Origin of the sequence: Streptomyces sp. NPDC085931, assembly GCF_044540565.1 — a bacterium.
In the GTDB taxonomy this organism is placed as follows: Bacteria; Actinomycetota; Actinomycetes; order Streptomycetales; family Streptomycetaceae; genus Streptomyces.
On sequence record NZ_JBITSK010000017.1, the window covers coordinates 56908 to 112724 of the forward strand.

At 72.1% G+C, this 55817-nt stretch carries 54 protein-coding genes (2 of these 54 only partly in view); 24 read left to right on the forward strand and 30 right to left on the reverse strand.

Going from position 1 to position 55817, the window contains the following annotated elements:
• Both ACIGAN_RS29900 and ACIGAN_RS29905 read right to left on the reverse strand, forming a co-directional pair.
• A protein-coding gene (locus ACIGAN_RS29900; RefSeq protein WP_399862244.1) for a lycopene cyclase family protein crosses the window boundary here: on the reverse strand, positions 1-869 show its 5' portion. 445 nt of this gene lie to the left of the window's left edge; the window shows 869 of its 1314 coding nt (coding positions 1-869); its start codon is at positions 867-869; its stop codon lies beyond the left edge, outside the window.
• Between the two features lie 313 nt (positions 870-1182).
• Positions 1183-2301, reverse strand: a complete 1119-nt coding sequence (locus tag ACIGAN_RS29905) for a MerR family transcriptional regulator (protein WP_399862246.1) — start codon at positions 2299-2301, stop codon at positions 1183-1185.
• Between the two features lie 160 nt (positions 2302-2461).
• Here ACIGAN_RS29905 and ACIGAN_RS29910 point away from each other — a divergent pair, with 160 nt between their 5' ends.
• From ACIGAN_RS29910 to ACIGAN_RS29925, 4 genes are all read left to right on the forward strand, one after another.
• Positions 2462-3070: an RNA polymerase sigma factor gene (locus ACIGAN_RS29910; protein WP_399862248.1), complete on the forward strand. Its 609-nt coding sequence runs from the start codon at positions 2462-2464 to the stop codon at positions 3068-3070.
• Positions 3071-3177: 107 nt separating this feature from the next.
• On the forward strand, positions 3178-4005 hold the full coding sequence (locus tag ACIGAN_RS29915; RefSeq protein ID WP_399862250.1) for a DUF4397 domain-containing protein: 828 nt from the start codon (positions 3178-3180) through the stop codon (positions 4003-4005).
• 196 nt (positions 4006-4201) lie between these two features.
• Positions 4202-4630, forward strand: a complete 429-nt coding sequence (locus ACIGAN_RS29920) for a class F sortase (protein WP_365740204.1) — start codon at positions 4202-4204, stop codon at positions 4628-4630.
• A complete protein-coding gene (locus tag ACIGAN_RS29925) occupies positions 4627-5016 on the forward strand; it encodes a hypothetical protein (protein ID WP_399862252.1) in 390 nt (129 codons plus the stop codon). The genes ACIGAN_RS29920 and ACIGAN_RS29925 overlap by 4 nt, the downstream gene beginning before the upstream one ends.
• Here ACIGAN_RS29925 and ACIGAN_RS29930 read toward each other — a convergent pair.
• Both ACIGAN_RS29930 and ychF read right to left on the reverse strand, forming a co-directional pair.
• Positions 5011-5289, reverse strand: a complete 279-nt coding sequence (locus tag ACIGAN_RS29930; protein WP_399862254.1) for a colicin immunity domain-containing protein — start codon at positions 5287-5289, stop codon at positions 5011-5013. The two genes, ACIGAN_RS29925 and ACIGAN_RS29930, sit on opposite strands and share 6 nt — an antisense overlap.
• 4 nt (positions 5290-5293) lie before the next feature.
• Positions 5294-6382, reverse strand: coding sequence for a redox-regulated ATPase YchF (ychF, locus tag ACIGAN_RS29935; RefSeq protein WP_309097675.1), 1089 nt, complete (start codon positions 6380-6382; stop codon positions 5294-5296).
• Positions 6383-6553: 171 nt separating this feature from the next.
• On the opposite strand from ychF, the gene ACIGAN_RS29940 reads away from it, so the two are divergent.
• A complete protein-coding gene (locus ACIGAN_RS29940; protein ID WP_399862256.1) occupies positions 6554-7162 on the forward strand; it encodes a DUF6542 domain-containing protein in 609 nt (202 codons plus the stop codon).
• A gap of 30 nt (positions 7163-7192) precedes the next feature.
• Here ACIGAN_RS29940 and ppgK read toward each other — a convergent pair whose 3' ends face one another.
• Positions 7193-7948, reverse strand: coding sequence for a polyphosphate--glucose phosphotransferase (ppgK, locus tag ACIGAN_RS29945; protein WP_399862258.1), 756 nt, complete (start codon positions 7946-7948; stop codon positions 7193-7195).
• A 112-nt stretch (positions 7949-8060) separates the two neighbouring features.
• Positions 8061-9086 (reverse strand): 4-hydroxy-3-methylbut-2-enyl diphosphate reductase, encoded by a 1026-nt coding sequence (locus tag ACIGAN_RS29950; protein ID WP_365740199.1) that lies wholly within the window; start codon positions 9084-9086, stop codon positions 8061-8063.
• 101 nt (positions 9087-9187) lie between these two features.
• On the opposite strand from ACIGAN_RS29950, the gene ACIGAN_RS29955 reads away from it, so the two are divergent.
• The 4 genes from ACIGAN_RS29955 (at position 9188) to ACIGAN_RS29970 (ending at position 12836) form a co-directional block, all read left to right on the forward strand.
• A complete protein-coding gene (locus ACIGAN_RS29955; protein ID WP_399862260.1) occupies positions 9188-10570 on the forward strand; it encodes an APC family permease in 1383 nt (460 codons plus the stop codon).
• A gap of 64 nt (positions 10571-10634) precedes the next feature.
• Positions 10635-11843: an exodeoxyribonuclease VII large subunit gene (xseA, locus tag ACIGAN_RS29960; RefSeq protein WP_365094523.1), complete on the forward strand. Its 1209-nt coding sequence runs from the start codon at positions 10635-10637 to the stop codon at positions 11841-11843.
• 9 nt (positions 11844-11852) lie between these two features.
• A complete protein-coding gene (locus tag ACIGAN_RS29965) occupies positions 11853-12098 on the forward strand; it encodes an exodeoxyribonuclease VII small subunit (RefSeq protein ID WP_365094520.1) in 246 nt (81 codons plus the stop codon).
• 147 nt (positions 12099-12245) lie between these two features.
• Positions 12246-12836, forward strand: a complete 591-nt coding sequence (locus tag ACIGAN_RS29970) for a malonic semialdehyde reductase (RefSeq protein WP_365094518.1) — start codon at positions 12246-12248, stop codon at positions 12834-12836.
• Between the two features lie 58 nt (positions 12837-12894).
• Here ACIGAN_RS29970 and ACIGAN_RS29975 read toward each other — a convergent pair whose 3' ends face one another.
• Positions 12895-13419 carry a DUF4245 domain-containing protein gene (locus ACIGAN_RS29975; RefSeq protein ID WP_365094515.1) on the reverse strand — a complete coding sequence of 175 codons (525 nt, stop codon included), beginning with the start codon at positions 13417-13419 and terminating at the stop codon, positions 12895-12897.
• A gap of 127 nt (positions 13420-13546) precedes the next feature.
• Between ACIGAN_RS29975 and glpX the strand changes: the two genes are divergently transcribed.
• On the forward strand, positions 13547-14581 hold the full coding sequence (gene glpX, locus ACIGAN_RS29980; protein WP_365740196.1) for a class II fructose-bisphosphatase: 1035 nt from the start codon (positions 13547-13549) through the stop codon (positions 14579-14581).
• A gap of 355 nt (positions 14582-14936) precedes the next feature.
• Here the strand turns inward: glpX and ACIGAN_RS29985 are convergent, their stop codons facing one another.
• Positions 14937-15314, reverse strand: coding sequence for a WhiB family transcriptional regulator (locus tag ACIGAN_RS29985; RefSeq protein WP_311679755.1), 378 nt, complete (start codon positions 15312-15314; stop codon positions 14937-14939).
• Positions 15315-15428: 114 nt separating this feature from the next.
• Entirely contained in the window at positions 15429-16145 is a 717-nt protein-coding gene (locus tag ACIGAN_RS29990) for a DUF1707 SHOCT-like domain-containing protein (RefSeq protein ID WP_399862264.1), read from the reverse strand.
• A 188-nt stretch (positions 16146-16333) separates the two neighbouring features.
• Between ACIGAN_RS29990 and ACIGAN_RS29995 the strand changes: the two genes are divergently transcribed.
• The 4 genes from ACIGAN_RS29995 to ACIGAN_RS30010 all read left to right on the forward strand — a co-directional run bounded on the left by ACIGAN_RS29995 (position 16334) and on the right by ACIGAN_RS30010 (position 22701).
• Positions 16334-18004, forward strand: coding sequence for a fumarate hydratase (locus tag ACIGAN_RS29995; protein ID WP_365099831.1), 1671 nt, complete (start codon positions 16334-16336; stop codon positions 18002-18004).
• Positions 18005-18081: 77 nt separating this feature from the next.
• Positions 18082-19485: a class II fumarate hydratase gene (locus tag ACIGAN_RS30000; protein WP_365740195.1), complete on the forward strand. Its 1404-nt coding sequence runs from the start codon at positions 18082-18084 to the stop codon at positions 19483-19485.
• A gap of 83 nt (positions 19486-19568) precedes the next feature.
• Positions 19569-20261: a cytidylyl-2-hydroxypropylphosphonate hydrolase gene (locus ACIGAN_RS30005; RefSeq protein ID WP_399862266.1), complete on the forward strand. Its 693-nt coding sequence runs from the start codon at positions 19569-19571 to the stop codon at positions 20259-20261.
• A 301-nt stretch (positions 20262-20562) separates the two neighbouring features.
• Complete coding sequence (locus ACIGAN_RS30010; protein ID WP_399862268.1) at positions 20563-22701, forward strand: SpoIIE family protein phosphatase; 2139 nt, start codon at positions 20563-20565, stop codon at positions 22699-22701.
• A 58-nt stretch (positions 22702-22759) separates the two neighbouring features.
• On the opposite strand, the gene ACIGAN_RS30015 is transcribed toward ACIGAN_RS30010, so the two are convergent.
• On the reverse strand, positions 22760-25051 hold the full coding sequence (locus ACIGAN_RS30015; protein WP_399862272.1) for a transglycosylase domain-containing protein: 2292 nt from the start codon (positions 25049-25051) through the stop codon (positions 22760-22762).
• Positions 25052-25311: 260 nt separating this feature from the next.
• Between ACIGAN_RS30015 and ACIGAN_RS30020 the strand changes: the two genes are divergently transcribed.
• The 5 genes from ACIGAN_RS30020 to ACIGAN_RS30040 all read left to right on the forward strand — a co-directional run bounded on the left by ACIGAN_RS30020 (position 25312) and on the right by ACIGAN_RS30040 (position 30225).
• Positions 25312-26247 (forward strand): SPFH domain-containing protein, encoded by a 936-nt coding sequence (locus tag ACIGAN_RS30020; RefSeq protein WP_399862274.1) that lies wholly within the window; start codon positions 25312-25314, stop codon positions 26245-26247.
• The gene (locus ACIGAN_RS30025) at positions 26244-26510 is read left to right on the forward strand and encodes a hypothetical protein (protein WP_365740190.1); all 267 of its coding nucleotides are present in this window, start codon (positions 26244-26246) and stop codon (positions 26508-26510) included. Before ACIGAN_RS30020 ends, ACIGAN_RS30025 begins: the two co-directional genes overlap by 4 nt.
• Positions 26511-26681: 171 nt before the next feature.
• Positions 26682-27206, forward strand: coding sequence for a PadR family transcriptional regulator (locus ACIGAN_RS30030; protein ID WP_309096201.1), 525 nt, complete (start codon positions 26682-26684; stop codon positions 27204-27206).
• Positions 27203-27892, forward strand: a complete 690-nt coding sequence (locus ACIGAN_RS30035; RefSeq protein ID WP_365087088.1) for an ABC transporter ATP-binding protein — start codon at positions 27203-27205, stop codon at positions 27890-27892. The genes ACIGAN_RS30030 and ACIGAN_RS30035 overlap by 4 nt, the downstream gene beginning before the upstream one ends.
• Positions 27889-30225, forward strand: a complete 2337-nt coding sequence (locus ACIGAN_RS30040) for an ABC transporter permease (protein WP_399862277.1) — start codon at positions 27889-27891, stop codon at positions 30223-30225. Before ACIGAN_RS30035 ends, ACIGAN_RS30040 begins: the two co-directional genes overlap by 4 nt.
• Positions 30226-30496: 271 nt before the next feature.
• Here ACIGAN_RS30040 and ACIGAN_RS30045 read toward each other — a convergent pair whose 3' ends face one another.
• Positions 30497-31447, reverse strand: a complete 951-nt coding sequence (locus ACIGAN_RS30045; protein ID WP_399862279.1) for a LysR substrate-binding domain-containing protein — start codon at positions 31445-31447, stop codon at positions 30497-30499.
• 133 nt (positions 31448-31580) lie between these two features.
• Between ACIGAN_RS30045 and ACIGAN_RS30050 the strand changes: the two genes are divergently transcribed.
• Both ACIGAN_RS30050 and ACIGAN_RS30055 read left to right on the forward strand, forming a co-directional pair.
• Positions 31581-32135 carry a peroxiredoxin gene (locus ACIGAN_RS30050; RefSeq protein WP_031119691.1) on the forward strand — a complete coding sequence of 185 codons (555 nt, stop codon included), beginning with the start codon at positions 31581-31583 and terminating at the stop codon, positions 32133-32135.
• 3 nt (positions 32136-32138) lie between these two features.
• Positions 32139-32672 carry an alkyl hydroperoxide reductase gene (locus ACIGAN_RS30055; protein ID WP_365740186.1) on the forward strand — a complete coding sequence of 178 codons (534 nt, stop codon included), beginning with the start codon at positions 32139-32141 and terminating at the stop codon, positions 32670-32672.
• Positions 32673-32750: 78 nt separating this feature from the next.
• On the opposite strand, the gene ACIGAN_RS30060 is transcribed toward ACIGAN_RS30055, so the two are convergent.
• The 4 genes from ACIGAN_RS30060 to ACIGAN_RS30075 form a co-directional block, all read right to left on the reverse strand.
• Positions 32751-34058 (reverse strand): AI-2E family transporter, encoded by a 1308-nt coding sequence (locus ACIGAN_RS30060; RefSeq protein WP_365740185.1) that lies wholly within the window; start codon positions 34056-34058, stop codon positions 32751-32753.
• A 137-nt stretch (positions 34059-34195) separates the two neighbouring features.
• Positions 34196-34915, reverse strand: coding sequence for an aggregation-promoting factor C-terminal-like domain-containing protein (locus ACIGAN_RS30065; RefSeq protein WP_365740184.1), 720 nt, complete (start codon positions 34913-34915; stop codon positions 34196-34198).
• A 400-nt stretch (positions 34916-35315) separates the two neighbouring features.
• On the reverse strand, positions 35316-36641 hold the full coding sequence (locus ACIGAN_RS30070; protein WP_365087100.1) for a PhoH family protein: 1326 nt from the start codon (positions 36639-36641) through the stop codon (positions 35316-35318).
• A gap of 431 nt (positions 36642-37072) precedes the next feature.
• Complete coding sequence (locus ACIGAN_RS30075) at positions 37073-37846, reverse strand: isoprenyl transferase (RefSeq protein WP_365087102.1); 774 nt, start codon at positions 37844-37846, stop codon at positions 37073-37075.
• 756 nt (positions 37847-38602) lie between these two features.
• Between ACIGAN_RS30075 and ACIGAN_RS30080 the strand changes: the two genes are divergently transcribed.
• On the forward strand, positions 38603-39865 hold the full coding sequence (locus ACIGAN_RS30080; RefSeq protein ID WP_399862283.1) for a winged helix DNA-binding domain-containing protein: 1263 nt from the start codon (positions 38603-38605) through the stop codon (positions 39863-39865).
• 81 nt (positions 39866-39946) lie between these two features.
• Here the strand turns inward: ACIGAN_RS30080 and ACIGAN_RS30085 are convergent, their stop codons facing one another.
• Together ACIGAN_RS30085 and ACIGAN_RS30090 are read right to left on the reverse strand one after the other, a co-directional pair.
• Positions 39947-40837: a class I SAM-dependent methyltransferase gene (locus ACIGAN_RS30085; RefSeq protein WP_399862285.1), complete on the reverse strand. Its 891-nt coding sequence runs from the start codon at positions 40835-40837 to the stop codon at positions 39947-39949.
• Positions 40838-40934: 97 nt separating this feature from the next.
• Positions 40935-41399: a GNAT family N-acetyltransferase gene (locus ACIGAN_RS30090; protein WP_399862287.1), complete on the reverse strand. Its 465-nt coding sequence runs from the start codon at positions 41397-41399 to the stop codon at positions 40935-40937.
• A gap of 138 nt (positions 41400-41537) precedes the next feature.
• Here ACIGAN_RS30090 and ACIGAN_RS30095 point away from each other — a divergent pair, with 138 nt between their 5' ends.
• Positions 41538-42320 carry a DUF899 family protein gene (locus ACIGAN_RS30095; RefSeq protein ID WP_399862289.1) on the forward strand — a complete coding sequence of 261 codons (783 nt, stop codon included), beginning with the start codon at positions 41538-41540 and terminating at the stop codon, positions 42318-42320.
• An 84-nt stretch (positions 42321-42404) separates the two neighbouring features.
• Here ACIGAN_RS30095 and ACIGAN_RS30100 read toward each other — a convergent pair whose 3' ends face one another.
• From ACIGAN_RS30100 to ACIGAN_RS30110, 3 genes are read right to left on the reverse strand one after another with little or no spacing between them, the layout of a single operon-like run.
• Positions 42405-43286, reverse strand: a complete 882-nt coding sequence (locus tag ACIGAN_RS30100; protein WP_399862291.1) for an LLM class flavin-dependent oxidoreductase — start codon at positions 43284-43286, stop codon at positions 42405-42407.
• A gap of 43 nt (positions 43287-43329) precedes the next feature.
• On the reverse strand, positions 43330-44331 hold the full coding sequence (locus tag ACIGAN_RS30105; protein WP_399862403.1) for a hypothetical protein: 1002 nt from the start codon (positions 44329-44331) through the stop codon (positions 43330-43332).
• Positions 44332-44354: 23 nt separating this feature from the next.
• Positions 44355-45014: a hypothetical protein gene (locus ACIGAN_RS30110; protein ID WP_399862293.1), complete on the reverse strand. Its 660-nt coding sequence runs from the start codon at positions 45012-45014 to the stop codon at positions 44355-44357.
• A 239-nt stretch (positions 45015-45253) separates the two neighbouring features.
• Between ACIGAN_RS30110 and ACIGAN_RS30115 the strand changes: the two genes are divergently transcribed.
• The gene (locus ACIGAN_RS30115; RefSeq protein WP_399862295.1) at positions 45254-45634 is read left to right on the forward strand and encodes a DUF192 domain-containing protein; all 381 of its coding nucleotides are present in this window, start codon (positions 45254-45256) and stop codon (positions 45632-45634) included.
• Between the two features lie 149 nt (positions 45635-45783).
• Here ACIGAN_RS30115 and ACIGAN_RS30120 read toward each other — a convergent pair whose 3' ends face one another.
• The 10 genes from ACIGAN_RS30120 to ACIGAN_RS30165 all read right to left on the reverse strand — a co-directional run.
• The gene (locus tag ACIGAN_RS30120) at positions 45784-46494 is read right to left on the reverse strand and encodes a hypothetical protein (protein WP_399862297.1); all 711 of its coding nucleotides are present in this window, start codon (positions 46492-46494) and stop codon (positions 45784-45786) included.
• Between the two features lie 38 nt (positions 46495-46532).
• Positions 46533-49091, reverse strand: coding sequence for a hypothetical protein (locus ACIGAN_RS30125; RefSeq protein ID WP_399862298.1), 2559 nt, complete (start codon positions 49089-49091; stop codon positions 46533-46535).
• 195 nt (positions 49092-49286) lie between these two features.
• The gene (locus ACIGAN_RS30130; RefSeq protein ID WP_399862300.1) at positions 49287-50393 is read right to left on the reverse strand and encodes a hypothetical protein; all 1107 of its coding nucleotides are present in this window, start codon (positions 50391-50393) and stop codon (positions 49287-49289) included.
• A 39-nt stretch (positions 50394-50432) separates the two neighbouring features.
• A complete protein-coding gene (locus tag ACIGAN_RS30135; protein ID WP_399862405.1) occupies positions 50433-51071 on the reverse strand; it encodes an OmpA family protein in 639 nt (212 codons plus the stop codon).
• A gap of 23 nt (positions 51072-51094) precedes the next feature.
• Positions 51095-51676, reverse strand: coding sequence for a hypothetical protein (locus ACIGAN_RS30140; protein WP_399862302.1), 582 nt, complete (start codon positions 51674-51676; stop codon positions 51095-51097).
• Positions 51677-51707: 31 nt separating this feature from the next.
• On the reverse strand, positions 51708-52304 hold the full coding sequence (locus tag ACIGAN_RS30145; protein WP_399862407.1) for a pilus assembly protein TadG-related protein: 597 nt from the start codon (positions 52302-52304) through the stop codon (positions 51708-51710).
• Entirely contained in the window at positions 52304-52537 is a 234-nt protein-coding gene (locus tag ACIGAN_RS30150; protein ID WP_366712116.1) for a hypothetical protein, read from the reverse strand. The genes ACIGAN_RS30145 and ACIGAN_RS30150 overlap by 1 nt, the downstream gene beginning before the upstream one ends.
• Positions 52538-52682: 145 nt before the next feature.
• Positions 52683-53645 carry a response regulator transcription factor gene (locus ACIGAN_RS30155; RefSeq protein ID WP_399862304.1) on the reverse strand — a complete coding sequence of 321 codons (963 nt, stop codon included), beginning with the start codon at positions 53643-53645 and terminating at the stop codon, positions 52683-52685.
• A gap of 25 nt (positions 53646-53670) precedes the next feature.
• The gene (locus tag ACIGAN_RS30160; protein WP_399862306.1) at positions 53671-55014 is read right to left on the reverse strand and encodes a sensor histidine kinase; all 1344 of its coding nucleotides are present in this window, start codon (positions 55012-55014) and stop codon (positions 53671-53673) included.
• Positions 55015-55427: 413 nt separating this feature from the next.
• Positions 55428-55817, reverse strand: the 3' end of a protein-coding gene (locus ACIGAN_RS30165; protein WP_399862308.1) for a DUF5936 domain-containing protein. Its footprint extends 498 nt past the window's final position; the window shows 390 of its 888 coding nt (coding positions 499-888); its start codon lies beyond the right edge, outside the window; the stop codon is at positions 55428-55430.

Genomic DNA, 55817 nt, shown 5'->3' on the forward strand with positions numbered 1-55817 from the left:
TAGCCGGTGGCGGGGCGGGTCGCGCCGCCCGCGGTCCCGATCCGGAAGACGGCCCTCCCGGCCCGCCGCGGGAAGCGCGCGTCGGTCATGGGGATGACGCCCTGTTCCGCCGCCTCCACGCCGAACGCGCCGAGTCCCAGCACCTCGCGGGCGTAGTGCCCGAGGGCGGCCTCGTACGCCTCGGTGGTCAGCGGCGTCCGGGAGAACTCGGTGTACTCCACGAGCGCCCGGTCGGGGGCGAGCGGCAGGACGTAACCGAAGGCGAGGCCGTGCCGGGGCTGGGGCACACGGAAGTCCATGAGGTCGGCGACGCCGGTCTCGAACCGGTCGGCGGCGGTCCGGACGAACCAGCCGCGGAAGTGCTGCAGCAGCTGTGTCCTGGCCGGAGGGAGGACGGGCAGGGGCCGCGAGTCGAACACGTGGCGGGCGCGCAGGATCAGGGTCCGGCCGTCGGGGTCCGTGCAGCGCACCTCGGCGCCGCCGGGTACGTCGCGCACGGTGTCCGCCGTCGCCCGCAGCAGCCGTCCGCCGGGCGCCTGCGCGAGCCGGGCGTGCACCAGCCGTTCGAACGCGGTGGAGCGCACCATGCGGTAGCGCGCCGGGGCCGGGTCGAGGGTGAGCGCGTCGCCGTCGGGGCCGTGCACGCGCAGCAGGGGCCAGGTGGCGGTGACGGCCTCCTCGAAGTCGCCGGGACCCTCGTCCCAGTAGCACCAGGTCCGTTCCGCCGGCCGCACGGGACCGTCCCGAGGCTCGACCACCGTGACGGTCGTGCCGCCGGTCCCGATCAGCCGGTGCGCGAGACCGAGACCGGCGGCCCCGCCCCCGACGATCACCACGTCCGAGGTGAGGCCGGCGGCACCCCGGCTCACCGGGCCCCGCGCTCTCCGCCGGCCGCGGCCCGCGCACCGCTCATGCCCACACTCCGCTCCCGCCACCGGTCGACGCCACCATCAGCTCCCTCACGCTTCGGCTCCCCGGCCGTTCCCGGATGCGCGACGCGAACGACGCGCACGACGACATCGACGCCAACGACACGACGGCCGGACCTGCCGTCACGCGAACGACGCGACCACCGGGACCCGCCGTCACCCGAACGACGCAACAGCCGGAGTCCCGCCGGCAGACCCGAACGACGCAGCCGCCCGGAGCCGTGCCACACGACCGACGCGGCCGCTTTGCGAGCTACCGCGACACGACCGACTCCAAAACCGCGACCGCTTCGGCCAGGCCCGTCGGACGCGGCAGCCCCGGCACCGCCCGGCCGCCGGACCAGCCGGGCCCGATCGTCAGGACGACCGGCTTGCGCCGGGCACCGCGTACCCCCCATTCCATCGCGGCAACGTGCTGCGCGAGCGGACGACTTGCCGTACCGCGGGACTGCGCCCACAGCGCCACCGCGGCCGGTCCGGTCCTGCGCACGACTGTGACGAGCGACTCCACGGGCAGGGCCGCGCCGAACATCCGCACCGGCAGCCCCCGTTCGGCCAGCGCAGCGGCCAGCACCTCCAGCGGCAACGTGTGGTTCTCCCCCGGGACGCACGCGAGCACCGTGAGGGCGCCCGGGCGGTCGGCCGCCGACACGGGGGTGCCGCGCCGCAGGGCGCCGGAGACGTGCCAGGACAGGAAGTGCTCGACCTCGACGTACTTCTCGCCGGAGCTCTCCCACTTGCGGCCGACGGCCTGGAGCGTGGGCATGATCACCTCCGTCCAGGCGGTGACCAGCCCGTGCTCGTCGATCGCGCTCCGGAGCAGTTCGTCCAGGGCGGCGGCGTCGAGGCGCAGGGCGGCACGGGCGATGCCCTTGCACTCCTGGCGCACATCGCCCAGCCGCAGCCCGCTGCCGGCCCGGCTCCCGGACCGGCCACGGCCCCGGGTGGGCGCCGAAGGGCGGGGGCCCGCCTGCGCCGCAGCCCTCGCGGGGCGTCCGCCGGGGCCCCCTTCCGGGCCCCTCGCCACGGGCCCGTCCAAACCCGCCCCCACACCCGCTTCGGGGCCCGCGGGAACCTCCGGGTCCGCCTCCCGCCGGGCATCGCCCCGCACCATGCGCGCCGCCTCGGCGGGCGGTATCCCGGTCGCCGTCAGGGCGCACATCCGCTCCAGGCGTGCCACGTCCCCGGCGGTCCACCGCCGGTGCCGCCCGCCGGTGTGCGCGTCGGGGCCGAGCCCGTAGCGGCGGTCCCAGGTGCGGACCGTGGTCGGCGCCACCCCGAGCCGCCTGGCCACCTCCCCGGTGGTCAGACCGCCGCCGTCCCGCGCGGCCTTCGCCGGCGGGTCCTCTCCGCGCCCTCGCTGTGCAGCCATGCACCCACTGTACGACGCACAAACGACGCATGTTGTCTTGCGTCGTTTGTGCGCCGAACACTGGCGTCGAGCGCAGGGTCGCCGCTTCCCACAGCGCGACCGGTGCGGTTCGGCGGACGGTCCCCCGTCCGCCGCGACGCCCGGCAGGAGGAACCAGGCCATGACCACCCACACACGACCGACGGACCTCGCACCGCCCACCGAGGAGACCCGGTACGAGGAGGAACTGGCCCGGGGCCTCCTCGCCGCCGACGAGGAGGCGTTCGCCGCGATCTACCGCCGCTGGGGCTCGCTCGTCCACACCATGGCGACCCGGCTGCTCGGCGACACCCACGAGGCGGAGGACGTCACCCAGCAGGTCTTCCTCGGCGCCTGGCACGGCCGGGCCGGCTTCCGTCCGGAACGAGGACCCCTCGGCGCCTGGCTGGTCGGCATCACCCGCCGCAAGATCGTCGACGCGCTGGCGGCCCGGACCAGGCGCCTGACCCTCGTCGACTCGGCGGCCCACCGGACCGACCCGGACGCCGGGCACGGCGACACCGCGCCGGACCGCGTGCTGGACCGGGTGCTGCTCGTCGACGCCCTGTCCCGACTGCCGCGCCCCCAGCGGGAGGTGCTGTGCATGGCGTTCTACGAGGACCTGACGCAGGCGCAGATCGCGGAGCGGACCGGTCTGCCGCTGGGCACCGTCAAGAGCCACGCCCGCCGCGGCCTGCACCGCCTGCGCGCGGTGATCGAGCAGTCCGCGGCGCCCGGCCCGGGCGTGTGACCCCCGCACACCAGCCCTGTGGGCCGCGCATCCAAGGCGGCCACCACCCCCGAAACGGGACCGAGACTCCGCACCGTACGGAGACTCCTTCTGAAGGGACGATCCCCATGAACTCCCGATTCCCCCTCGCCCTCGCAGCCTCCGCCGGCGCCTGCGCCCTGGCCCTCGGAGCGGCCGCCCCGGCCCTGGCCGACCATCAGGACAAGGCGATGGTGTCCGTCTTCCACGGCATCCCCGGACTGACCGTGGACGTGTACGCCAACGGCGACGAGCTGCTCAGCGACTTCAAGCCCGGCACGGTGACGGACCCGCGGTCCCTCGACGCCGGCACCTACGACATCAAGATCTTCGAAGCGGGCAAGGGCCCTTCGGGCACCCCGGCCCTGCAGAAGAAGGTCGAGGTGCCCGAGGGCGGCAACGCCACGGTCGCCGCGCACCTGACCGCCGACGGCAAGCCCCAGTTGACGGCCTTCACCAACGACGTCTCCGCGGTCGACCCGGGCAAGGCCCGTCTGACGGTCCGCCATGTCGCGGCCGCCCCCGCGGTGGACGTCCGGGCCGGCGGACAGCCCGTCTTCACCGGCCTGACCAACCCGAAGGAGGACACCGCCGAGGTCGACGCCGGCACGGTCGACGCCGACGTGGTGCTCGCGGGTACGGACACCGTGGCCATAGGCCCGGCCGACCTGCCCCTGAAGGAGGGCACCAGCAACGTCGTCTACGCCTGGGGCAGCGCGAACGACAAGAACCTGGCCCTGGCGACCCAGTCGTTCAGCGGCATGGCCTCGGCTCCCCGGGCCGTGCACGCGGGCGGCAGCGGCGCAGCCGTCACCCCGAACTCCTCCGACACGTGGCCGGCGTGGGCCGCCGCGGCCGGTGTGGTGACGGTGACGGGCGCCCTGACGGCCCGCCGCTTCGCCGGCCGGCGTGGGTGACGGCGGGCGACGGCGCCCGGCCCCGATCCTGGCGGCTGCCGCACTGGCAGCCGCCATCGGCCTCCCGGGCCCGCCGCCACAGCAGCCCCCACGGGACTTCGCGGCGGCCCCGGTGGAACGCCCGGTCCCCACGGCCGCCGCACCGCGACAGCCAAGGGCGGACGAGCGCCCACCACGACGGATCCTGATCGACGACGTGGACCTCGACGCCCGCGTCACCCCCGTGGGCGTGACGAAGAAGGGCGACATGGCCGTCCCCGCAGACCCGGCCACGGCCGGCTGGTACCGCTACGGTCCCGCTCCCGGAAGCGACCGGGGCTCGGCCGTCCTGGTCGGCCACGTCGACACCGACTCCGGCGACCTCGGCGAGTTCGCCGCCCTGTACGACGTGCGGCGAGGCCAGCGGGTGGAGGTGAGCCGGGACGGCGGGCAGCCGGTGCGCTACCGGATCGTCTCCCGCGTCACCGTCCCGAAGGACGACCTGCCCGCCTCGGCGTTCCGCCGCACGGGCCCGCCCGTCCTCACCCTCATCACCTGCGCGCCGCCGTACGTCCCCGAGCGCGGCGGCTACCTCGGCAACCTCGTCGTCACGGCGGAACCCATCGCCCCCGGGAGGCCGCAGTGACCCACGTGGACCCCTCCCACCTGGTCGAACTGGCCCTGGGCAACGCCCCCCGCACACCCGCCGACACCGAGGCGCTCGACCACATCGACCGCTGCGCCCGCTGCCGCGACGACCTCCGCACGCTGACCCGCGTGGTCCAGGCGGCCCGCACGGCGGAACTGGTCGACCTGCCGGCACAACCCCCGGAGCACGTCTGGCGCCGGATCGCCCGGGACCTGTCCGCGGAACCGACGGCACCCGAACGCCCCCGGCGCACCCCGGACCGCCGGAAGCACGCCCTCCTCGCCCTGCTGGCCCTCGCAACAGCCGCCGCGCACTGCCGTCGACGCGCACGGGCACGACGCCGGGCCGCGCCCCACCTGCCCGGCAGGCCCGGCCGCTCATAGCCCCCGGCACGCCACGAGGAACTGCTCTGCCCCTGCCGGCAGTTCGGCTTCCGTCACGTCCCCGGGCTCCCGCGCCGCCGCATCCGCCACGAAGTCCTCGACGACGTAGAACAGCTCGTTGAGGACGGCGAAGTCCCGGTCGGAGATGCTCCGCAGATCACGGAACTCGGCCCAGAACCCCGACTCGAACCCCACCGCGTCGACCCGCACGGAGACGAATCGCTCGGCCAGGGCCACGTAGGGCGCGAGCGCCTGGGGCACGGCGGCGGTCATCCGGTCACACGTTGAAGCGGAACTCCACCACGTCCCCGTCCTGCATCACGTAGTCCTTGCCCTCCATGCGTGCCTTGCCCTTCGCGCGGGCCTCGGCGACCGAGCCGGCCTCGACCAGGTCGTCGAAGGAGATGACCTCCGCCTTGATGAAGCCCTTCTGGAAGTCCGTGTGGATCACACCGGCGGCCTCGGGGGCCGTGGCGCCCTTCTTGATCGTCCAGGCGCGGGACTCCTTGGGGCCGGCCGTGAGGTACGTCTGCAGGCCGAGCGTGCGGAAGCCGACGTGGGCCAGGGTCGCCAGGCCGGGCTCCTCCTGGCCGACGGACTGCAGCAGCTCCAGCGCCTCGTCCTCGTCGAGCTCGGCGAGGTCCGCCTCCAGCTTGGCGTTGAGGAAGATCGCCTCGGCGGGGGCGACCAGGGCACGCTGCTCGTTCTTGAAGTCCTCGTCGGTCAGCTCGTCCTCGTCGACGTTGAAGACGTAGAGGAACGGCTTGGTGGTGAGCAGGTGCAGGTCGTGCAGGAGCCCGGCGCGCTCGGTGCCCTGGACGATGCCCTGGGAGAAGAGGGTGTCGCCCTTCTCCAGGATCTCCTTGGCCTCCTCGACGGCCTTGACCTTCGGCGCGACGTCCTTCTTGATCCGCGACTCCTTCTGCAGGCGCGGCAGGACCTTCTCGATGGTCTGCAGGTCGGCGAGGATCAGCTCGGTGTTGATCGTCTCGATGTCGTCCTTGGGCGAGACCTTGCCGTCGACGTGGACGACGTTCTCGTCCTTGAAGGCGCGGATGACCTGGCAGATCGCGTCGGACTCGCGGATGTTCGCCAGGAACTTGTTGCCCAGGCCCTCGCCCTCGGACGCGCCGCGCACGATGCCGGCGATGTCGACGAAGTCGACCGTGGCCGGCAGGACCCGCTGCGACGAGAAGATCTCGGCCAGTTTCGTCAGGCGCGGGTCGGGCACACCGACGACACCGACGTTGGGCTCGATCGTGGCGAACGGGTAGTTGGCCGCCAGCACGTCGTTCTTGGTCAGGGCGTTGAACAGGGTCGACTTGCCGACGTTGGGCAGGCCGACGATTCCGATCGTGAGCGACACGTTGCGACTTCCCGTGAGTGGAGAGGGCCAGGCGGCCAGGAGACCGGCCGATCCACCAGTCTACGGCGTGCCCGGAACCGCCCCGGGCGGCGTATCGAACGCTTGGCCAAGCCTCGCCCCACGGCGTGTCTCACGGGCTATTCGGCATATTGAACGACCTAAGTTGGTGCGGTGGAGCAATACAGGACGCGACCTGCCCAGTACGGACCGCGACGCGACCGGCCGAGGCCGCCCCTGCCCCCGCAGGTGAAACGGGGGGCGGGTGGCGCTGCCGCGCGTGCGGCCGGCGGGCCCGCGCGCCCGGCGCGGCCACCGGGGGCGCAGCGCCGTCCCGCGCCGGGACGGCGCCCGGCCCCCGCCCCGGTGGCGGCCGCGGGCCGGCTGCCGAACCCGCGGCTGACCGGGCTGGGCAGCGGGCTGTTCTGCGCGGTGGCGATGTTCCTGCTGGGCGCGCTGTGCGCCGCGCTGTTCGGGGCGTCGCTGACGGCGTACGGCGTGCTGTTCCTGCCGGTGTGCGTGCTGACCGCCGTGTGGGTGCGCCCGGGCGACCTGATGACCGCGCCCATCGTCGTGCCGATCGCGTTCGCCGCGGGGCTGCTGCCGGTGGCCGGGGGCGACGGCGGGAGCCGGCTGATGGGGCTGGTGACGGCGCTCGCGACGCAGGCCGGGTGGCTGTACGGCGGGACGCTCGTCGCCGGGCTGATCGTGCTCGCCCGGCGGATCCGGCTGGTGCACCGCAGGAGGGCGGCGGCCGCGTCCCGAGGCCGTGCGGCGGTGTGACCCGCCCTACGGCGGCGCGCCGCCCCGGGGTCAGCGCGCCTGGTGCCCCGCCGCCCGCATCGCCGCTCCCACGATGCCCGCGTTGTTCTGCAGCTGCGCGGGGACGATCTCCGCCTTGATGCCCTGGATGTGCGGCAGGAACTTGTGGGCCTTGCGGCTGACGCCGCCGCCGATGATGAACAGCTCCGGCGAGAACAGCATCTCGACATGGGCGAGGTACGTGCGCACCCGGTGCTCCGCCCAGTGCTCCCACGACAGGTCGTGGTCCTCGCGGGCCTTGCTGGAGGCCCGCTTCTCCGCGTCGTGCCCGTCCAGCTCCAGGTGGCCCAGTTCCGTGTTCGGCACGAGGACGCCGTCGACGAAGAGCGCGCTGCCGATGCCCGTGCCGAACGTCAGCAGGATCACCGTGCCCCGCCGGCCGCGGCCCGCGCCGACCTGCATCTCGGCGACCCCCGCCGCGTCCGCGTCGTTGACCACCGTCACCGGCAGGCCGCCCAGCCGCTCGCCGAGCAGCGCACGCGCGTCCGTGTCGATCCAGCTGGGGTCGACATTGGCCGCCGTGCGGATCGTGGCCCCGTCGGTCACCACGCCCGGGAACGTGACCCCGACGGGTCCCGTCCAGCCGAAGTGGTCGACGACCTGCTTGACGCAGTCGGCCACCCCCTCGGGCGTGGCCGGGTGCGGGGTGAGGACCTTGTGGCGCTCCTGCGCCAGATCGCCCTTGTCCAGGTCCACCGGGGCACCCTTGATCCCGGAACCGCCGATGTCCACACCGAAGATCTGCATGTCCCTACGTTACGACGTGGGACGGACGGTCACAGGCCGGACGGCGATCCCCGCCCGGCCCGCCCCGGCGGCTCCCCGATCGCTGCACATCCGCTGCGCGAAGCGTCCGCGATCACTGCGCGGAACGTTCACCCGAAGCGGCGCCGCCCCGCCCGGCGACCAGAGCCGCCGCCTCCTCGCGCAGGTCGCGGCGCAGCTCCTTGGGCAGGGAGAAGGTGATGGACTCCTCGGCCGCCTTGACGATCTCGACGTCCTCGAAGCCGCGCTGCGCGAGCCACTCCAGGACCTGCTCGACCAGGACCTCCGGCACGGACGCGCCCGAGGTGACGCCGACGGTGGAGACGCCCTCCAGCCAGGCCTCGTCGATCTCGTCGGCGAAGTCCACGAGGTGGGCGGCGCGCGCTCCGGCGATCTTGGCGACCTCGACCAGGCGCTTGGAGTTGGAGGAGTTGCGCGAGCCGACCACGATCACCAGGTCGGACTCGGCGCCCATCTGCTTCACGGCCAGCTGGCGGTTCTGCGTGGCGTAGCAGATGTCGTCGCTGGGCGGGGAGATGAGCTGCGGGAACTTGTCCTTCAGGGCGTCGACGGTCTCCATGGTCTCGTCCACGGAGAGCGTGGTCTGGGAGAGCCAGACGACCTTGGACGGGTCGCGGACCTCGACCTTGGCGACGTCGTCCGGGCCGTCGACGAGCTGGATGTGGTCGGGGGCCTCGCCGGAGGTGCCGATGACCTCCTCGTGTCCCTCGTGCCCGATGAGGAGGATGTCGTAGTCCTCCTTGGCGAAGCGGACGGCTTCCTTGTGGACCTTGGTGACCAGCGGGCAGGTGGCGTCGATGGTGGCGAGCTTGCCGCGCTCGGCCTCCTCGTGGACCACCGGGGCCACGCCGTGGGCCGAGAACATCACGATGTTGCCCGGCGGCACCTCTTCCGTCTGCTCGACGAAGATCGCGCCCTTCTTCTCCAGGGTCTGCACGACGTACTTGTTGTGGACGATCTCGTGGCGGACGTAGACGGGAGCGCCGTACTGCTCCAGCGCTTTCTCTACGGCGATCACGGCGCGGTCCACGCCCGCGCAGTAGCCACGGGGGGCGGCGAGCAGGACACGGCGGCCAGGCGAAGCAGACATGCGTCCCATCGTAAGGCCGCGTTCGGCCGCTCAAAGATCGCGGCCGCGTGGAGTCCCCGGGAAGACTGAACGAACGCGGCGTGCGGGACGGAAGGCGGAGGCGGGCCACGATGGCGGAGACCGGGACGCGGGCCCGCGTGGCCGGCGGGGAGCACGCGCTGCGGCGCACGCTGGGCTTCCGGGACCTGGTGGTCTACGGGCTGCTGTTCATCGCGCCGATGGCGCCGGTCGGGGTGTTCGGCACGCTGGACGCGAAGTCGCACGGGGCGGTGGCGCTGGTGTACGCCGTCGCGACGGTCGCGATGGCGTTCACCGCGTTCAGCTACGCCCAGATGGTCCGGGTCGTCCCGCAGGCGGGCTCGGTGTTCGCCTACGCGCGCGTGGGGCTCGGCAAGGAGGCCGGCTTCGTCGCGGGCTGGATGGCGATGCTGGACTACGTCCTGATCCCGGCGGTGGCGTACCTGTTCTGCGGGGTCGCCATGAACGCGCTGGTCCCCGGGGTGTCGCGGTGGGTCTGGACGGCGCTCGCGGTGGTCGTGACGACGCTGCTGAACCTGTGGGGCGTGCGGGCGGCCGCCCGGGTGGGCTTCCTGGTCCTGCTCATGGAGGTCGTGGTCCTGGTCGTCTTCGTGGTGGCCGCGGTCGTGGTCCTGGTCCGTGACGGTGGAGAGCGGGGCTGGCTGTCGCCGCTGTCGGGGGACGGCACGCAGGGCGCGTTCGCGGTGTCGGCGGTGCTCGGGGCGGTGTCGGTGGCGGTGCTGTCGTATCTGGGGTTCGACGCGATCGCCTCGTTCGCGGAGGAGGTCACCGGCGGCTCGGCGAAGATCGCGCGGGCGCTGCTGTTCTGCCTGGCGCTGGCGGGTGTGCTGTTCGTGGCGCAGACCTACCTGGTGGCGCTGCTGGAGCCGGTGTCGTCGGCGCGGCTGGCGGCGGAGCCGGGGCGGCAGGGGACGGCGTTCTACGACACGGTGGACGCCTCGGTCGGCACCTGGCTGCACGACCTGGTGGCGGTGAGCAAGGCCATCGGCGCGGCCTTCGCGGCGCTGGCGGGGCAGGCCGCGGCGGCCCGGCTGCTGTTCGCGATGGGCCGGGACCGGCGGCTGCCGCGCGCGCTGTCCCGGACCGGGGGCGGGGTGCCGCGGGTGGCGCTGCTGTGCGCGGCCGTGGTGACGCTGGTGGCGGCGGTGTGGGCGGCCCGCCGGGACGACGGGATGGACCAGCTGGTGTCGGTGGTGAACATCGGCGCGCTGACCGCCTTCACGCTGCTGCACGCGAGCGTGGTGGGCTGGTTCGCGGCCGGGCGCCGGGGCGGGGCGGTGAGCTGGTGGCGGCACGTCCTGGTGCCGGTGCTGGGAGCGGCGATCACCGTCGCCGTGATCGTGGCGGCGTCGGGCACGGCCCAGGTGGCCGGCGCGGTGTGGCTGGCGGTGGGGCTGGTGGTGCTGGTCCTCCAGGAGCGCCGCGGAACGACGACGCCGCCCGCGCCGGGCTGACCGGCCCGGCCCCGCCGTCCGGCGGTGAACCGCATTGTCGGCGGTGGCCACTACGCTCGCGGGCATGGCTGTGAACACGACTCCGGAATCCCCGCTGCCCGTCGGTGAGGTGTCGCGGCTCATCGGGGGATGGATCGACCGGCTCGGGGCGGTGTGGGTCGAGGGGCAGATCACGCAGTTGTCGCGGCGGCCGGGCGCCGGTGTGGTGTTCCTGACGCTGCGGGACCCGTCGCACGACATCTCGGTCGGCGTGACCTGCTACCGGCAGGTGTTCGACGCCGTCGCGGACGTGGTGAGCGAGGGCGCCCGGGTCGTGGTCCTGGCGAAGCCCGAGTGGTACGCCCCGCGCGGGCAGCTGTCGCTGCGGGCCGCCGAGATACGGCCCGTGGGCGTCGGGGAGCTGCTGGCCCGGCTGGAGCAGCTGAAGAAGACGCTGGCGCGCGAGGGGCTGTTCGCGCCGGAGCGCAAGAAGCCGCTGCCCTTCCTGCCGCAGCTGATCGGGCTGGTGTGCGGCCGGGCCTCGGCGGCGGAGCGGGACGTGCTGGAGAACGCCCGGCACCGCTGGCCCGCCGTCCGCTTCGAGGTGCGCAACGTCGCCGTGCAGGGCGTGCACGCGGTGCCGCAGGTCGTGCAGGCCGTCAAGGAGCTCGACGCGCTCGACGACGTCGACGTGATCATCGTCGCCCGGGGCGGCGGCAGCGTGGAGGACCTGCTGCCGTTCTCCGACGAGCAGCTGATCCGCACGGTCGCGCAGTGCCGTACGCCCGTGGTGTCGGCCATCGGCCACGAGCCGGACAACCCGCTGCTGGACCACGTGGCGGACCTGCGGGCCTCCACGCCCACCGACGCCGCCAAGAAGGTCGTGCCGGACGTCGGTGAGGAGTACGAGCGCGTGCGGCTGCTGCGGGACCGGGCGCGGCGGTGCGTGGCGGCGCTGCTGGACCGGGAGGAGCGCGGCCTGGCGCACGCGCTGGCGCGGCCGTCGATACAGGACCCGCACCGGATGATCGACGAGCGGGCCGACCACGTGGCGGACCTGCTCGACCGCGGCCGGCGCTGTCTGCGGCACCAGCTGGACCGCGCCGACTCCGAGCTGGCGCACACGCACGCGCGCGTGGTGGCCCTCTCCCCCGCCGCGACCCTGAAGCGCGGGTACGCCGTGCTGCAGAGGGCGGACGGGCACGCGGTCCGCGACCCGGGCGAGGTGGAGGCCGGCGAGGTGCTGCGCGCGCGGGTCTCCGAGGGTGAGTTCTCCGTACGAGTCGACACATAGGGTGGGTGGATGACCAGCGAGGTGGAGCAGGCGCCGGGCACGGCCGAGGCGCTGGGGTACGAGCAGGCGCGGGACGAGCTGATCGAGGTCGTCCGCCGTCTGGAGGCGGGCGGCACGACGCTGGAGGAGTCCCTGGCGCTCTGGGAGCGGGGCGAGGAGCTGGCCCGGGTGTGCCGGCGCTGGCTGGAAGGGGCGCGGGCGCGGCTGGACGCGGCGCTGGCGGAGGAGGCCGCGGAGGGCGAGGACGCCGGGTAGCCCTCCGGGAACCGGTACGGGATCCCTGTGAAGTGGATCACCACGCCCCGGATTTAGTTGAACGTTGAACTTCATTGGCGTAATGTCGCGGACGTCAGCCGGTCCGGCACACCGGACCCGACGTACCACCCGAGAAGGTTTCCGTTCATGTCTCTCGTCCTTGACCCCGCAGCCCAGGACCTCCTGTTCCGCGAGGCCCGCACCGCCAACACCTTCACCGACGAGCCGGTGACGGACGAGCAGGTGCAGGCGATCTACGACCTGGTCAAGTACGGCCCGACCGCCTTCAACCAGACCCCGCTGCGCATCACCCTGGTCCGCTCCCCCGAGGCCCGCGAGCGACTGGTCGCGCACATGGCCGAGGGCAACCGGGCCAAGACCGCGGCCGCCCCGCTGGTGGCGATCCTCTCCGCTGACAACGAGTTCCACGAGGAGCTGCCGCACCTGTTCCCGGCCTTCCCGCAGGCCAAGGACGCCTTCTTCGCCGAGCGCCCGGTGCGCGAGGGTTCCGCCGCGATGAACGCCGCCCTGCAGGCCGGGTACTTCATCGTCGGCGTCCGCGCCGCCGGGCTGGCCGCCGGCCCGATGACCGGCTTCGACTTCGAGGGCGTGCGCAAGGAGTTCCTGGACGACGACCACACCCCGCTGATGGTCGTCAACATCGGGCGCCCGGGCCCGGACGCCTGGTACCCGCGCTCCCCGCGCCTGGCGTTCGACCAGGTCGTCACGACCGTCTGAACCCACCGGCACGAGGAAGGCCCCCGGCACGGCTGCCGGGGGCCTTCCTCGTGTGCGCTCACTTCGTCTCCAGTGCCTGCGCCATCTTCGTGAGCTGCGCGAACGAGGCGGTGCCCGTCACGACCGTCGTCGAGCCCTCGGTGCCCTCCAGGACCAGCGCGTCGTACCGGCCGCCCTCCCAGCGGGTCCACGTCCGGCCGTCGATCTTCTCGGTCCTGCCGGTCTCCCGCGCGCCCTGCGTCGCCTCGTCGAGGAAGACGGGCCGCCGCTGGGTGGACTGCTGGACCGCCACGTACTCCCCCTCGGGGTCGTGGAACCCGAGGTGCCAGGTGGCGAAGTCGTCGCCCCGGTAACGGACGGAGGTGGCCTTCCAGGTGCCGGGCAGGCCCTCGGGCGCGGCGACGGGGTACGGGGCGGCCCGGCGCGCCGTGAGGAGCTCGACCCGGTAGTCGACGCGCTTGAGGTCGGGTGCGCTGTCGTCGTGCGGGATGAAGAGGTAGATGACGCCCGCCACGAGGACGATGACCCCGAGGGAGAGGATCATGTCCCGCGCCGTCTTCTGCTTGCCGTTCGTGCCTGCCACGCCCCCTATCGTCGCAGGTCTCGGCGGCGCTCATCCGTGGGGGGCCCTGCTCATTTTGCGGGCTCGGCGATAGAGTCGGGCGACAAAGCCCTCATCCGGCCGTCGTCGTACAGAAAGGTGCGCTCCGATGACCGAGCATCATCACTTGCCGTCCGAACTCGATGTGCCCTCCGAGGCCCCCGACCGCAACCTCGCCCTGGAACTGGTCCGGGTGACCGAGGCGGCGGCGATGGCCGCGGGCCGCTGGGTCGGACGCGGTGACAAGAACGGCGCCGACGGTGCCGCGGTCCGCGCCATGCGGACCCTCGTCTCCACCGTGTCGATGAACGGTGTCGTCGTGATCGGCGAGGGCGAGAAGGACGAGGCCCCGATGCTGTTCAACGGGGAGCGCGTGGGCGACGGGACCGGGCCCGAGTGCGACATCGCCGTGGACCCGATCGACGGCACCACGCTGACCGCCAAGGGCATGACGAACGCGATCGCGGTGCTGGCCGCCGCCGAGCGCGGGTCGATGTTCGACCCGTCCGCGGTCTTCTACATGGACAAGCTCGTCACCGGCCCCGAGGCGGCGGACTTCGTCGACATCAACGCGCCGGTGTCGGTGAACATCCGCCGGGTCGCGAAGGCCAAGCGCTCCGCGCCCGAGGACGTCACGGTGGTGATCCTGGACCGGCCGCGGCACGAGGGCATCATCAAGGAGATCCGGGAGACCGGGGCGCGCATCAAGCTGATCTCCGACGGTGACGTGGCCGGCTCGATCCTGGCGCTGCGCGAGGGCACCGGCGTCGATCTGCTGCTCGGCATCGGCGGTACGCCCGAGGGCATCATCTCGGCCTGCGCGGTGAAGTGCCTGGGCGGCACGATCCAGGGCAAGCTCTGGCCGAAGGACGACGAGGAGCGGCAGCGGGCGATCGACGCGGGGCACGACCTCGACCGGGTGCTGACGACCGAGGACCTGGTCACCGGTGAGAACGTGTTCTTCGTGGCGACGGGCATCACGGACGGCGAGCTGCTGCGGGGCGTCCGCTACCGGGCCGAGACGGCGACGACCGACTCGATCGTGATGCGCTCCCGGTCGGGTACGGTGCGCAGAATCGATTCGGAGCACCGGCTGTCCAAGCTCCGGGCGTACAGCGCGATCGACTTCGACAAGGGGAAGTAGCGCGCCAGGGGGACCGCGCGACGCCGGCGTGTGCGGGCCGGCAGTGGTGGCCCGCGCGGTTCCCCGCGCCCCTTCGGGGCGCGTCTTGGCGGGTCGGCCGCGTGGAGCCGGGAGGAACGAAAGGAGGGGCGCCCCCGGCGGGGACGCCCCTTTCTCGTGCCGCTCGCCGCTGGGGCCTGTCGTCTGGTATCAGGCCGCAGGAAAGTGGCGGCGCTGTTCAGCGCCGGGGAGCGTGGTCTGGTGCGTGCGGCTGCAAGGCGGAGGAGGAGTCGACGCGGGGCGTCGGCGACCGACGACAACGCCGCAGATGTGCGTGCCAGGACGCGCGTCTGCGGCGTGATCCAGACGACAGGACCTAGCCCGCTGCCGCTATCTGGTTCGCCGAGCGGGCGGCCTTCTTCAGCTCCAGGTCGCGGCGGCGGCGCCGGGCCAGGACCACGCGGCGCTCGGCCGCGGTGAGGCCGCCCCAGACGCCGTAGGGCTCGGGCTGGAGCAGGGCGTGCTCGCGGCACTCGACCATGACCGGACAGCGGGCGCAGACCCGCTTGGCCGCCTCCTCCCGGGAGAGCCGGGCGGCGGTGGGCTCCTTGGAGGGGGCGAAGAACAGGCCCGCCTCGTCGCGCCGGCACACCGCCTCGGTGTGCCACGGGGCGTCCTGGTCCCTGTCTCGCGCTGGCACCCGCGGGGCCGGAACGGCAGCTACCTGCAGGGACGAATGCGGCGGTTGCAGCACGGTCTACTCCTGACGACGGCTTCGCGAGCGAGAGACGATGCAGCAAGGCCTACCCGCTGTACGCGCGCCTATGCACTGAGTTCCCAACCGCCGCTTCCGGTCCGTTCGCGACCGTCAATGACCCAGGTGCTTGCGCAAACTCCGGTCGACCTTGCGCTGCACCCGGTCCAGGATGTCCGCGACGATCGTGCCGCGCCGCGCCCGCGCCTCGACGCTGCCGAGGACGGCCCAGCCGTCGACGTAGACGATGGGGGCCTCCGGGTCGCCCGAGTCCAGCGTGGCCACCTCGAAGCTGCCGAGGACGCCGCCGCCCATGCCGCGCAGCGACACGTTCTCCGGGACGCGGATGTCGACGCTGCCGAAGACCGCGAACGACTTGACGACGACCTGCTGGTGGTCGTAGAGCGCCTCGCTGAGGTCGATCTCGACACTGCCGAAGATCGCGTAGGCGTGGATCCGGCGGCCGGCGCGCCAGCGGCCCTTGCGGACGGCGCTGCTGAAGACCGCGACCACGTTGTCGTCCGGCTCGGCCGGGATGGCGCCGGCCGTGGGGCGGTGCGGGGCCGGGGCGTGGGCGGGGCCGGGGCGGGGGCCGTGTGCGGCGGGCAGGTCCCGGATGAAGACCTCCAGTTCACCCACCGTCTTGGCGCGCAGCACCCCCTCGACGCGCTCGGCGTGCTCGTCGGCGGTGAGGCGGCCCTCGGCGAGGGCGTCGTGCAGGATGTCGGCGATGCGGTCGCGCTCGGCGTCGGAGGCGCGCAGCCCGGAGGCGTCGAGCCCGGGGGCCGCGGTCCCGGTCGGCGGGTGAGGGTCCGGCTTCTGAAGGTCCACGGCAGCAGCGTACCCACACACGATAGATCGCGACACCCCCCGGGCCGGCCCCGCTCGGTCCGGCCGCCGGCCGGGATGTGACGAACTGAGCCTTACCTCACAAGCTCGGCGTCAGCGGCAGGTTCTACGCTGGTGGGCGCTCGCCGAAGGAGGCGGGCCGCCGTCCGCAGAGTGAGGAATGGGCTGAGATGCCTGAGTTCGCGTACACCGATCTGCTTCCCCAGGGAGAGGACACCACCCCGTACCGGCTGGTGACCTCCGAAGGTGTCTCCACGGTCGAGGGGCCGGACGGGCGCACCTTCCTCCAGGTGGAGCCGGAGGCGCTGCGCAAGCTCGCCGAGGAGGCCATCCACGACATCCAGCACTACCTGCGCCCGGCCCACCTCGCGCAGCTGCGCCGGATCATCGACGACCCCGAGGCGTCGGGCAACGACAAGTTCGTGGCGCTGGACCTGCTGAAGAACGCCAACATCGCGGCGGCCGGCGTGCTGCCCATGTGCCAGGACACGGGCACGGCGATCGTGATGGGCAAGCGCGGGCAGAACGTGCTGACGCGGGGCCGCGACGAGGAGGCCCTCAGCCGCGGCATCTACGACGCGTACCAGAACCTCAACCTGCGCTACTCGCAGATGGCCCCGCTCACCATGTGGGAGGAGAAGAACACCGGCTCCAACCTCCCGGCGCAGATCGAGCTGTACGCGACCGACGGCGGCGCCTACAAGTTCCTGTTCATGGCCAAGGGTGGCGGCTCGGCCAACAAGTCGTTCCTGTACCAGGAGACGAAGGCCGTCCTGAACGAGGCCTCCATGATGAAGTTCCTGGAGGAGAAGATCCGTTCGCTGGGCACGGCCGCCTGCCCGCCGTACCACCTGGCGATCGTGGTCGGCGGCACCAGCGCCGAGTACGCGCTGAAGACCGCCAAGTACGCCTCCGCGCACTACCTGGACGAGATCCCGGCCGAGGGCTCGGAGCTGGGGCACGGCTTCCGGGACAAGGAGCTGGAGCAGAAGGTCTTCGAGCTGACGCAGAAGATCGGCATCGGCGCGCAGTTCGGCGGCAAGTACTTCTGCCACGACGTGCGCGTGGTGCGCCTGCCCCGGCACGGCGCGTCCTGCCCGGTCGCCATCGCGGTGTCCTGCTCCGCCGACCGCCAGGCCGTCGCGAAGATCACCGCCGAGGGCGTCTTCCTGGAGCAGCTGGAGACGGACCCGGCGCGGTTCCTGCCGGAGACCACCGACGAGCAGCTCGACGCCGACGGCGACGTGGTCAGGATCGATCTGAACCAGCCGATGGACGACATCCTGGCCGAGCTGACCAAGTACCCGGTGAAGACCCGGCTCTCGCTGACCGGCCCGCTGGTCGTGGCGCGCGACATCGCCCACGCCAAGATCAAGGAGCGGCTGGACGCGGGCGAGGAGATGCCGCAGTACCTCAAGGACCACCCGGTGTACTACGCCGGTCCGGCCAAGACCCCCGAGGGCTACGCGTCCGGCTCCTTCGGCCCGACCACGGCCGGCCGCATGGACTCCTACGTGGCGCAGTTCCAGGCCGCGGGCGGCTCCAAGGTGATGCTCGCCAAGGGCAACCGCAGCAAGCAGGTCACCGACGCCTGCCACGCGCACGGCGGCTTCTACCTCGGCTCCATCGGCGGCCCGGCCGCGCGCCTGGCCCAGGACTGCATCAAGAAGGTCGAGGTCGTCGAGTACGAGGAACTCGGCATGGAGGCGGTCTGGAAGATCGAGGTCGAGGACTTCCCGGCGTTCATCGTCGTGGACGACAAGGGCAACGACTTCTTCCAGGACCCGGCGCCGCAGCCGACGTTCACGTCCATTCCGGTACGGGGTCCCGGACTCGCCTGACGAGCGCGGTGACGAATCGCCTCCACGGGGAACAGTGGTCGCGGCGCTGACGCTGTGACACGTGGAGGTGATCGTCGATGACCGACGAGCAGGACAGGACCGAGTACCGCACCGAGCACGACTCCATGGGCGAGGTGCGGGTGCCCGCCCACGCCAAGTGGCGGGCCCAGACCCAGCGGGCGGTGGAGAACTTCCCCGTCTCCGGGCAGCGCATCGAGCGCGCGCACATCGAGGCGCTGGCCCGGATCAAGGGCGCGGCGGCCAAGGTCAACGCCGAGCTGGGGGTCCTGGACCAGGACATCGCCCGGGCGATCCAGGAGGCGGCCGGGGAGGTCGCCGAGGGCCGGTGGGACGAGCACTTCCCCGTCGACGTGTTCCAGACCGGGTCCGGGACCTCGTCCAACATGAACACCAACGAGGTCATCGCCACCCTGGCCGGTGAGCGGCTCGGGCGCCCCGTGCATCCGAACGACCACGTCAACGCCTCGCAGTCGTCCAACGACGTCTTCCCGTCCTCCATCCACATCGCCGCCACCGCCGCGGTGACGCGCGACCTGATCCCGGCCCTGGAGCACCTCGCCGCCTCCCTGGAGCGCAAGGCCGAGGAGTTCGCCGACGTCGTGAAGTCGGGGCGGACCCACCTGATGGACGCCACGCCCGTGACGCTCGGGCAGGAGTTCGGCGGCTACGCGGCCCAGGTGCGCTACGGGGTCGAGCGGCTGCACGCCTCCCTGCCCCGGCTCGCCGAACTGCCCCTCGGCGGCACGGCCGTCGGCACCGGCATCAACACCCCGCCCGGTTTCTCGGCCGCCGTCATCCAGGAGGTCGCCCACGTCACCGGGCTGCCGCTGACCGAGGCCCGGGACCACTTCGAGGCGCAGGGCGCCCGGGACGGCATCGTCGAGACCAGCGGACAGCTGCGGACCATCGCCGTCGGGCTGACGAAGATCGCCAACGACCTGCGGTGGATGTCCTCCGGGCCGCGCACCGGCCTCGCCGAGATCGCCCTGCCCGACCTCCAGCCCGGCTCCTCGATCATGCCGGGCAAGGTGAACCCGGTGATCCCGGAGGCCGTGCTCATGGTCGCCGCCCAGGTCATGGGCAACGACACCACCGTGGCCACCGCCGGCGCCGCCGGGAACTTCGAGCTCAACGTGATGCTGCCGGTCATCGCGAAGAACGTGCTGGAGTCGATCCGGCTGCTCGCCAACGTCTCCCGGCTGCTCGCCGACCGCACCGTGGACGGCATCACCGCGAACCGCGAGCGGGCGCGCGAGTACGCCGAGTCCTCCCCCTCGGTCGTCACGCCGCTCAACAAGTACATCGGCTACGAGGAGGCCGCCAAGGTCGCCAAGAAGGCCCTGGCCGAGCGGAAGACGATCCGTCAGGTCGTCCTGGACGGCGGCTACGTGGAGCGCGGTGACCTGACCCTGGAGCAGCTCGACGAGGCGCTGGACGTCCTGCGGATGACGCGCCCGTGACGTCTCGCGGCATCCGTACGCCCGGCGCGTGAACCGTGACACGCGCCGCAGCGTCGTATGCCCATGGCACCTAATATCTGTCCATGGCGGAGGGCGGAGCGGTGAGACGCGTGGCAAAGGGCGGTGCGACGGGCTTCTGGGCCCCCGGGAGCCGGATCCTGTGGCGGTACCGGGAGAACGGCGGCCCGCACGTGCACATCGCGCGTCCGGTCACCGTCGTCCGGGACGACGCCGAGCTGCTCGCCGTGTGGCTGGCGCCCGGCACCGAGTGCGTGAAGCCGGTGCTCGCCGACGGCACCCCGGTGCACCAGGAGCCGCTGGAGTCGCGCTACACCAAGCCGCGCACCGTGCAGCGCGACCGGTGGTTCGGCACGGGCGTGCTGAAGCTCGCCCGGCCCGGCCTGCCCTGGTCGGTCTGGCTGTTCTGGGAGCCGGGCTGGCGGTTCAAGAACTGGTACGTGAACCTGGAGGAGCCGCTGGCCCGTTGGGAGGGCGGCGTCGACTCGGAGGACCACTTCCTGGACATCTCCGTGCACCCCGACCGCAGTTGGCACTGGCGCGACGAGGACGAGTTCGCCCAGGCGCTGCGGGACGGGCTGATGGACGAACGGCAGGCGGAACGGGTCCGGGCGGCGGGGCGGGCCGCGGTGGAGGTGATCCGCGCCTGGGGGCCGCCGTTCTGCGAAGGCTGGCAGCACTGGCGCCCGGATCCCTCCTGGGGGGTACCGTCACTGCCGGAGGACTGGGATCGTACGCCCGCGCACGTGTCCTCATGAGACCCTTGATGCGCCCCCGGGCAAGAAACGTAGGATCGTCCTCCGCAAGGGCGCGCGGCGGCAACTACCGGAGCACGCGCTGAGCTTGACCGATCGTCACCGAGGGGCGGCAGGACGTGAGCGAGGGGTACGAGGGCAACACCGGCAGGGCCTGCGTCGCGGGCCCCACGGGCCGCGGACGGCCCGCCGGTGGCACAGGAACAACCTCTGACCACGCGGAAATTCCGTTCCTGGGGCACGTATTCCGGGTATCGGAGTTTCGGCGGGAGAAGCTGCACACCTGGCGTGCAGCCCCGGACGGATGGATTCGACACGCGTGACGGAGCAGCCGACCTCCTTCGAACGCCCCCAGCAGGGCGTCGACCCCGCGGACCCCCGCGGGGCGCTCGTGCATACCCCGGCGCGCACGCCCGGCGCCGGCGCCTTACCGGTCCAGGGCCGCCACGGCGGCGACGTCACCGTTCCGGTCACGACGGCCCACACTCCGCCGGGCACGTCTCAGCCGGACACCTCCACGCCGTTCGGCAAGGGCAAGGACACTGTGAGCGACCCCGCCTCCGAGCACTCCCAGCCGGGTGCCGAGCAGACCGCCGAGCGCGACGCCCCCCGGCCGCGCCCCGCCCCCGAGGGCATTCCGCTGCAGCCGGCCGACGAGCAGGACCGGCACGGCACGAGCGCCGACGGGCAGGAGCGCCGCACCGGCCAGAGCCTGCCGCCCGGCCGGCCCACGCCCATGCGGCGGGACGGCGACCGGCTGCGGTTCGTCGGGGCCGCCACCCGGCGCATCGCCCGCGGCATCGACCTCGACGAGATCGTGATGGGGCTGTGCCGGGCGACCGTGCCGACGTTCTCCGACGCGATCCTGGTCTACCTGCGCGACCCGCTGCCCGTCGGCGACGAGCGGCCCACCGGCCCGCTGGTGCTGCGGCTGCGCCGCACCGACCGGATACCGGTGGAGCGCGACACCGAGAACGGCTTCCTGCCGGCCGCGCAGCCCGAGCCGAACGAGCTGGACTCGGTCGGCGCCGAGCTGTGCGAGGTGCGGCCCGGCAGCGCGCTCGCCGAGGTGCTGCGCGGGGTGCGCCCGGTGTTCACCGACGCCCCCGCGGCCCGTGCCGCGCTGCCGGAACTGCTCGGTGAGGGCGGCGCGTTCGCCGTGCCGGACGGGCAGCGCGCGATCCTCGCGCCGCTGCGCGGCCGGCGCCGGGTGATCGGTGCCGCCCTGTTCCTGCGCCGCCCCGAGCGGATCGCCTTCGAGCCGGACGACCTGCTGGTGGCCGCCCAGCTCGCCACGCACAGCGCCCTCGGCATCGACAAGGCCGTGCTGTACGGCCGCGAGGCCTACATCGCGGACGAGCTGCAGCGCACCATGCTGCCCGAGACGCTGCCCCGCCCGACGGGCGTGCGGCTCGCCTCGCGTTACCTGCCGGCCGCGGAGACCGCCCGGGTCGGCGGCGACTGGTACGACGCGATCCCGCTGCCGGGCAGCCGCGTCGCCCTGGTCGTCGGCGACGTGATGGGCCACTCCATGACGTCGGCCGCCATCATGGGCCAGCTGCGCACCACGGCGCAGACGCTCGCCGGGCTCGACCTGCCGCCGCAGGAGGTCCTGCACCACCTCGACGAACAGGCCCAGCGCCTCGGCGTGGACCGCATGGCGACCTGCCTGTACGCGGTCTACGACCCGGTAGCGCACCGCATCACCATCGCCAACGCCGGTCATCCGCCGCCCGTCCTGCTGCACCTGGGCGGCCGGGCCGAGGTGCTGCGCGTGCCGGCCGGTGCCCCCATCGGGGTGGGCGGCGTGGACTTCGAGGCGGTGGAGCTGGACGCGCCCGCCGGGGCGACCCTGCTGCTGTACACCGACGGCCTGGTCGAGTCGCGCCTGCGGGACGTGTGGACCGGCATCGAGCAGCTGCGGGAGAAGCTCGCCGCGACCGCGCAGCTCACCGGTCCCGACCATCCGCCGCCCCTGGAGGCGCTGTGCGACGAGGTGCTCGACATGCTCGGCCCGGGCGACCGGGACGACGACATCGCGCTGCTCGCCGCCCGCTTCGACGGGATCGCGCCCAGTGACGTGGCGTACTGGTTCCTGGAGCCGGAGGACGCCGCTCCCGGCCGGGCCCGCCGGCTGGCCCGCCGGGCGTTGCAGCGCTGGGGCCTGGAGGAGCTGAGCGACTCGGTGGAGCTGCTGGTCAGCGAGGTCGTGACCAACGCCGTGCGGTACGCGTCCAGGCCGGTGACCCTGCGGCTGCTGCGCACGGACGTGCTGCGCTGTGAAGTCGGCGACGACGTCCCGCAGTTGCCGCGGCTGCGGCAGGCCCGGGCCACCGACGAGGGCGGCCGGGGGTTGTACCTGGTGAACCGCCTGGCCCGCCGCTGGGGTGCGACCCGGCTCAGCACGGGCAAGGTGGTGTGGTTCGAGCTCAACCGCGGCTGAGCCCGCCACAGGAACGCGCGAAGGGCGCCCGGTGTGCACCGGGCGCCCTTCGCGCGTCCTACTCGTCCTCGCCCGGCTCGACCGGCTCGAACGGGCCCCCGCCGTCGTCCGGCGGGGTCGTCGACGGCTTCGCCGGCGGGGAGGAGGTGGGCGGGGTCGTCGACGGCTTCGTCGGCGGGGTGGTGGTCGGCTCCTCGCTGGTCGGCGGCGGGGACGACGACGGCGCCTCGGTGGTCGGCTCCCGCGTCGGCTCCTGGGTGGGCGACTGGGACGGTGTCGGCGTCCGCGTCGGCTCGACGGCCGCGCCCTGCTGCGTCTCCAGGTCGAACTTCTCGACGTCACCCATCACGCCGAAGGTGTACGCCGCCCAGATCTGCGCCGGGAAGCCACCGCCGTTGACCCGGGGCTGGCCGCCGGCCTTGTACATGGGGACCTGCCGGTACGGCGGTTTGTTGTCCTCTCCGAACAGACCCACCGAGGTGACCAGGCCCGGCGTGTAGCCGGTGAACCAGGCCGACTTGTTGTTGTCGGACGTGCCGGTCTTGCCGGCGACCTGCTGGCCGTCGCGCAGGGGGTTGTCGCGCACGGACGAGCGGGCGGTGCCGTCGTCGACCACGCCGGTCAGCACCGAGGTCACCGTGTCGGCGGCTTCGCGGCTGATGACCTGCTCGCCGACGGCATCGGGCATGGTCACGGTCCTGTTCAGGTGCTCGGCCGACTTCACGAGGGCCGGGGTGACCTTCTTGCCGTGGTTGTCGAGGGTGGCGTACACCCCGGCCATCTCCAGCGGGCTCGCGCCCATGCTGCCGAGGGTCTGGGCGGGCACGGCCTCCATGTTCTCGGTGTCCATGCCGAGCTTGCCGGCGACCTCGACGACCTTCTCCATGCCGACGTCGACGCCCATCTGCGCGAAGACGGAGTTGACGGACTTGTTCATGGCCGTCTGGACGGAGATCGGGCCGTAGTCCGCGTCGTCCTCGTTCTCCGGCGCGAAGCCGACCTTGCTGCCGTTGTCGACGACCGGGCGCTTGCTGGTGCCGTCGTAGACCGTGCTCGCGGTGATCGGCTTGCCGTCCTGCGTCTTCGCCTGCTCCTCCAGGGCCGCGGCCAGGATGACCGGCTTGAAGGTGGAGGCCGGCTGGTAGTCGGAGCGGGTGGCGTTGTTCACGTAGTGCTTGAAGTAGTCCGTGCCGCCGTACATCGCGACGACGGCGCCCGTCTTCGGGTTCACGGACACGGCACCGGCCTGGACGTCCGCGTCGACCGCCCGCTTGCCCGGGTCGAGCTTGCTGGTCAGCTGCTGCCTGACCGACTTCTCCAGGGCCGCCTGCTTCTTCCGTTCGACGTTCAGCGTGACGGTCCAGCCGCCGGCGTTGACCATCGCCTCGGCTTCCTTGGCGCTGCCGGCGGTGCCGTCCGCGACGAGCTGCCGCTCCAGCGCCGCGTTCGCCGCGTTGACCAGGTAGCCCTTCTGGCCCTCCATCCCCGGGGCGGGCTTGGGCTCCTTCGGCACCGGGAACTTCATCCCGGCCCGCTCCGACCCGCTGAGCCAGCCCTCGTCGACCATGTTGTCGAGCACGTAGTTCCAGCGGGCCTTCACCAGCTTCCTGCCGGTCTCCGAGGCGACGGCCCAGTCGTACTGGCTGGGGGCCTGGAGCAGCGCGGCGAGGTAGGCGCCCTGCGCGACGGTGAGCTTCTCGGCGTCGGTGCGGTAGTAGGCCTGGGCGGCGGCCTGGATGCCGTAGGCGCCCCGGCCGTAGTAGCTGGTGTTGATGTAGCCGGCGAGGATGTAGTCCTTGGACTTCTCCCGGTCCAGCTTCAGCGAGATGACCAGTTCCTTCAGCTTGCGCGAGACGGTCTGTTCCTGCGTCAGGTAGTAGTTCTTGACGTACTGCTGGGTGATCGTCGAACCGCCCTGGGCGCCGCGTCCGGCCAGCGTGTTGAACAGGCCGCGGGCGGTGCCCTTGAGGTCGACGCCGGCGTCCTTGTAGAACGTCTTGTTCTCGGCGGCGACGAAGGTGAGGCGCACTTCCTTGGGGACCCGCGCCAGGTCGACGACCTCGCGGTTGACCTTGCCGTCGCGGGCCATGATCGAGCCGTCGCTGTACTTGTAGATGTTGCTCTGCCGCTTGGCGTCGGCGTTCCCCTCCGGGATGTCGATCACCATGTACAGCACGATGAAGGCGCCCATCCCGAGCAGGCACAGGCCGAGGAAGGTGCCGAGGAGCTTCTTCCAGGTGAAGAGGGCGCGTATGCCGCTCTTCCCGGCCGCGCCCGACGAACGGCGGCGCCTGGGCGCCGCCCGGCGCCCACCGCGCTGTCGGGCGCGTCTTTCTTCCGCTCGTCCCATCGGTCCGATCCGCTCCGCTTCGTTCATGTGTGCTCACAAGTCACACAGGTTCGCCGCTCAGGTCAGCTCAGAAAGCTAACACCGGGAGATAAGAGAAAGGGCTGTCGATCCGGGTCTTTGCGGACGTGACAATCAGCACCCATCCCAACGGAACCGACGTACGAGACGCGTGCGAGGTTGCCATCGAGGGGTAAAGTGATATCACTTAGATAGGAAGAAGCTAGGCACGAAGGGCTTCTCAGAGGAACCGGGGGACACCCATGACCACACACGACGCGCAGGTCACCGCCGATGTGCCCGAGATGCCGGCGCCACGCGTGCGCGAGTTCGCCGCGCACAGCATCGGCGGCGGGCTCGCCCTGCTGCTCGGCCTGCTCGGGCTGCTGGCCGGCGCCGGGCTGATCGCGGCGGCCGCGACCGTCGCCGCGACCGGCGCCAAGGCCGCCCTGATCATCGCCGGCATCCTGATCGCGCTCGCGGCCTTCCTCGCCATGTGCGGGCTGAACATGGTGGCGCCGGGCGAGGCCCGCGTCGTCCAGCTCTTCGGCCGGTACCGCGGCACGATCCGGCAGGACGGCCTGCGCTGGGTGAACCCCTTCACCTCGCGCACGAAGATCTCCACGCGCGTGCGCAACCACGAGACGGCCGTCCTGAAGGTCAACGACGCCTACGGCAACCCGATCGAGCTCGCCGCCGTCGTGGTGTGGCGCGTCGAGGACACCGCCCAGGCGACGTTCGAGGTGGACGACTACATCGAGTTCGTCTCCACGCAGACCGAGGCGGCCGTGCGGCACATCGCCATCGAGTACCCCTACGACGCGCACGAGGAGGACGGCCTGTCGCTGCGCGGCAACGCCGAGGAGATCACCGAGAAGCTCGCGGTCGAGCTGCACGCGCGCGTGGAGGCGGCCGGCGTGCAGATCATCGAGTCGCGCTTCACCCACCTCGCCTACGCCCCCGAGATCGCCTCCGCGATGCTCCAGCGGCAGCAGGCCGGAGCGGTGGTCGCGGCCCGGCGGCAGATCGTGGAGGGCGCCGTCGGCATGGTCGAGTCGGCGCTCGCCCGGATCACCGAGCAGGACCTCGTCACGCTCGACGAGGAGCGCAAGGCCGCGATGGTCTCCAACCTGATGGTGGTGCTGTGCGGCGACCGCGCCCCGCAGCCCGTTCTCAACGCCGGGACGCTCTACCAGTGACGGCTCCTTCCGAGGGTTCCCCCTCCCCGCGGCGGCCGCAGCAGCGCAAGCAGGTGCTGCTGCGGCTCGACCCGGCGGTGTACGAGGCGCTGGCCCGGTGGGCCGGGGACGAGTTGCGGTCGGCGAACGCGCAGATCGAGTTCCTGCTGCGCCGGGCGCTGGCCGAGGCGGGGCGGCTGCCGCGGGACACCGGCCCGCCGCCCCGGCGGGGACGGCCGCCCGGCCCGCGGGGCGGCCCCGCCTCCGGCCCGCCGCCGGCCTGACCGGCCGAGCGGCCCCCGGGGGCCGCTCGGCTCCCGGGGCTGCTGGACCCCCGGGGGGGGCTGTTGCGGAACCGTGACAACACCTCCCGACCTGCGCGGCCCCACCCCCCGCCATGATCTGCACACTCGGCGTATACATCCCGCGTATACACCCCGTGTACAGTCCTGGTCATGTCCATCGGTCACACTCTTCTGGGGCTCCTGGAGTCCGGCCCGCGGCACGGTTACGACCTGAAGCGCGCCTTCGACGAGAAGTTCGGTCACGACCGGCCGCTCCACTACGGCCAGGTCTACTCGACGATGTCCCGGCTGCTGAAGCACGGGCTCGTCGAGGTCGACGGCATTGAGGCGGGCGGCGGTCCCGAGCGCAAGCGGTACGCCATCACCGAGGCCGGCATCACCGACGTCGAGCGCTGGCTCGCGACGCCGGAGAAGCCGGAGCCGTACCTGCAGTCGACCCTCTACACCAAGGTCGTCCTCGCGCTGCTCACCCACCGCGACGCCTCCGACATCCTCGACACCCAGCGCTCGGAGCACCTGCGCAGCATGCGCATCCTCACCGACCGCAAGCGCAAGGGCGACCTCGCCGACCAGCTCATCTGCGACCACGCGCTGTTCCACCTGGAGGCGGACCTGCGCTGGCTGGAGCTGACCGCGGCCCGGCTGGACAAGCTCCGCGAGGCGGTGACCCGGTGACGCTTCCCGATGGTTCGCTGCTCACCGCCCAGGACCTGCGCAAGGTGTACGGGCCGACCACCGCGCTCGACGGCGCCGAGTTCTCCATCCACCCGGGCGAGGTCGTCGCCGTGATGGGCCCCTCCGGGTCGGGCAAGTCGACGCTGCTGCACTGCCTCGCCGGGATCGTCATGCCCGACTCGGGCTCGATCGTCTACAAGGGGCGTGAGGTCACCGCGATGAGCGACGCCGAGCGCAGCGCGCTGCGGCGCTCGGAGTTCGGCTTCGTCTTCCAGTTCGGGCAGCTCGTGCCGGAACTGACCTGCGTGGAGAACGTGGCGCTGCCGCTGCGGCTGAACGGCTCCCCCCGCAAGGAGGCCGAGAAGGCCGCCCTCGCGTGGATGGAACGGCTGGAGGTCGACGACCTGCGCCGCAAGCGGCCGGGCGAGGTCTCCGGCGGTCAGGGACAGCGGGTCGCCGTCGCCCGGGCGCTGGTGACCGACCCCCGGGTGGTCTTCGCCGACGAGCCGACCGGCGCGCTCGACTCCTTCAACGGCGAGCGCGTGATGGAACTGCTCACCGACGCCGCCCGGTCGGCCAGCACGGCCGTGGTGCTCGTCACGCACGAGGCTCGGGTGGCCGCCTACTCCGACCGGGAGATCGTCGTCCGGGACGGCAGGTCGCGGGACATGGAGCGCGTCGTATGAGCGTCCGGCAGTGGGTGCGCGACCTGGGCATGGGCATGCGGTTCGCCCTCGCGGGCGGGCGTGAGGGCTGGACCCGGGCGCTGCTCACGGCCGTCGGTGTCGGGCTCGGCGTGGCGCTGCTGCTGCTCACCACCGCCCTGCCCGGCGCGCTGGCGGAACGGGACCGGCGCGAGGAGGCCCGCAGCGACCACACCCTGAGCCAGCAGAAGATCCCCAAGGCCGACGACACCCTGGTCGTGCTGGACGCGGACACCATGTTCCGCGACCAGGACGTGCGCGGACGCCTGCTGGAGCAGGAGGGGCCGAAGGCCCCGCTGCCGCCGGGGCTCTCGGAGTTCCCGGCCGACGGCACCATGGTCGTCTCCCCCGCGCTGAAGGAGCTGCTCGCGTCCGGCGACGGGAAGCTGCTCCGGGAGCGGCTGCCCTACCGGATCACCGGCACCATCGGCGAGCAGGGGCTCATCGGCTCCAAGGAACTCGCCTTCTACGCGGGCGGCACGGGGCTGGCCGACCGGCTCGGCTCCTCCACCGCGGGCGCCCGGATCGACAGCTTCGGCAACCCGGACCTGGGGGCGCCCGACCCCTGGGACCCGGTGCTGCTCCTGCTGGTCCTGGTCGTCTTCGTGGTGCTGCTGATGCCGGTCGCGGTGTTCATCGCGGCGGCCGTGCGGTTCGGCGGCGAACGGCGCGACCGCCGGCTCGCGGCCCTGCGGCTGGTCGGCTCCGACAGCCGGATGACCCGGCGGATCGCCGCCGGCGAGGCACTCGCCGGCTCCGTGCTGGGGCTCGTCCTGGGCACCGGCTTCTTCCTGCTCGGACGTGAACTCGCCGCCTCGGTCGAGGTGTTCCACGTCAGCGTCTTCCCGAGCTATCTGAACCCCTCGCCCCTGCTCGCCCTGCTGGTCGCGCTGGCGGTGCCGACGGCCGCGGTGCTGGTGACCCTGTTCGCGCTGCGCGGCGTCGTCATCGAGCCGCTCGGCGTGGTGCGCACCGCCCGGCCCGCGCGCCGCCGGCTGTGGTGGCGGCTGCTGCTGCCGCTCGGCGGGATGGCGATGCTCGCACCGATGATCGGGCAGGGCGACGACGGGGGAACCTTCAACCAGTACCTCGTGGTCGGCGGTGTGATGCTGCTGCTCGTCGGCGTCACGGCCCTGCTGCCGTGGGTCGTCGAGACGGTCGTGGCCCGGCTCGGCTCGGGCGGGGTCGCCTGGCAACTGGCGGTGCGCAGGCTCCAGTTGAGCAGCGGCGCGGCGGCCCGCATGGTCAACGGCATCGCGGTGGCGGTGGCCGGGGCGATCGCGCTGCAGATGCTGTTCGCCGGCGTGGAGGGCAACTACACCTCCGCGTCGCAGTACGACGTGTCCCGCGCCCAGATGCAGGTGCGCGTGCCCGACCGGCTCGATGCCGTCGCCGCCGCCGGGAAGTTCCGCGACACCGAGGGCGTCCGCAAGGTCATCGCGCTGTCGGAGACGTACCTCCACGGCCGGGGCGCCGACGCGGAGTCCGTCGTCCAGATCACGCTCGGGGACTGCGCGTCGCTGCGCGAGGTGGCCACGCTGCCCTCCTGCCGGGACGGTGACGTCTTCGCCGTGCGCGGCGCCGAGTACGACACGTACACGGACAAGCTGGGCAGGCCGGGCAAGACGCTGTGGCTGGACGGCGAGAACGCGGACCGGCCCGGCGAGCGGTTCTCCTGGACCGTGCCGAAGGGCATCCGGAAGGCCGAGTCCCGCGAGGACCCGACCGGCACCGAGCGCGGCGGCATCCTGATCACGCCGGGCGCGGACTCCGCCGGGCTGGCCGGGCTCGCGCAGCAGGAGCTCTACCTGAGCCTGTCGCCCGGGGTTCCGGACGCGTACGAGTACGTGCGCAACACGGCGGCCCGGATCGACCCCACGGTCGACCCCGTCGTCTGGCACGCCGTCGAGCGCAACGAGCGCTACGCGACCATCCGCACCGGTCTGTTCGTCGGCGCCGTGGCCGTGCTGGCGCTGATCGGGGCGAGCCTGCTGGTGTCGCAGCTGGAGCAGTTGCGCGAACGCCGCAAGCTGCTGTCCGCGCTGGTCGCCTTCGGCACGCGGCGCCGCACCCTCGGGCTGTCGGTGCTGTGGCAGACGGCGATCCCGATCGGGCTGGGCCTGCTGCTGGCCGCGACGGTGGGGATGGCGCTGGGCGCGGTCCTGCTGCGGATGGTGAACCTGTCCGTCCGGGTGGACTGGCCGAGCGTGCTGTCGATGACCGGGATCGGCGCGGGCGTCGTCCTGGTGGTGACGCTGCTGAGCCTGCCGCCGCTGCTGAAACTGATGCGCCCGGACGGCCTGCGCACGGAGTAGCTCCCCGAGCACCGGGACCCCGTCTCCGCCCGGGCCCGCAACCGGCCACGTGCCCCCGGGGCCGCCGGACCCGGGCGCGGGCGGCATCACGCATCCACGGCCGGCCCGAGGACGGCCCCGAACCAGGGCGGCGCCAGGCGCGCCAGACCCGGGGCGGAGTCCGACACCGCAGGTCGGGACGGCTTCCGACGCTCGGGCCAGGCGGCGTCAGGCTCGCGGGCCGCGGGGCGTCAGGTCCCGGAGGCCGACGGCCGGGGGGCGGGGCAGCGGCTCAGGCGTCGGCGGGCAGGACCCGTACGGGCAGCGGCCGCAGGGCCTCGCGCAGGGCGGCTGCCAGTTCCTCGTACTCCGCGGCGCGCGCGGCCCCCGCCCGCATCGCCAGGGCGACCCGGCGGCTGGGGGCCGGGTCGGCGAAGTAGCCGGTGAGGAGCTGGTTGCTGCGCGAGGTCTCGACCTTGACGGCCGTGCGCGGCAGCAGCGTGACCCCGAGCCCGCCCGCCACCAGCTGCACCAGCGTGGACAGTCCGGCGGCGGTCGTGGTGACGGGCACGTCGTCGCGGCCGGCCTCCCGGCAGATGTCGAGGGCCTGGTCGCGCAGGCAGTGCCCCTCGTCGAGCAGCAGCAGGTTCAGCTCGCGCAGCGCCTCGCGGGGAATGTTCTCCCGCCCGCCGAGCGGGTGGTCGAGCGGCGTGACGAGCACGAAGTCCTCGTCGAACAGCGGCAGTTCGACCACACCCGGCACGCCCAGCGGCACCGCGAGCAGCAGCAGGTCGAGCCGCCCGGCGGCCAGCCCGTCGAGCAGGTTGGCGGTCTGCTCCTCGTGCACCTGCAGATCCAGGTGCGGATACCGTTCGTGGACGAGCCGCAGCACGGTCGGCAGCAGATAGGGCGCCACCGTCGGGATCACCCCCAGCCGCAGCACGCCGGTGAAGGGCGCCCGGACCGCCTCGGCCTCCTCCATCAGTGCGCCCACCTCCGCCAGCACCGCCTTGGCCCGGACGGCGATCCGCTCGCCCTCGGGCGAGAGCAGCACCTTGCGCGTCGTACGCTCGAGGAGCGTCACTCCGAGTGTTTCCTCCAGTGCCGAGACCGCGCCCGAGAGGGCGGGCTGGCTCATGCCGATCGCCCCGGCGGCGTCGCGGAAATGCAGATGCTCGGCGACGGCCGCGAACGCCCGCAGCTGGGCGAGGCTCGGCTGCCTGCGCTTACTACCCACCGTCACTGATAACTACCTCCGATCAACCCGACCGAGTGTAGCTATTTCCGTAATCAATCGACGCTGTGCCAACATCAACACCGTCCAACCCATGGGAAACGCCCGCAATCCGGGAGTTTCTTCGCTGCAAGGAGAGCCTGTGCTCACTGTCGGTGACAAGTTCCCCGAGTTCGAACTGACCGCCTGCGTCTCGCTGGAGAAGGGCAAGGAGTTCGAGAAGATCAACCACAAGACCTACGAAGGCAAGTGGAAGGTGATCTTCGCCTGGCCCAAGGACTTCACCTTCGTGTGCCCGACCGAGATCGCCGCCTTCGGCAAGCTGAACGACGAGTTCGCCGACCGCGACGCCCAGGTCCTCGGCTTCTCCGGCGACTCCGAGTTCGTCCACCACGCCTGGCGCAAGGACCACGACGACCTGCGTGACCTGCCCTTCCCGATGATGGCCGACTCCAAGCACGAGCTGATGCGCGACCTCGGCATCGAGGACGAGGACGGCTTCGCCAAGCGCGCGGTCTTCATCGTGGACCAGAACAACGAGATCCAGTTCTCCATGGTGACCGCCGGTTCCGTCGGCCGGAACCCGAAGGAGGTCCTGCGGGTCCTGGACGCGCTGCAGACGGACGAGCTGTGCCCCTGCAACTGGTCCAAGGGCGACGAGACCCTCGACCCGGTCAAGCTGCTGGCTGGTGAGTGAGGCATGTCCCTCGACTCCCTGAAGTCCCGCATACCGGACTACGCCAAGGACCTGAAGCTCAACCTGGGCTCGGTCATCGGCAACTCCGACCTGCCGGCCCAGCAGCTGTGGGGCACCGTGCTGGCGACCGCCATCGCCTCGCGCTCCCCGATCGTGCTGCGTGAGCTGGAGCCCGAGGCGAAGGAGAACCTGTCGCCGGAGGCCTACACGGCGGCCAAGGCCGCCGCCGCGGTGATGGCGATGAACAACGTCTTCTACCGCACCCGCCACCTGCTGTCGGACCACGAGTACGGCAGCCTGCGCGCGGGCCTGCGGATGAACGTCATCGGCAACCCGGGAGTCGACAAGGTCGACTTCGAGCTGTGGTCCTTCGCCGTCTCGGCCATCAACGGCTGCGGCATGTGCCTGGACTCCCACGAGCAGGTCCTGCGCAAGGCCGGCATCGACCGCGAGGTCGTGCAGGAGGCGTTCAAGATCGCGTCCGTGATCCAGGCGGTCGGCGTGACGCTCGACGCCGAGGCGGTCCTGGCCGAGTAACCCCCGGCCGCACGCCCGTCGTGGCAGGGCCCCGTCCACCCACCGGTGGACGGGGCCCTGTTCTGTTCGTCGTGCGCGCTACTCCCGCGGCGCCTCGGGGGCCGGCTCGGCGCTCACCGCCGTCGCCCCGCGCGGCGGCACGGCGTGCCGCACCGCCGCCTTGCGCGAGTAGGCCCGCAGATACCCGGCGACGGTGTTCGTCACGGCCACCAGCGGCACGGCGACCACCGCACCGCCGATCCCGGCCACCATTCCGCCGCACGCCACCGCCAGTACCACCGCCAGCGGATGCACTCGCACCGCCCGGCCGAGGATGAACGGCTGCAGGATGTGCCCCTCGATCTGCTGCACCGCCAGCACCACCACCAGCGTCATGACGGCCGTGAACACCCCTTGGGTGACGAGCGCGACGACCACCGCCAGCGCCCCGGACACCACCGCGCCCACCAGCGGGATGAACGCGAACAGGAAGATGAACACCGCCAGCGGCACGGCCATCGGCACGTCGAGGAAGTAGATCCCGAGCCCGATGAAGATCGCGTCGATCAGCGCGACGATCACCGTGCCCCGCACGTACGCCGTCAGCGTCCGCCAGGCCGCGGGACCCGCCCCGGCCACGCCCGGCCGGGCCGCCGCGGGCACCAGCTTCAGCGTCCACTCCCAGATCCGCTTGCCGTCGTAGAGCAGGAACAGCGTGCAGAACACGGCGAGCAGAATGCCGGTCAGCGCCTCGACGACGACCGTGACGCCTTCCAGGCCGGCGGAGGTGATCTGGTCGGTGTTGGCCCCGACCGCCTCGCGCAGGTTCTTGGCGATCTCGTTGATCTGCTTGTCGGTGACGTGGAAGGGGCTGTTCAGCAGCCAGTTCCGCAACTCGTCGATGCCGTCCTGGATCTGGCTGGAGAGGTCGTCGATGTTCTCCATGACCTGCCAGGTCACGAACCAGCCGATGAGGCCCATGACGACGAACCCGAGGATCGCCGTCAGGGCGGTGGCGGGGCCGCGCGGCACGCCGTGGCGCCGCAGCCGCGCCACCGTCGGCTGCAGCATGGCCGTGATGAGCAGCGCGATGACGAACGAGAGCACCACGAGCTGGACGGCGCTGATGACCCGCATCAGCACCCACAGCGTGCCCGCGAGGACGAGCAGCCGCCAGCCGGCCTCCGCCGCGACCCGTACTCCCCACGGCACAGCGAGCGCGGGGTCGGGCCGGGGCGGGACGTCGGGGGCGTAGTCCGGGGGCGGCGGCACGAGTTCGTCGGGCCGTGGCACGGAGTCGGGGTCGTCCCGCTCCCGTTCGGCCGCGGCGCGGCGTTCGTTGTACCGCTCGCTCACCTCGGTCAGTCCGGCACCGAGCCGGCCGAGCCACCCTGGCACTCGCGACATGATCCGTCCTCTTCCCCCGTCTCTGCGCACCACTCCTCCGGGAGCCGTCCGCGTCCGACCGTACAGGGCGCGAGCCCCGCACCGTACGACGGTGCGGGGCTCGTGCGAAGGAGAGGATCGGCCGTGGGCCGGTCGGCTCAGTACCAGTGGTTGGCCTGCCAGAACGACCAGGCGTCACACGGGCTGCCGTAGCGGTCGTTCATGTAGTTCAGGCCCCACTTGATCTGCGTGGCCGGGTTGGTCCGCCAGTCGGCGCCGACGGACGACATCTTGGAACCGGGCAGCGCCTGGAAGAGGCCGTAGGCGCCCGAGGAGGGGTTGACCGCCTTGTAGTTCCAGTCGGACTCGTGGTCCACGATGTTGCTGAAGCACTGGAACTGGCCCGCCGGCACCATCTGCCGTGCCATCGCCTGGATCTGGGCGATGCTGTAGGAGGACGCGACGGGGAAGTCGGAGATGTCCTTGGAGCGGCTGGCGGCCTCCTTGGCCTCCGCGCGCTCCTTGGCCTCCTTGGCGGCCTTCTCGGCTGCCTCCTCGGCGGCCTTCTTCTTGGCGATGGCCGTCTCGGCGGCGGCCTTGCGGGCGGCCTCCTCGGCGTCCTTCTTCGCGCTCGCGTCCGCTGCGATGGCCTGCGCGTCGGCCTGCTGCGTCAGGGACGCGGTCTGCACCTGGGCCTGCTGGCCCGCGGGGATGTCCGCGAGCAGCGTGGCGCCGCTTGCCGTCGCTTCCGCGTCGTTGTTCTGCGCGGTGCTGCCCGAGGCAACGCCGACGACGCTTCCGACAGCGGTGACCGCCGTGGCCGAGGCCACTGCGAATCCCCGGACCGAGATCCGGCTCACACGGTTTCCTTCCAGCATCGCCCGCTTCGGTGACCCTCGCGGACGCAATCGTGCCCCTGGCACTGGCCTCCCCAACTACGGGGTCACGGGAGGCGCGGGCCCGGTGGGCAACTCCCCCGAGGGGAGTGCCGCGTGGTGCTCGGGCGGCATACGACATCGCTATGGAGTTGGCGTGTGCTCTACGGGGTGCCGTACCGCTGGGGGTACAGCTGTGTCGTATGCGGGGCCTGACAGGAGTGAGACTCTGCCGCAACCCGACGGGGCAAGGCAATTCCGAGTTGCGTGTGAAAGCTCACATCCCGTTCGGCGCGGGAAATTCACAGGAAAGTCCACACGCGAAGGCGCCGCCCGGCTAGGCTCTTCGCCTTTCCGGACGGCGCCAACTTCTGCGCAATGGCTCCTTATTGCATCGGGGCGGTCACATCTGCCCGTCTTCGAGCATTTCGGTCACAAGGGCGGCGATCTGGGACCTCTCGGACCGGGTCAGGGTCACGTGCGCGAAGAGCGGATGCCCCTTCAGCTTCTCCACGACGGCGACGACACCGTCGTAGCGGCCGACCCTCAGGTTGTCCCGCTGGGCCACGTCATGGGTGAGCACCACCCGTGAATTGGCCCCGATCCGGGACAGGACGGTGAGGAGGACGTTCTTCTCCAGGGACTGCGCCTCGTCCACGATGACGAACGCGTCGTGCAGCGAGCGCCCGCGGATGTGCGTCAGCGGCAGGACCTCCAGCATCCCGCGCGCGGTGACCTCCTCGATGACCTCCCGGCTGGTGACCGCCGACAGCGTGTCGAACACCGCCTGCGCCCAGGGGCTCATCTTCTCCGCCTCGGTACCGGGCAGATAACCGAGCTCCTGCCCGCCCACCGCGTACAGCGGACGGAAGACCATCACCTTCTGGTGCTGACGGCGCTCCAGCACGGCCTCCAGGCCCGCGCACAGCGCCAGCGCCGACTTGCCGGTGCCGGCCCGGCCGCCCATCGACACGATCCCGACGTCCGGATCGAGCAGCAGGTCCAGCGCGATCCGCTGCTCGGCGCTGCGGCCCTTGATGCCGAACGCCTCGCGGTCCCCGCGCACGACCCGGATGCTGCCCTCGGGTGTGACCCGCCCGAGCGCCTTGCCGCGCTCCGACTGGATCATCAGACCCGTGTGCACCGGCAGGTCGGCGGCCTCGGGGACGTGGACCTGGCCCTCCTCGAAGAGGATGTCCACCTGCTCGCCGGGCAGGGTCAGTTCGGACATTCCGGTCCAGCCGGAGGAGTCCGTGATGGCGAGTTCCGCGCGGTACTCCTCGGCGAGGAGTCCGACGGAGGACGCCTTGATCCTGAGCGGGAGGTCCTTGGAGACGACGGTGACGTCGAACCCCTCGGCCTGCAGGTTGCGGGCGACCGCGAGGATGCGGGAGTCGTTGTCCCCCAGGCGGTAGCCGCTGGGCAGCACGCTGGGGTCCGAGTGGTTGAGCTCGACACGGACGGTCCCGCCCAGGTCCCCCGTGGGGATGGGGGCGTCGAGGCGGCCGAACCGCACCCGGAGGTCGTCGAGCAGGCGCAGGGCCTGCCGGGCGAAGTAGCCGAGTTCGGGATGGTGCCGCTTGGCCTCCAGTTCCGTCACCACGACGATGGGGAGCACGACCTCGTGCTCGTCGAAGCGGTGCAGGGCTTTCGGGTCGGCCAGCAGGACGCTGGTGTCGAGGACATAGGTGCGCCGGTCGGGCTTGTGGCGCTTTGTGCTGGTCACCACGGAAGGACGTACCCCCTCGGAAGAGGTCGGGGAGCGACGGAGTGGAGCTGGACCGGTCGTCGGCCGCCCTGCACGGGCCGAGAACCGGCCCTCCGCCTGCGTCCGTGCGGTGACCGCACGATCGGGCTGGTGCAAAGGGCCTCCCGGGCGGACGGCCCCGTGCCGTCCGCTGAGATCCGACACCCGTGGTTCGGGCGTCGACCTGACTGAGTTATGCCCTCGAACGAGCGTCGCCATGCCACGGCATATGACGGCGGGCCGGTGAACTCCGCGTGACGTGCGTCTTCGATGAGGTTCCGGGGGTACCGGGAAGGGTTGCGGCGCGGGAGTGCCGACGTGGGACGTCCTGCGTCCGGTGGGCCCGTGGGTGGGCCTCGGGGTCATGCCCGGCGTGCGTCCGGAAGTGGGCCCGAGGCGTGCTCGAGGTGAGCTCAGCCGCCGTAGCGGCGGTGGCGGGCGGCGTAGTCGCGCATGGCGCGCAGGAAGTCCACCTTGCGGAAGGCCGGCCAGAACACATCGCAGAAGTAGTACTCCGAGTGGGCGGTCTGCCAGAGCATGAATCCGGACAGCCGCTGCTCGCCGCTGGTGCGGATCACCAGGTCGGGGTCGGGCTGGTCGCTCGTGTAGAGGTGACGCCCGATCATGTCGATGTCGACGGCCTCGGCGAGCTCCTCCATCGAGGTGCCCTTGTCCTGCGCCTCGAGCAGCATCGACCGCACGGCGTCGGCGATCTCCTGACGGCCGCCGTAGCCGATGGCGACGTTGACCAGTATCCCGTCGATGTGCGCGGTGGCCTCCTCGGCCTCCTTGAGGACCGTCTGCATCCCGGCGGGCAGCAGGTCGGGCGTGCCCACGTGGTGGACGCGCCAGCGGCCGTCGGCGGCCAGCGTGCGCACGACGTCCTCGATGATGCCGAGCAGGGGAACCAGCTCGTCGCGCGGACGGTCGAAGTTGTCCGTGGACAGCAGCCAGAGGGTGACGACCTCGACGTCGGTCTCGGTGCACCAGCCGAGGAACTCCTCGATCTTCTCGGCTCCGGCCCGGTGCCCGTGGACGGTGCTGGATCCGGCGGCCTTCGCCCAGCGCCGGTTGCCGTCCATGATGACGCCGATGTGCTTGGGCACCTGAGCGTGGTCCAGGTGGCCTTCCACCCGGCGTGCGTACAGCCTGACCAGCAGGCCACGCAGCTTGTCGCGCAGGTTCACGTGATTGTCGCCCCTCCGTACGGATCGGACGGGCCGCGGCGTACGGCCCGGTCGTGGCCGCGGGCGGTCCCCGCCCGTGTGGCAGTCCCCGGAGGCGAAGCCTACCCCCGCTGCCGCCTCGGGCCGCCAACAGGTGCGGAACGTAAGGTTCCGGCCGCTGGTTCGAGCCGCCTCGCGAGGCGAAAGAAAACGGGCCGGTCCGTGGGGGGGAGACGGACCGGCCCGAGGGGGGGTTTCCACCATAACCCTTTGTAAGTGATGCTGCGTGCATCGGCGTGCCACAACTACTCTCCGGAGCCGCCCGGCGACGCCGCGATGACCGCGGAATCCTTCGTTCACACCTCGCGCCTGGCCGAAACACCGCCTGTACGCAGGGGAATCAGGCGCTCTGGGGCAGGATCCGGAGGATTTGCCGCACCTTGGGGCCCGCTCGGCGGACTTGTCCGGCCGTCCCCCTGACGGGTGAACCCGCCGGCGAACGCCCGCTTGACCGCCCAAGTCGTCCGCCCACCCCCTCGCGAGGAGGCCCTGGCACCGCGCAGCCCCCTCCACTGCGCGGTACCGCCCGCGCAGCTTTGCTCACGCGAATTACCTTGGTCCGAACTTACGCGATGGGGTGTCCCGAAAGCGAGCCGGGCGGATAACGATGTGAAAACCCTCGGCGGAAGATGCGCACGAGGAGTGTGCGACACGAGTGACACGGCACAGCGGACGAAGAGGACGGAACCTGTCCTCCTTCCCTCCTACGGTCGGCCCATGACGAGCCTGGCGAAGATCACCTGGGACGCGGCGAGCGCGCGGCGCGCGGAGCGTCAGTTTCCGGCCGGACCGCCGGCAGCCGGCACGGCGGCCGCCGGCGGGGGTGCCGGCGGGGGTGCCCGCAGGACCGGCGACGGGGGTGGCGACACGGTCGGCGACGGGGGTGGCGGCGCGCTCGCCGGCATCGTCGCGGCGATGAGAGGGGCGCACGCGCAGGTGCTCTCCGCCGCCGAGGTGTCGATCGGGATGCGCGCGGCGGGCGGGGTGACGCGGGCGGACGTGCGGTCCGCGCTCTGGGAGGAGCGGTCCCTGGTCAAGACGTACGGTCCGCGCGGCACGGTCCATCTGCTCCCGGCGCACGAACTCCCCCTCTGGTCGGCGGCCTTGACCGCGGTCCCCACCGGCCCGAGCCCCTTCCGGCCCGACGTGCGGCTCACCGACGAGCAGGCCGGGCAGGTGGTGGCCGCGATCGGCGACGCGCTCGACGGCAGGTGCCTGACCCTCGACGAACTCACCGAGGAGATCGTCGCCCGTACGGGTCCGTGGGCGGGTGACCGGGTGATGCCGGCGTTCCAGGAGCTGTGGCCGCGCTGGCGGCAGGTGATGCACCGGGCGGGCTGGGCCGGGGCGTTGTGCTTCGGCCCGAACCGGGGACGCAAGGCGACCTACACGCGTCCGGCGGGGGAAGGGGCGGGCCCCGGGGCGGAGGCCCGGGAGGCGCGGGACGGGCTGTTCACCTTCGTCGGCCGCTACCTGCACGCCTACGGACCGGCGACCCCGGCGCACTTCGCGCGGTGGCTGGCGGCACCGGCCGGCTGGGCCGCGAACCTGTTCCGGGAGATGGCGGCGGCCGGCGCCGTCGAGGAGGTCGACTTCGAGGGGACACCGGCCTGGGTGGCGGCGGGTGACACCGCGTTCCCGGAGGGCCCGGCGCGGGGCGTGCGGCTGTTGCCGTACTTCGACGCGTACGTCGTCGCCGGGCAGCCCCGGGAGCGGTTGTTCCCCGGGGAGGCGTACCGGCGCGCCCTCGCCGGCGGCCAGGCCGGCAACCATCCCGTGCTGCTGGTCGACGGGGTGGTGGGCGGGGTGTGGCACCAGCGCCGCCGGGGCCGTCGTACGACGATCACGGTGGAGCCGCTCGTCCGGCTGACGGCACGGCAGCGGCGGGAACTGGGCGAGCAGGCGGAGCGGGTGGGCGAGGTGCTGGAGGCGACGGCGGAGTGGGGGCTGGGGAAGGTGGAGGTGGGGCCGCACGCGTGAGCGGGCGTGAGCGGGAGGCGGCACCCGTCCCTGGGGGACCGCACGGGGAAGCGGCCACGTGGGGCGTGGGGCCGGGCGCGCTCAGGAGGGACGGTCGGCGGGGCGGGTGGGGGCGCCGGGCTTGCGGGCCTCGACGAGGTGGCGGGTGCTGTGCGCGACGAACGGCCCCTCGGCACGGATCCGCTCGTGCAGGGCCCGCAGCCGCGGCTCGTACGCCTCGACCGTGAAGCCCGGGACCATCCACACCACCTTGCGCAGGAAGTGCACGACCGCGCCGATGTCGTGGAACTCCATCCGCAGCCGCTCCGCCCGCAGGTCGACGACGTCCAGCCCGGCGGCCTCGGCGTCGTCCCGTTCGCGCTCGGGGTCACGGGTGCTGCGCGCCTCGTCCGGCTGGGGGCCCAGGAAGTACTCGACGAGTTCGAAGACGCTGGCCGGGCCGACGTGCTGGGCGAAGTACGTCCCGCCCGGCCGCAGCACGCGGGCGATCTCCGTCCAGTGCGGGCGGACGGGGTGACGGCTCACGACCAGGTCGAAGGCCCCGTCGGCGAAGGGCAGGGGCGCGTCCTCGGCGGCGGCCACGACGGCGACGCCCCGCGGTGCCAGCAGGGCGGTGGCCTTGGCGACGTTGGGCGGCCAGCCCTCGGTGGCGACGGTGAGCGGAGGGCGCCGGCCGGCCCTGGCCAGGGCGAAGTCGAGCACTTCCCCGCCCCCGGTCTGCACGTCGAGCGCGGCATGCGCCCGGCTCAGCCGCCCGGCCATCGACACGGCGTACCCCCAGGAGGGCCGCGCCTCGGTGGCGCGCCCCTCGAACCAGGAGAAGTCCCAGCCCTCCGTGGGCACGGAGGCGCCCTCGGCGAGGAGGGCCTCGAAGGTGGGGGGCGTGGTGCGGGCGGGGTGGTCGGTGTGCCGGTCGGGGCGTTGGTGGGTGGCGTGGTCGGTGCGGTGGTCGGTGCGGTGGTCGGCGGCCATGGCGGGATGGTGCCAGGGCGGGGGCCGGGCCGCGCGGCATTTTCGCGCGGTCGGCCGCGTGGTCAGGCGGACAGGTCGGGGACCCTCGCCGGGGGCGTCACCGGAGGACGAGCAGGATGTGCTCGTCGTCCCCCTGCCGGACGGTGCCGGTCCGCTGGAAGCCGGCCTTCTCCAGCAGCCGTACGGAACCGGTGTTCCCCGCGTGGGGGTCGGCGTACAGCGGCCGGTTCGGCTCCTGCTCCAGGAAGAGGCGCAGGGCCCTGCCGCCGATGCCGCTTCCCCAGTACGGGCGGCCCAGCCAGTAGCCGAGGAAGCGGCGGTCCCCGTCCCACCAGGCCACGATGTTGCCCGCGACGTCACCGCCGTCCACGGTCACCGTCCGCACGAGGTTGGCGGGGTCGCCGAGGACGTTCGTCTTCCAGTGCCGCAGGAACGCCTCGCGGGGGCGGGGGGTGAATCTCGAACGCCGGACGGCTTCCGGGTCGTGCTCGTAGGCGAGGAAGGACTCCAGGTCGGCTTCCACGACGTCACGCAGGCGTACGTCCAGGTCGTCATCGCTCATGCCCGGAGTGTGGCAGGCGCCACTGACAATCGGGCCCGCCCGAAGGCGAAGGCCCACGGTTTCCCGGCGGCGTACGGCGATGAGTTCCGGGCGGGCCGGGAGTCTGCCCCGTAGACGCCCGAACCCCCGGAGGACACCATGACGCCCACGCCGGACGACCCGACCACCACGCTGCCCGGGCGCCCGCCCGTGGTCGACCTGGCCACCTGGCGGAGTGCCCGCGACGCGCTGCTGGTCCGGGAGAAGGCCCACACCCGGGAGGGCGACGGGATCGCCGCGGCGCGGCGCCGGCTGCCGATGGTGGAGGTCGACGGGACGGTCGAGGTCGTCGGACCGGACGGCCCCGTCCCGTTCCTGGACCTGTTCGAGGGCCGCGACGAACTCGTGGTCTACCAGCACATGTGGTACGACGGCGCGCCGCACCAGGGGCAGTGCGAGGGCTGCACCACCACCGCCTGGCATCTGAAGGACGCCGTCTATCTCCACGCCCGCGGCGTCTCGTTCGCGATCCTGACCACGGGCTCCTGGGACGAGGTGGCGTCCTACACCGCGTTCATGGGGTACACCCAGCCCTGGTACTCGGTGCGCGGCGTGCCCGCCCCGATCGGCGGCGAGATGGGCTACCTCGCCTGCTTCCTGCGCGACGGCGACCGCGTGTTCCTGACGTACTCCACGACCGGCCGGGGCAACGAGCGGGTCAACGGCTCCCTCGGCCTGCTCGACATGACGCCCCACGGCCGGGGCGAGGCGTGGGAGGACCACCCCGTGGGGTGGCCGGAGGGACGCGAGGCGTGCTGGTCGTGGCGCTCGGACGCGGACGGGAACGCCACGTGGGGTCCGGCCAGCCGCCCGGTACCGCAGTGGACGCGACCGGGAGCGACTCCGGTGGAGACCTTGGGACGACACGGCCACTGCCACTGAGACCGTTCCGGTCCGCCGGGTGCCGGTGCGCGGGGGTGGGTGGTGGGGCCGCGTGCGCGCTGTGGGTGCGGGGCTCCGCGTCGCTCACTCGACCAGGGGACGTACTTCCTCGGCCACGAACCGTACGAAGCCCTCGGGGTCGGGCTCGTCCCCGGTCGGCTGCAGGACCACCGTGTCGGCCCCGGCCTCGGCCAGTCGCCCGACTGCCTCGGCCACGGCACCGGCGTCCCCGGCGACCCCCAGGTCCGGGACGGACTCCCAGCCCTCGGCGGCCAGTTCGGCGCGCAGCCGCGCGTCCGCGTCGGGCCCGGTGGCGGTGAGGAGGTAGACCACCGTCCGGTGCGACCCGCTCCCGTGCCGGCCGGCGGCCTCGCGGCCCTCCTCCACGAGCTGCCGCGCCCTGCGCACGCCCTCGGGGTTGGTGTCGGCGGTGAGGATGGTGCCGTCGGCGGCCTCGCCGCTGAGCCGCAGCGAACGCGGACCGGTGACCCCGGCGAGCACCCCGGCCTCGGGCTGCTGCGGGGGCCAGTCGAGGGCGACGTCGTGGAGCCTGACGTACCGCCCGTCGGTGGTGATCCGCTCGCCGCGCAGCAGGGCCCGCAGCGCGACGAGATACTCCCGCAGCAGGGTGACCGGCGACTCGGCCCGGGCCCCGACCTGCCCCATCCAGTCCTGCACGCCGTGCCCGACACCGACGAGGGCCCGCCCCGGGAACATGCGGTGCAGCGAGGCGACCTCCATGGCGGTGACGGCGACGTTCCGCAAGGGCACGGGCAGCAGCCCGACCCCGACCCGCAGCCGCTCGGTCCAGGCGAGGGCGGCTGCGGCGGTGGACAGACCGCCCTCCATGAAGCAGTCCTCCCAGAGCCAGAGCTGCTCCAGCCCCGCGGCGTCCGCCGCCTCGCAGACCGACCGCAATCGCTCCGGGGGGAGTTGGGGACGGAAGACAGCGCCTAGTGTGGTCATGGAGGCCTTCCTACCCCGGCCGGCGTGCACCCAACAGCCGGGCTCAGCGGTTGACGGCCTGGATCTCCTGGACGACGACGTCCTGCGTGGCGCCGAACGTGCCGTCGGGGAGGTCACCGCCCGCACCGCCCGAGCCGGTCCAAGTGATCTTCCAGGTGACGGTCGCCTGCAGGGGGTACGTGCCGTCGCCCGAGGAGCGCAGGTAGCGCACGCCGCAGGGCGGGGTACGGTGCGCCTTCCCCCTGGCGTAGGGCTCGCCGATGCGGCCGTCGTCGATCGCGCAGACGCCGGAGGCCGGGTAGGTGATGGCGTCCTCGGTGCCGGGCCGCAGCCTGAGCGCCACCGGTTCCGCGGTCGCGGTCGCGGTGAGGCCGATCACCGGTACGGACGCCGTGACGGAGACCGGCTTGAAGTCGGCGGCGTCCAGCCAGGCCCAGGTCGGCAGGTTGACCTTGGTCGCGGCGGCGGGGGCCAGGGTCACCTTCGTGCTGGGGACGCGGATCTCGGCGTAGGCCAGTTCAGCGAGGATCTCGGGCGTGACGGCGTTCTCGATGCCGGCGGGCGGCGGGGCGCCCTGGTCGACCCAGAAGGGCTGCTCGTCGCAGGAGTCCCAGCCGGGCGGGAAGTCCTCGTCGACGAACGAGTCCCAGAAGTAGCCCTTGCCGGACTTCTCCTTGTTGAAGTCCTTGTAGGGGTGGCCGTTGACGTACCGGTCGCGCTGCTCGGCGTCCCACTCGTAGCCGGTCGAACCGGCGTCCCAGATGGGCTCCAGCTCCTTCTGGAGCTGCTCCGGCGTGTACTTGGGCGCGTACCAGCACGGCGGTGGCGTCCAGGAGGTGGCGGACGTGAGCGCGCCCGCGGAGTTGCCGCTGCCGTTCTTCGAACGGTCGAAGACGACGCCGCCGACGGTCACGGAGACGGTGCCGTCCTTGCCGGCACCGGCCTCCTGGTTGGTGCCCTGGGTGGCGCCGCCCAGGGTGTCGTCGGCGTGCGCCGTCCCGGTGGCGGTGAGGAGCGAGCAGCACACCGTGGCCATGGCCGCCATGAAGAGTCTCGTCAACGGGCGGCTCACGGCTGGCACTTGGGGCTCCCACTCTGCGAGACCATCTTCTGGACCACCCAGACGCCCTTGTCGTTCCTCTTGAGCGACGTGTGGTAGGCGACGTAGCTCTTGGCGGTGACCTCGGTCTTCTTGACCTCGTCGTTCTTGAGGTACTTCACGTAGGCCCTGCCCTGGTCCTCGCAGTAGCTGAAGGACGCCGTGCCGTCCTTGCCGACCGCCACGTCCGGGGCGTAGAAGCGGTAGGAGCCGGTGATCGCGGCCTTGTGGTCGACGTAGTTCTGGATGAACTTCTGCGTGGAGGCCGCCGCTTCGCCCTCGTAGTAGTACAGGTACGGCTTGTCGAGTGCGTTCTGGTTGACGATGGCCAGGTCGACGGCCTTGATCGACTGCTCGCCGTCGGACAGGATCGCGTCCTTGTCCTTGTCGCCGGTCTTGGGCCAGTCGAAGGTGTACGAGAGGTCGGACGGCAGGTCGATCTCGGGCCTTCCGGCTGAGGCCTGCGCGGATGCGGCCGGGGAGGCCGAGGTCTTGTCGCCCGTGTCGGCTCCCGCGATCTTGTCGTTGTCCTTGGTCTCGGAGCTGCCATCGCTCCCGCACGCGGACAGCGTCAGGGCCGCAGCGGCGGTCAGACTGAGCGCTGCGAGGAGGGTGGGGCGGCGGTTCACGGTCGGCTCCCGGTCAGAGGCGAGACTTCTCTTGAGCGAACCAAAGCTATCCAGCGGTGTGAGGCCACACCAGCGTGGACCTTGTGAACGGGCGGGGTGTTTGGGGAGGAATCGGTGAGGGGCGGACCGACCGGAGCCGTAACGGTTGCATAACACGGCAATCCGTTTTCAGGAGCACACGGATCCCGTTCTGTCGGATGGACCACGGCGGCATGTCATCGGTGGTGGAGGGGGCCCGGATGGGACGGAACTGGCGCGACGGACGCGGGGAGTTGGTCGTGCGGGGCACGGACGGGGATGTCCGTGTGCCGTTGGAGATCGCCGTTTCCTACCGCGCCCGGACCAGAGGGCTGCTGGGGCGGGACTCCGTCGACGGGGCCATCCTGCTCTCCCCCGCCAACAGCGTGCACACCTTCCGGATGCGCGTGCCGATCGACGTGGCCTATCTGGACCGGCGGTTGCGGGTCATCGCCGTGCGCACCATGCGGCCCGGACGGCTGGGGCTGCCGCGGCTGCGGGCGCGGCACGTGGTGGAGGCCGCCGCCGGGGTGATGAGGGAGTGGGGTGTGCGGGAGGGCACGCGGGTGGAGGTCGTCGTCTCGGCGCCTGCCGCAGGGTAGGGATCCCGGGCCCGGCGCCGGGCCGGGGGTGTTGCGGGCCGGGCGGCGGGCCGAGGCGCGGGCAGCCAGTGCGAGGTCGCCGGGCGGCAGGTCGGCCAGGGCTCGCCTCGGGCTCGACGGGGTGGCTTCCCGGAGGCTCCGCCTTGTGCTCAGGAGCCTGGCGCCTCGCTGTCCAGGTCGAAGAGGATGCTCCGGGCCGCTTCCGCGTTCTGCCAGGTCGCCGGGCCGTCCGGTTGTGCCGAGAGGCGCCGCAGGGCCGCCCTGGCCTGCGGGGTGCGCATCGCGCCCAGGAGTTCGAGCGCGGAGTCGGCGCCGATGTCCTCCGTCACGCAGCGCTCGGCAAGCTCCACCGCCCACTCCGCGAAACGGGCCGGGTCGGGGTCGAGGGCCAGCCAGCGGAACACCGAGTCGGCGATGTCGTCGCGCAGGGACGGGATCAGGGCCAGCATCGCGGCTTCGACGTGCCGTACGACGTGCCGTTGCAGCGGGTACAGCCGAGGGCGGTCCTGCCAGGCGCGGACCAGCTCGTCCACGCCGGACCAGGTCACGTCGCCCGTGCGGGGCATGCTCTCCCCCACCGCCCGGTGGAACTCCTCCCAGACGTGCCACAGCAGGCCGGGCGGCGGCGGCTGCGGGACGTGCGGCGACAGCGCCGGGTCCTCCAGGAGGACGGTCACCACCCGCCGGGCCTCCGCCAAGTGCTCGCCGGTGCGGGGCAGTTCCGTGATCCGGCTCCAGTCGCCCGCGTCCCAGGGCTGCGGCAGGGTCCGCAGCGCCCGGGGCAGGACGTAGTCACCCTCCGGGTCGTGCCACCGCGCGACCCGCGGGTCCCAGGTCTCCTCGCTTCCCGGCTCGCCCATCACCGTCGTCCCGCCACAGTCGTGCCTCCGTCGTCCGTTCAGCTGATCCCCAGATACGCCTTGGCGCTCTCCGGGTCCTTCATCCTGGACCAGTCCATCGTTCCGTCGGCGGTCCGCTCGTCGATGGCGCGTTGCATCCTGCCGAGCTGGTCCGCGGACAGGTTCTGGCCGGCCACCCGCACGTCGACGTCGTTCTTGGCCATCTCTCCGGCCGCCGTCCTGGTGTCCTTCGCCGGTTTGCCGTTCCGGGCGGGCTTGAACTCGCTGAAGATCGACGTCCAGCGGTCCGTCGTCTCGATCTCCACGGTGGCCTTGCGGCCGGGCTCCTTGGCGGCCCACTTCTTCAGCCGTTCGACCTGGTTGGCGAAGTCGGCCTTGCGCGTGGCGGAGCCGGCGTTCTTGACCTCCTTGACGTGGACGGTGCCGTTCCGGTCCTTGTAGACGACGTCGGCGTCGGGGATCTCGTCGAGGTTCACCTTCTCCCCGTTGCCCAGGTCGGCCTCCTGCCGGTTCATCTTGCCGCCGACGCCGGCGTCCACCCGGGTGCCCGGGGCCGCGTCGTCGGCGGCGCGGCGCACCGCGTTCACCTCCGCGCGTGCTTCCGCCAGCTTGTTGGCGTCCGGGGCGTTCACGACCTTGCCCTGCAGAGCCGCGGCGGCGTCCGGGTTGACGTTGCCGCGACGGGCCAGATCGGTGATCTCGTCGAGCGCGGCGGCCGCGTCCTGCGTGCTGATCTCGGCCTTGGCCGGATCCGGGTCGTCCTTGGCCCGGTCGACGAGCCCGTCGATCTGGTCGTCCGGGACGGAGGAACCCTGCTCCCGCAGCGCGGCCTTCGCGGCCTCGGCCCGGGCTTCGAGCGTCTGCCGCTCCGCCTCGTCGGCCTTCTTACGGGCTTCCTGGGCCTGCTGCTTGGCCTCCTCGTCACAGCCGTCCCCGGCTCGCGCGACGACCGGTGCGGCGGAGCGGCCGGCCGCCAGGACGGTGGTGCCGGTGCCGGAGGAGCCGGTGAGGGGGGCCGGTGGGTGCCCGGCTCCGCCGTAGGGCGTCCTGCGGGGCGGGGCGGCGATGGCGCAGCCGGATTCGCGGGCCTTCCGCTCGGCCTCGTCCGCGGCCTCGTCGGCCTCCTTCGCGGCCTTCTCTGCGCCCTTGACGTCGCCCGCCCTTGCGGCCTTGCCCGCGTCCTGCGCCGCGTCGGCCGCCTTCTCGGTGAGCCTGCCCAGGTCGCCCAGCTTGCCCAGCTTGCCGAGCTTTCCGGCGAGCTTGGCCTCGCCGTAGCCGGGGATGAAGAGGGAACCGACATTCCACACGACCGTGGTGACGGCACGGGTCTCGTTGCCCTGGTTCCACTGGTCGCGGACGTCCTGGCCGATGAACATGTCGTCGAGGACCTTGCCGCCGGAGTTCACCGTGGCGCCGCCCCAGTCGGTGAGCGCGTCCCAGTAGTCGCCCTCGGCCCACTTGTCGCCCGCGTCCTTGGCGTCCTGCGACCACTGGTCGGCGATGGCACCGCCGTAGTCCTTCAGGCCGTCCAGGGTGTCGAGGGGGTGGGTGACGGTGTCCCAGACGCCCTTGATGTCGCCGCCGATGCCGTCGACGACGAGGCCTTCGCCGACCTGCTTCAGCTGGTCGCCGGTGCAGCCGAAGAAGGCGCCCACGCCGGAGAAGCAGCCGTCGTCGTCCTGGCCGTTGTCATCCTGGCCGTCATCGTCCTGGCCGTCGTTGTTCTGGCCGTCGTTGTTCTGGCCGTCGTCATCCTGGCCGTTGTCGTCCTGGCTCTCTTGCTTGTCGCCGGTGTCGTCCTGGCCGCCGGTGTTCTCGTCGGCCTCCTCGGCCCCTTCGGCTTGGCCGCCGTTGTCCGCGGGCCGTTCGCCCGCACCGCCCTCGGGCCTGGTTCCCGGGCCGTCCGCCGGGTCCGGGCGGGTGGCGGTGACGTCCGTGTCGCCGTCGGCGGCCGGGGACGGGCAGGCCGTGCCGGTGACCTTGCAGACCGCCCCCTGGAGACCACTCTGGATCTGCGTGCCCAGACCACTGACCAGCAGGGCGGCGATGATCGCCACGACGATCGCGATCAGCCCCGCGTACTCCACCGCCGTCTGGCCCTCGTCGCGCCGCCAGCGGATCATCCGGGGCAGGGAGAAGGGGCGGCGTTCGGCACGGTCCGGGGCGGGGAGGCGGTACCAGGCGCGGCTGTCCTCACGGGTGAGGAAGTAGACGATGAGGAGGGGCAGGAAGAGCTGGGTGAAGCCGCGGGGCGATCCGTCGAGGATGTTGGCCGTCGAGCCGGTGATCAGCCATGCCTGTACGGCGATGAGCCCGGCCAGGACCCTGGTGCCGCCCCGCCAGGTGCGCCGGGCCAGCCACCAGCCGAGGATGCCCGGGGCGGCGGCGTAGGCGGTGAGGGCGAGGACACCGCCGTCGACGGCGTCGTACGAGGACGCGGTGAGCAGGACGCCGAGTCCGCCGAGGACGGTGATCGCGAAGAGGGCGTGGACCAGGACCAGCGCGGTGGCGAGCGAGCCGGGCAGGGGCCTTCGCTCTCCGTACGCCGTCGGCCGGCCGGGCCCGGCCGCCCCCGGCACTCCCCCGATCGAGGCCATGCCCCCCACCTCCGCCCTCGGTCCACGACACGGCCGAGGGTAGGGAGGGACACGCGGGACGGGATGGGTCCGTGGCCCCAAAACGGGGCCCAAACCAGGGCCTTGGCCGCTCGGGGCGGGCCCGGGTTGCGCGGAGGGGACGGGTCCGGGCGGGCGCCGAGCGGTACGGACCGACGGTGCTCGCGCCGACTGCGGCTACGAGGGCTTTGCGCCGTCGGCGGCGATGCTGTCGGCGAGGTGCTGGTACTCCTCCTCGGCCGGAGCGGCGACACGCTCCTCGCGGCCGCGTCCTCGGCCGACCGCGAGCCAGTACGGGCAGGAGTCGCTGTCGTCGGCGTCCACGGTGTGGCCGGCGATCCTGCGGCCGGTGCGTGCTTCGTGGACGTCGATGCGGTAGCGGGCGCGGTGGAACGTCAGTTGCGACTCTCCCCCGTCGTACGTGCAGACCAGGTCGACCTGGCGTCGGACCAGCCTGCTGCACGCCACGAGCTGGACGGCGTCGGGGTCCGGTGCGGCCGTCGTTCTTCCGCCGTCGCCGCCTGTGGACGTGACGACCGGGTCGGTGCCGTGCTCCTCGTCGAAGAGGACCGTGGGGTGCGGGCCGGTCGTGGTGCGCGGTGCCGACTCGGGGAACGAGGCGCCGGGATGCGTGCACAGGCTCGCGAAGTCCCGGAGGTCGTAGGCGCGGTGGGCCAGGACGATGCCGGCGAGGGGTGACAGCGTCAGCGCCCAGAGCTGGATGACGGCGACGGCCGTGAACGCCGTGCCGGCGAGGAGGCGCGGGTGGGGCGGTGCTGCCGAGGGCCTGCGGGACTCGACGGACTCGATCAGGGCGTCCCGGGCGGTGAGGGTGTGGAGGGTGATGTGCCGCTGTGTGCCGTTGTCGAGCCAGTGGAGACGCCAGTGAAGACGTGGGGGCAGCGGGCCGGTCCCTTCGGGGGTGGTCACCGCGTCCCAGGGGATGACGACCGGCCTGCTGCGGCCCATGCCGTCCGTGTGGATCAGCAGGCCGCCGTCGCACACCGCGACGCTGCGTCTGCCGTCACGGAACAGGACCCAGTGGGCCAGGGCGGCCCAGGAGGCCAGCAGCCAGCCGAACACCGCGAAGGGGCGGGCGCTCGGGGTGACGTCCAGTGCGGTGAGGGCCCGGATGAGGAGCGGGATCGTCACGGCGTCGAGCACGAGCTTGCCGGTCAGCAGGACGGGCCAGGGGCGGCGTTCGTGGTGCACGCGCCGCACGCTGCCGAGCCCGGCCTCGGTGGCCAGGCTCGGCAGCGTGCGGTGGAGACGCCATTCGCCCACGGGGCCTCCTCGTCTCCGTCGGTCCGCGTGCTGCCGCCGTCAGCTCTCCGAGCGGGGGAAGGAGACCTCGACCCGGCGGTTCTTCTTGCGGCCGGATTCCGTGGAGTTGTCGGCGATCGGGTACTGCTCGCCGTAGCCGCGGACCTCGTACGTGACGCCGGAGTCGGTCAGTTCCTGATCCAGGACGTTCTGGACGGCGTCGGCGCGCTTGCGGGACAGGACGTCGCCGTGGGCGGAGGAACCGAGGTTGTCCGTGAAGCCGAACACGCGGATCTTCGTCGCGTTCTGGGTCTTGATCTCCTCGGCGATCGCGGAGATACGGGCCTTCGCCTGGGCGCTGAGCTTGGCACTGTCCTTGCCGAAGAGGACCTCGGCCTGCAGGGCGAACTTGACGTCGGCGTTGGTGTCCTCACGCCGCTCGTCACCGCTCTCGTCTTCGACGACCTGTTTGATGTCGAGGACTTTGGGGGTGGCGAGGGTGGCGCCTTCGGGGATCTTCAGGTCGGGGTCGTTGGCATCGACCTTGACCGGGGCGGCAGCCGAGGGCTCGGTCCCGGGTGGAACGCTGGGACTTTCGTCGGCGTAAGCGTTCACGCCGCTGTGAAAATTCGTGACAACGACGAAGGCAGTAGTAGCGATGACCAGGGAGAGACGCTGTACTGTCAGGCGGCCCGACATCTCAGTAATCGTCACAGCCTGCCTCACCCAGAGATCTTGATATGAGAACTGGGGAACAGGGGCAGTTGGAACGTGACCTCCGTCGTGCTTGCGGGCGGAGCCGGGAACTGCAGAAACACGGCCATCGACTCCCCGGCCTTGAGTGCCGAAAAGCCAGTGGTCGTCAGCGGACGCCCGTCCGTGTCGCGCAGCACGTAGTAACGCTTCTTGCCCCGCGAGTCGACGAGGGTCGCGCCACCGAAGGACCTGCCGTTGTTGATGATCTCGGTCTCATTACCACTCAGCTCTGCCGGGATGGTAACGATCTCGGAGCCGTCGTTCTTGAGATTTCCGTTCACGGTGACGAACCCGCCGGAGTCCCGCTCAGCAGAGGTGATCTGAAGGAGCAGACCACTCGGCCCCTTGACCTCCGCCAAAGGTTGGCTCGTCTGCCCCTCCTGGGCGCTGGGCTTCGATCCACCGGCTGTGGGGGTAGACGCCGATGGGGACGCCTTCTTGTCATCGTCGCCACCACCGCCGCAGCCGGCCGCGCCGAGAGCCAGTCCGGCCGCAACGGTCAACGCGACCACCCCCCTGCGGGCCTTCGTAGTGAACCGAGTGTTCATCACTCTGCTTCCTTCAACTTGTCGTTCGCTGTCAGTCGGCCAGATGGACGTCGAAGAGGTCCTCGGGTTTCGGCAGGGCTTCGAGGGGACCGTCTGGCTTGAGATCCCAGTTGACGCCCTTGCAGGAGAGCCGCGGCAGCACCTTCTCATCCGCCTCCGCGGCGGGCAGCTTGAAATCGCAGCGGAAATCGATCACGGCGGTGGCCGACGCATTCGACTTACGCTCCTCCGTGCCGGGGACGATCGAGTCCCCGACAGTCTTGTTGGTCTCCACCTCGACCGTGTAGCGCAATAGGCCCTCCGTGCACTTGACCACCCGGGCGTCGTTCTGCTCGGCAAGCTGGTGTGCGCGCCAGCACGAAGGGTCCGCGCCATCGACATTGCCCTCGAAGATGTCCTGCCACTTGGCCGGGTCCAACAGGTTCTGCACCCACGCTCCCGCGAGTACGTCACGCCTGTCCTGGGCTGCCGCGAGTGCGGCAGCATCCGCTGCCGTCTGGGCACCATTTCGGTTGACCGCGGCTTGGCCGACCGCAAAATACGCAAACGCAAGGAAGAGCAGGCTCCCCACCACGGTGATGTAGATGGGGAAAGCCTGCCCTGCGTCGCCGTACCTGCGCGGTGGGATCAAGGAGCGACCTTGTTGATCTGCGTAGTCAGCTTGTTGACGATCGTCTGCCCGATGTTCGTCGAGGCGATCAGAACCACGATCGCGACGACCACCGCGATGATGCCCAGGTACTCGACCGCGGTCTGGCCCTTGTCGCCGGCGCGACGCTGCATCGCCTCGACCGTGGTGTTCTTCCAGCCGTTCACGCGAACCTTCGTCGCGACGGCGGTCTTCAGCATCAGGTCGCTCATGGTGTTCCCCTCCGGGTTCGGCTGTGCCGCTTTCGACATGAGGAACGTACGGCGGAACAGCCCGCCCGCCAGAGGGCCCCTGGGCCCAATCCCGGGCCCAATCGCGCGGGCCCAAACGGTTCTCTCCCCCTACCGTCACCTCACGTCACCCCAACCCTCGGTGTGCGTCCGGTGCCGTGCCGATCCACTTCGCGGCGGCCTCGGAGCGGCTGGTGCTGTGGAGCTTGGCGAAGATACGGTTGATGTGGTTCTTGACGGTCTTCTCGCTGATGAAGCACGTGGCGGCGATTTGCTGGTTGTTCATGCCGGACGCGATGAGGTCCATGATCTCCGCCTCCCTCGTACTCAGCTGGAACCGCGACCTGTCGGGAGCGGCCGGCCGGCCGCTCGTCCACCCAGACGAAGACTGTGCCACATCTGGTTGCACTTGCGAAAGGTTTTCTGAAGAAACAGAGCCGCCGCCGATCGGCCGCGTCGGCAAATTCCCTGTCCATGACCTCTGTTGGGGAGGAGTATGCGAGTGCCCAGAGTTCGAAATTCCATATGCAGTCGCACTCGTCGACTCCCCCAGCCCCTCGGGCAGCGACGGCGACGCCGGTGCCTGGCTCTGGCGGAGCTGGGTCAGGAGGGCGCCCGCCGCCGTGGGGGTGAAGTGGGGCCGGCCCTCCCTGATGTCCCGTACCGCGTCGACCAGTTGGTCGGCCGTGAACTCGCCGTGCACCAGGTAACCGCCCGCCCCCCGGCGCAGGGCCTCCTGGACGATCTCCGACTCCCTGCTGTACGTCAGCATCAGCACCGGCGCGATCCGCACCAGGTACGGCAGGGCCGAGATGCCGTCCACGCCGGGCATACGGACGTCGAGCAGGACGACGTCGGGACGGTGCTGGTGGGCGGCCTCGTAGGCCTGGCGGCCGTCGGCCGCCTCGGCCACGACCTCGATGTCCGCGCGGCCCGAGAGCAGGGCGGTGAGGCCGGCGCGTACCACCGGGTTGTCGTCCGCCACGACGACCCGGAGGCGCTGGGTCGGTGGTGCGGCGAAGGGGTTCTGCGGGGGCGGCGGCTGGGATGCGCCGGGGTGGGCAGTGGTGGGGTCCGGCAGGTCCGGCATGGGGCCTCCTCTCGGGTCGTGGGGGTCAGGCGGTGGGGATCGTCAGGGCCGCCAGGGGGAGTTCCAGGCGGACCTCCGTGCCCTGGGCGTGGCCGCCGCGGCCGATGCGGATGCGGGCGCCCACCGATGCGGCGCGTTCGACCATGCCGACCAGGCCGAAGTGGCCGGCGCGGCGCAGTTGTTCGAGTGTGGTGCCCGGCGGGAGGCCGCGGCCGTCGTCGTGCACGCTGATGCGGAGCAGGCCGCCGTGGACGCCCGCGCGGACCTCCACGCGGGTCGGTTCGGCGTGCCGGTGGGCGTTCTCCATGGCTTCCGAGGCGATGGTGAGGAGCTGGCGGGCGACGGCGGGCGGGACGGGTGGGACGGCGTGCTCCCCCGTGGGGCGGTAGGTGGCGGGCAGTCCTGTGCGGGTACTGAAGTCCCGCGTGCGCGCGGCCAGTTCCACCAGTACGTCCGTGCCGTGATCCGGGTCGGACTCGCGGCGCAGGTCCGCCAGGAGTTCGCGGGATTCCGCAGCCGCTCGCCGGGCTGAGCGGGCCACCAGTTCGGCTTGTTGTCTGATCAGAGCGGTGTCCATGCGAGCGGCGCCGGCCGAGCCGGTCAGGCCGTCGGCGGCCAGGGCCACGCCGTGCAGCGTCTTGGCGACCGAGTCGTGCATCTCCCGCGCCAGGCGAGCGCGTTCGGCGCTGACCGCCTCGGTGACGGCGAGGCGGGCCTGAACGGTGGTGAGGGCCTGGGTGGCCGCGCCGAAGCGGAGCATCAGGTTGCGCAGGCTGGAGCCGACGGCTCCGGCGATGACGCAGAGGCCCGGCAGGAGGGACGACTCGGCGATGCCGGCGTGCTCGCGCGTCGACGTCGCGTAGATCAGCAGGAGGATCAGCGACTGGAGCGACGCGAAGACGGCCGCGCCGCGCCACCCGTAGACGAGGCCGGCGAGCAGCGGCGTGCAGACGCTCACGTAGGCCAGGGTGGTCCCCGGGCCCGCGGAGATCAGGAGCAGGGAGCCGAAGAGGGTGTCCAGGGCCAGGAGAGAGGGATGGCGCAGCAGGAGGGGCCCGAAGCGTTCCCAGTCCCGGAAGAGGACGTAGGAAGCCATGAACGTGACGACCACGGCGATGCCGACCAGACGCGTGCTCAGGCCCGGGTTGGCGTTGACGAGGGCGGCGGGGGCAGCCAGCGCGATCATGGCGAGGCGGAAGCCGAAGACCTGACGGCACAGGGCCTGGAGGGCGTTGATCTGGATGGGGATTGTCGCGCTGTCCGGAGCCGCCGCCCCGGGGAGGCCCGGGGGGTGCCGAGTGCCGTCGTCGGGCAACCCGCTGCGGGTGTCGTCCGCCGCCGGGCCGCCCCCTCGTGCGCCCGTCGGCATGCCGTCGGGCGTCGACGGTCCGCCGGTTCGTTCGGGTGCCACCGCCCGGCAAGGCCGCCCGGCATGCGGTGCCGTCTCGCCCGGTGACGCGTTGCCGGTTTCCGCCGTGCGGGGTGCTCCGTTGCGGTGCTCTCCCTTTCTGATCCGCACCGTCCGCTCGGTCCCGACCTCTCCCTGTGCCGTCGGCCAGGCGGTGGCCGGTTCCGCCGGTCCCGTGGGGACCGGCGCGTCCGCCCGCACCCAGCCAGGAGGAAGGGCCGGTGTCGCGGACGTCACCGGGATGTCCGGTGCTCCCGTCCGTACGTGAGCCGGGAGGACCGTGCCCGCCGGTGGAGTCGTGATCTCGGGCGTCCGCGGACGGCGGCGCAGCAGCTTGGTGCGTTCCTTGGTCGTCGACATGCCGTCACCCCGTTCTACTCGCCCGTGATGGAGCTGAAGTCCGTACCGGAGCCGAGCAGCATTCCCGCGCCGAGCAGGATCATCGTGGCCGGGACCATGAAGGTCGTGATCATGAGGGTGGCCTTCGGTACCGCCCGCGCGGCCTTGCGGCGGGCGTTCTGCGCGTCCGTGCGGCGCATGTCCTTGGCCAGCGCGACCAGCGTGTCCACGATCGGTGCACCCAGTTCCTCGCCCTGTTGCAGCGCCGTGACGAACATGGCGACCTGCTCGGAGTCGTTGCGGCGGCGCAGTTCCGCGAAGGCGTCGCGACGGCTCATGCCGAGGTCCATCTGGCGCAGGGTGATGCGCAGTTCGTCGGCCCAGGGGCCCTCGTACCTGGACGCCACACGGTCGAGAGCCTGACG

Coding starts and splice junctions, on each gene's coding strand:
- ACIGAN_RS30105 (WP_399862403.1), bottom strand. CDS start 44,331: ATGGCGGCCATGGCCACGGTGTGCTGCTCGCTCCTCACCGCCACCGGG.
- ACIGAN_RS30085 (WP_399862285.1), bottom strand. CDS start 40,837: ATGGCCGCCGACCACCGCACCGACCACCGCACCGACCACGCCACCCAC.
- ACIGAN_RS30150 (WP_366712116.1), bottom strand. CDS start 52,537: ATGAGCGACCTGATGCTGAAGACCGCCGTCGCGACGAAGGTTCGCGTG.
- ACIGAN_RS30120 (WP_399862297.1), bottom strand. CDS start 46,494: ATGGGCGAGCCGGGAAGCGAGGAGACCTGGGACCCGCGGGTCGCGCGG.
- ACIGAN_RS29970 (WP_365094518.1), top strand. CDS start 12,246: ATGTCTCTCGTCCTTGACCCCGCAGCCCAGGACCTCCTGTTCCGCGAG.
- ppgK (WP_399862258.1), bottom strand. CDS start 7,948: ATGCAGATCTTCGGTGTGGACATCGGCGGTTCCGGGATCAAGGGTGCC.
- ACIGAN_RS30140 (WP_399862302.1), bottom strand. CDS start 51,676: ATGAACACTCGGTTCACTACGAAGGCCCGCAGGGGGGTGGTCGCGTTG.
- ACIGAN_RS30015 (WP_399862272.1), bottom strand. CDS start 25,051: ATGGGACGAGCGGAAGAAAGACGCGCCCGACAGCGCGGTGGGCGCCGG.
- xseA (WP_365094523.1), top strand. CDS start 10,635: ATGGCTGTGAACACGACTCCGGAATCCCCGCTGCCCGTCGGTGAGGTG.
- ACIGAN_RS30125 (WP_399862298.1), bottom strand. CDS start 49,091: ATGGCCTCGATCGGGGGAGTGCCGGGGGCGGCCGGGCCCGGCCGGCCG.
- ACIGAN_RS30065 (WP_365740184.1), bottom strand. CDS start 34,915: ATGCTGGAAGGAAACCGTGTGAGCCGGATCTCGGTCCGGGGATTCGCA.
- ACIGAN_RS29965 (WP_365094520.1), top strand. CDS start 11,853: ATGACCAGCGAGGTGGAGCAGGCGCCGGGCACGGCCGAGGCGCTGGGG.
- glpX (WP_365740196.1), top strand. CDS start 13,547: ATGACCGAGCATCATCACTTGCCGTCCGAACTCGATGTGCCCTCCGAG.
- ACIGAN_RS30010 (WP_399862268.1), top strand. CDS start 20,563: ATGGATTCGACACGCGTGACGGAGCAGCCGACCTCCTTCGAACGCCCC.
- ACIGAN_RS29915 (WP_399862250.1), top strand. CDS start 3,178: ATGAACTCCCGATTCCCCCTCGCCCTCGCAGCCTCCGCCGGCGCCTGC.
- ACIGAN_RS29955 (WP_399862260.1), top strand. CDS start 9,188: ATGGCGGAGACCGGGACGCGGGCCCGCGTGGCCGGCGGGGAGCACGCG.
- ACIGAN_RS29995 (WP_365099831.1), top strand. CDS start 16,334: ATGCCTGAGTTCGCGTACACCGATCTGCTTCCCCAGGGAGAGGACACC.
- ACIGAN_RS30055 (WP_365740186.1), top strand. CDS start 32,139: ATGTCCCTCGACTCCCTGAAGTCCCGCATACCGGACTACGCCAAGGAC.
- ACIGAN_RS30080 (WP_399862283.1), top strand. CDS start 38,603: ATGACGAGCCTGGCGAAGATCACCTGGGACGCGGCGAGCGCGCGGCGC.
- ACIGAN_RS30000 (WP_365740195.1), top strand. CDS start 18,082: ATGACCGACGAGCAGGACAGGACCGAGTACCGCACCGAGCACGACTCC.
- ACIGAN_RS29910 (WP_399862248.1), top strand. CDS start 2,462: ATGACCACCCACACACGACCGACGGACCTCGCACCGCCCACCGAGGAG.
- ACIGAN_RS30040 (WP_399862277.1), top strand. CDS start 27,889: ATGAGCGTCCGGCAGTGGGTGCGCGACCTGGGCATGGGCATGCGGTTC.
- ACIGAN_RS29905 (WP_399862246.1), bottom strand. CDS start 2,301: ATGGCTGCACAGCGAGGGCGCGGAGAGGACCCGCCGGCGAAGGCCGCG.
- ACIGAN_RS30115 (WP_399862295.1), top strand. CDS start 45,254: ATGGGACGGAACTGGCGCGACGGACGCGGGGAGTTGGTCGTGCGGGGC.
- ACIGAN_RS30135 (WP_399862405.1), bottom strand. CDS start 51,071: ATGTCGGGCCGCCTGACAGTACAGCGTCTCTCCCTGGTCATCGCTACT.
- ACIGAN_RS30005 (WP_399862266.1), top strand. CDS start 19,569: ATGGCGGAGGGCGGAGCGGTGAGACGCGTGGCAAAGGGCGGTGCGACG.
- ACIGAN_RS30155 (WP_399862304.1), bottom strand. CDS start 53,645: ATGCCGGACCTGCCGGACCCCACCACTGCCCACCCCGGCGCATCCCAG.
- ACIGAN_RS30030 (WP_309096201.1), top strand. CDS start 26,682: ATGTCCATCGGTCACACTCTTCTGGGGCTCCTGGAGTCCGGCCCGCGG.
- ACIGAN_RS30100 (WP_399862291.1), bottom strand. CDS start 43,286: ATGACCACACTAGGCGCTGTCTTCCGTCCCCAACTCCCCCCGGAGCGA.
- ACIGAN_RS30160 (WP_399862306.1), bottom strand. CDS start 55,014: ATGCCGACGGGCGCACGAGGGGGCGGCCCGGCGGCGGACGACACCCGC.
- ACIGAN_RS30090 (WP_399862287.1), bottom strand. CDS start 41,399: ATGAGCGATGACGACCTGGACGTACGCCTGCGTGACGTCGTGGAAGCC.
- ACIGAN_RS30020 (WP_399862274.1), top strand. CDS start 25,312: ATGACCACACACGACGCGCAGGTCACCGCCGATGTGCCCGAGATGCCG.
- ACIGAN_RS30095 (WP_399862289.1), top strand. CDS start 41,538: ATGACGCCCACGCCGGACGACCCGACCACCACGCTGCCCGGGCGCCCG.
- ACIGAN_RS29930 (WP_399862254.1), bottom strand. CDS start 5,289: ATGACCGCCGCCGTGCCCCAGGCGCTCGCGCCCTACGTGGCCCTGGCC.
- ACIGAN_RS30060 (WP_365740185.1), bottom strand. CDS start 34,058: ATGTCGCGAGTGCCAGGGTGGCTCGGCCGGCTCGGTGCCGGACTGACC.
- ACIGAN_RS29950 (WP_365740199.1), bottom strand. CDS start 9,086: ATGGGACGCATGTCTGCTTCGCCTGGCCGCCGTGTCCTGCTCGCCGCC.